54 protein-coding genes and 1 tRNA gene (2 of these 55 running past the window's edge) are annotated in these 56,352 nt (G+C 62.5%); 42 read left to right on the forward strand and 13 right to left on the reverse strand.

Annotated features, from left to right (window positions below):
* From kdpA to V6M87_RS16775, 4 genes are all read right to left on the reverse strand, one after another.
* On the reverse strand, positions 1 to 328 hold the beginning of the coding sequence (kdpA, locus tag V6M87_RS16760; RefSeq protein ID WP_332877789.1) for a potassium-transporting ATPase subunit KdpA. 1,478 nt of this gene lie to the left of the window's left edge; 328 of the gene's 1,806 nt are visible here — the first part of the coding sequence; it begins with the start codon at positions 326 to 328; the stop codon falls past the left edge of the window.
* Positions 328 to 417 (reverse strand): potassium-transporting ATPase subunit F, encoded by a 90-nt coding sequence (locus tag V6M87_RS16765; protein WP_332877790.1) that lies wholly within the window; start codon positions 415 to 417, stop codon positions 328 to 330. Before V6M87_RS16765 ends, kdpA begins: the two co-directional genes overlap by 1 nt.
* A gap of 270 nt (positions 418 to 687) precedes the next feature.
* The gene (locus V6M87_RS16770) at positions 688 to 1,437 is read right to left on the reverse strand and encodes a TorF family putative porin (RefSeq protein ID WP_332877791.1); all 750 of its coding nucleotides are present in this window, start codon (positions 1,435 to 1,437) and stop codon (positions 688 to 690) included.
* Positions 1,438 to 1,471: 34 nt separating this feature from the next.
* Positions 1,472 to 1,762, reverse strand: a complete 291-nt coding sequence (locus V6M87_RS16775; protein ID WP_332877792.1) for a hypothetical protein — start codon at positions 1,760 to 1,762, stop codon at positions 1,472 to 1,474.
* A gap of 213 nt (positions 1,763 to 1,975) precedes the next feature.
* On the opposite strand from V6M87_RS16775, the gene V6M87_RS16780 reads away from it, so the two are divergent.
* From V6M87_RS16780 to V6M87_RS16815, 8 genes are all read left to right on the forward strand, one after another.
* Positions 1,976 to 3,106, forward strand: a complete 1,131-nt coding sequence (locus tag V6M87_RS16780; protein ID WP_332877793.1) for a GNAT family N-acetyltransferase/peptidase C39 family protein — start codon at positions 1,976 to 1,978, stop codon at positions 3,104 to 3,106.
* A 13-nt stretch (positions 3,107 to 3,119) separates the two neighbouring features.
* Positions 3,120 to 4,661: a RimK family protein gene (locus V6M87_RS16785; RefSeq protein ID WP_332877794.1), complete on the forward strand. Its 1,542-nt coding sequence runs from the start codon at positions 3,120 to 3,122 to the stop codon at positions 4,659 to 4,661.
* Positions 4,654 to 5,634, forward strand: coding sequence for a magnesium/cobalt transporter CorA (gene corA / locus V6M87_RS16790; RefSeq protein WP_442920603.1), 981 nt, complete (start codon positions 4,654 to 4,656; stop codon positions 5,632 to 5,634). Before V6M87_RS16785 ends, corA begins: the two co-directional genes overlap by 8 nt.
* A complete protein-coding gene (locus V6M87_RS16795) occupies positions 5,631 to 6,344 on the forward strand; it encodes a hypothetical protein (RefSeq protein WP_332877796.1) in 714 nt (237 codons plus the stop codon). Before corA ends, V6M87_RS16795 begins: the two co-directional genes overlap by 4 nt.
* 32 nt (positions 6,345 to 6,376) lie before the next feature.
* The gene (locus V6M87_RS16800; protein ID WP_332877797.1) at positions 6,377 to 6,529 is read left to right on the forward strand and encodes a hypothetical protein; all 153 of its coding nucleotides are present in this window, start codon (positions 6,377 to 6,379) and stop codon (positions 6,527 to 6,529) included.
* Positions 6,526 to 7,089, forward strand: a complete 564-nt coding sequence (locus tag V6M87_RS16805; protein WP_332877798.1) for a GNAT family N-acetyltransferase — start codon at positions 6,526 to 6,528, stop codon at positions 7,087 to 7,089. Before V6M87_RS16800 ends, V6M87_RS16805 begins: the two co-directional genes overlap by 4 nt.
* 89 nt (positions 7,090 to 7,178) lie before the next feature.
* Positions 7,179 to 7,745: a TetR/AcrR family transcriptional regulator gene (locus V6M87_RS16810; protein WP_332877799.1), complete on the forward strand. Its 567-nt coding sequence runs from the start codon at positions 7,179 to 7,181 to the stop codon at positions 7,743 to 7,745.
* Positions 7,746 to 7,888: 143 nt separating this feature from the next.
* Positions 7,889 to 8,914: an MBL fold metallo-hydrolase gene (locus tag V6M87_RS16815; protein WP_332877800.1), complete on the forward strand. Its 1,026-nt coding sequence runs from the start codon at positions 7,889 to 7,891 to the stop codon at positions 8,912 to 8,914.
* A gap of 1 nt (position 8,915) precedes the next feature.
* Here V6M87_RS16815 and V6M87_RS16820 read toward each other — a convergent pair whose 3' ends face one another.
* Positions 8,916 to 10,088, reverse strand: a complete 1,173-nt coding sequence (locus V6M87_RS16820; protein ID WP_332877801.1) for an ATP-binding protein — start codon at positions 10,086 to 10,088, stop codon at positions 8,916 to 8,918.
* Positions 10,089 to 10,184: 96 nt separating this feature from the next.
* Positions 10,185 to 12,533 (reverse strand): penicillin-binding protein 1A, encoded by a 2,349-nt coding sequence (locus V6M87_RS16825; RefSeq protein ID WP_332877802.1) that lies wholly within the window; start codon positions 12,531 to 12,533, stop codon positions 10,185 to 10,187.
* Positions 12,534 to 12,879: 346 nt separating this feature from the next.
* On the opposite strand from V6M87_RS16825, the gene V6M87_RS16830 reads away from it, so the two are divergent.
* The 10 genes from V6M87_RS16830 to V6M87_RS16875 all read left to right on the forward strand — a co-directional run bounded on the left by V6M87_RS16830 (position 12,880) and on the right by V6M87_RS16875 (position 24,203).
* Positions 12,880 to 13,956 (forward strand): pilus assembly protein PilM, encoded by a 1,077-nt coding sequence (locus V6M87_RS16830; RefSeq protein WP_332877803.1) that lies wholly within the window; start codon positions 12,880 to 12,882, stop codon positions 13,954 to 13,956.
* The gene (locus V6M87_RS16835) at positions 13,956 to 14,615 is read left to right on the forward strand and encodes a PilN domain-containing protein (RefSeq protein ID WP_332877804.1); all 660 of its coding nucleotides are present in this window, start codon (positions 13,956 to 13,958) and stop codon (positions 14,613 to 14,615) included. The genes V6M87_RS16830 and V6M87_RS16835 overlap by 1 nt, the downstream gene beginning before the upstream one ends.
* Positions 14,612 to 15,286, forward strand: a complete 675-nt coding sequence (locus V6M87_RS16840; protein ID WP_332877805.1) for a type 4a pilus biogenesis protein PilO — start codon at positions 14,612 to 14,614, stop codon at positions 15,284 to 15,286. The genes V6M87_RS16835 and V6M87_RS16840 overlap by 4 nt, the downstream gene beginning before the upstream one ends.
* On the forward strand, positions 15,283 to 15,828 hold the full coding sequence (locus tag V6M87_RS16845) for a pilus assembly protein PilP (RefSeq protein ID WP_332877806.1): 546 nt from the start codon (positions 15,283 to 15,285) through the stop codon (positions 15,826 to 15,828). Before V6M87_RS16840 ends, V6M87_RS16845 begins: the two co-directional genes overlap by 4 nt.
* Entirely contained in the window at positions 15,825 to 18,011 is a 2,187-nt protein-coding gene (pilQ, locus tag V6M87_RS16850; RefSeq protein WP_442920604.1) for a type IV pilus secretin PilQ, read from the forward strand. The genes V6M87_RS16845 and pilQ overlap by 4 nt, the downstream gene beginning before the upstream one ends.
* 35 nt (positions 18,012 to 18,046) lie before the next feature.
* Positions 18,047 to 20,026 (forward strand): Ig-like domain-containing protein, encoded by a 1,980-nt coding sequence (locus V6M87_RS16855; RefSeq protein ID WP_332877807.1) that lies wholly within the window; start codon positions 18,047 to 18,049, stop codon positions 20,024 to 20,026.
* A 117-nt stretch (positions 20,027 to 20,143) separates the two neighbouring features.
* On the forward strand, positions 20,144 to 21,769 hold the full coding sequence (gene aroKB, locus V6M87_RS16860) for a bifunctional shikimate kinase/3-dehydroquinate synthase AroKB (protein WP_442920607.1): 1,626 nt from the start codon (positions 20,144 to 20,146) through the stop codon (positions 21,767 to 21,769).
* Positions 21,766 to 22,917, forward strand: coding sequence for a deoxyguanosinetriphosphate triphosphohydrolase (locus V6M87_RS16865; RefSeq protein ID WP_332877809.1), 1,152 nt, complete (start codon positions 21,766 to 21,768; stop codon positions 22,915 to 22,917). Before aroKB ends, V6M87_RS16865 begins: the two co-directional genes overlap by 4 nt.
* A 167-nt stretch (positions 22,918 to 23,084) precedes the next feature.
* Complete coding sequence (locus tag V6M87_RS16870) at positions 23,085 to 23,897, forward strand: PEP-CTERM sorting domain-containing protein (protein WP_332877810.1); 813 nt, start codon at positions 23,085 to 23,087, stop codon at positions 23,895 to 23,897.
* A gap of 48 nt (positions 23,898 to 23,945) precedes the next feature.
* Complete coding sequence (locus V6M87_RS16875) at positions 23,946 to 24,203, forward strand: antitoxin Xre/MbcA/ParS toxin-binding domain-containing protein (RefSeq protein ID WP_332877811.1); 258 nt, start codon at positions 23,946 to 23,948, stop codon at positions 24,201 to 24,203.
* Here the strand turns inward: V6M87_RS16875 and V6M87_RS16880 are convergent.
* The 4 genes from V6M87_RS16880 to mutM form a co-directional block, all read right to left on the reverse strand.
* Entirely contained in the window at positions 24,178 to 26,235 is a 2,058-nt protein-coding gene (locus tag V6M87_RS16880; protein ID WP_332877812.1) for a response regulator, read from the reverse strand. The genes V6M87_RS16875 and V6M87_RS16880 overlap by 26 nt on opposite strands.
* Before the next feature lie 76 nt (positions 26,236 to 26,311).
* The gene (mutY, locus tag V6M87_RS16885; RefSeq protein ID WP_332877813.1) at positions 26,312 to 27,415 is read right to left on the reverse strand and encodes an A/G-specific adenine glycosylase; all 1,104 of its coding nucleotides are present in this window, start codon (positions 27,413 to 27,415) and stop codon (positions 26,312 to 26,314) included.
* Positions 27,416 to 27,424: 9 nt separating this feature from the next.
* Positions 27,425 to 29,350 (reverse strand): dynamin family protein, encoded by a 1,926-nt coding sequence (locus tag V6M87_RS16890; RefSeq protein WP_332877844.1) that lies wholly within the window; start codon positions 29,348 to 29,350, stop codon positions 27,425 to 27,427.
* Positions 29,351 to 29,394: 44 nt separating this feature from the next.
* Positions 29,395 to 30,228: a bifunctional DNA-formamidopyrimidine glycosylase/DNA-(apurinic or apyrimidinic site) lyase gene (mutM, locus tag V6M87_RS16895; RefSeq protein ID WP_332877814.1), complete on the reverse strand. Its 834-nt coding sequence runs from the start codon at positions 30,226 to 30,228 to the stop codon at positions 29,395 to 29,397.
* A gap of 95 nt (positions 30,229 to 30,323) precedes the next feature.
* On the opposite strand from mutM, the gene V6M87_RS16900 reads away from it, so the two are divergent.
* The 13 genes from V6M87_RS16900 to V6M87_RS16960 all read left to right on the forward strand — a co-directional run bounded on the left by V6M87_RS16900 (position 30,324) and on the right by V6M87_RS16960 (position 43,303).
* Complete coding sequence (locus V6M87_RS16900; RefSeq protein WP_332877815.1) at positions 30,324 to 32,078, forward strand: tetratricopeptide repeat protein; 1,755 nt, start codon at positions 30,324 to 30,326, stop codon at positions 32,076 to 32,078.
* A gap of 41 nt (positions 32,079 to 32,119) precedes the next feature.
* Positions 32,120 to 32,695: a lipoprotein insertase outer membrane protein LolB gene (lolB, locus tag V6M87_RS16905; protein WP_332877816.1), complete on the forward strand. Its 576-nt coding sequence runs from the start codon at positions 32,120 to 32,122 to the stop codon at positions 32,693 to 32,695.
* Positions 32,696 to 32,697: 2 nt separating this feature from the next.
* Positions 32,698 to 33,603, forward strand: a complete 906-nt coding sequence (ispE, locus tag V6M87_RS16910; protein WP_332877817.1) for a 4-(cytidine 5'-diphospho)-2-C-methyl-D-erythritol kinase — start codon at positions 32,698 to 32,700, stop codon at positions 33,601 to 33,603.
* Between the two features lie 64 nt (positions 33,604 to 33,667).
* Positions 33,668 to 33,744, forward strand: a tRNA-Gln gene (locus V6M87_RS16915).
* Between the two features lie 162 nt (positions 33,745 to 33,906).
* Positions 33,907 to 34,857: a ribose-phosphate pyrophosphokinase gene (locus V6M87_RS16920; RefSeq protein WP_332877818.1), complete on the forward strand. Its 951-nt coding sequence runs from the start codon at positions 33,907 to 33,909 to the stop codon at positions 34,855 to 34,857.
* A gap of 161 nt (positions 34,858 to 35,018) precedes the next feature.
* Positions 35,019 to 35,624 carry a 50S ribosomal protein L25/general stress protein Ctc gene (locus V6M87_RS16925; RefSeq protein WP_332877819.1) on the forward strand — a complete coding sequence of 202 codons (606 nt, stop codon included), beginning with the start codon at positions 35,019 to 35,021 and terminating at the stop codon, positions 35,622 to 35,624.
* 118 nt (positions 35,625 to 35,742) lie between these two features.
* Positions 35,743 to 36,327, forward strand: a complete 585-nt coding sequence (pth, locus tag V6M87_RS16930) for an aminoacyl-tRNA hydrolase (RefSeq protein WP_332877820.1) — start codon at positions 35,743 to 35,745, stop codon at positions 36,325 to 36,327.
* Positions 36,328 to 36,431: 104 nt separating this feature from the next.
* Positions 36,432 to 37,154 carry a YIP1 family protein gene (locus V6M87_RS16935; RefSeq protein ID WP_332877821.1) on the forward strand — a complete coding sequence of 241 codons (723 nt, stop codon included), beginning with the start codon at positions 36,432 to 36,434 and terminating at the stop codon, positions 37,152 to 37,154.
* On the forward strand, positions 37,151 to 38,389 hold the full coding sequence (locus V6M87_RS16940) for an efflux RND transporter periplasmic adaptor subunit (RefSeq protein ID WP_332877822.1): 1,239 nt from the start codon (positions 37,151 to 37,153) through the stop codon (positions 38,387 to 38,389). The genes V6M87_RS16935 and V6M87_RS16940 overlap by 4 nt, the downstream gene beginning before the upstream one ends.
* Entirely contained in the window at positions 38,386 to 39,120 is a 735-nt protein-coding gene (locus V6M87_RS16945; RefSeq protein WP_332877823.1) for an ABC transporter ATP-binding protein, read from the forward strand. The genes V6M87_RS16940 and V6M87_RS16945 overlap by 4 nt, the downstream gene beginning before the upstream one ends.
* Positions 39,113 to 40,342, forward strand: a complete 1,230-nt coding sequence (locus V6M87_RS16950; protein WP_332877824.1) for an ABC transporter permease — start codon at positions 39,113 to 39,115, stop codon at positions 40,340 to 40,342. The genes V6M87_RS16945 and V6M87_RS16950 overlap by 8 nt, the downstream gene beginning before the upstream one ends.
* A 311-nt stretch (positions 40,343 to 40,653) precedes the next feature.
* Positions 40,654 to 42,075, forward strand: a complete 1,422-nt coding sequence (locus V6M87_RS16955; protein ID WP_332877825.1) for a serine hydrolase — start codon at positions 40,654 to 40,656, stop codon at positions 42,073 to 42,075.
* A gap of 127 nt (positions 42,076 to 42,202) precedes the next feature.
* Positions 42,203 to 43,303, forward strand: a complete 1,101-nt coding sequence (locus V6M87_RS16960; RefSeq protein ID WP_332877826.1) for a patatin-like phospholipase family protein — start codon at positions 42,203 to 42,205, stop codon at positions 43,301 to 43,303.
* Here the strand turns inward: V6M87_RS16960 and V6M87_RS16965 are convergent.
* Positions 43,300 to 44,235, reverse strand: coding sequence for a MerR family transcriptional regulator (locus V6M87_RS16965; RefSeq protein WP_332877827.1), 936 nt, complete (start codon positions 44,233 to 44,235; stop codon positions 43,300 to 43,302). The genes V6M87_RS16960 and V6M87_RS16965 overlap by 4 nt on opposite strands.
* A 191-nt stretch (positions 44,236 to 44,426) precedes the next feature.
* Between V6M87_RS16965 and V6M87_RS16970 the strand changes: the two genes are divergently transcribed.
* Both V6M87_RS16970 and ychF read left to right on the forward strand, forming a co-directional pair.
* Entirely contained in the window at positions 44,427 to 44,879 is a 453-nt protein-coding gene (locus V6M87_RS16970) for a fasciclin domain-containing protein (protein WP_332877828.1), read from the forward strand.
* A gap of 134 nt (positions 44,880 to 45,013) precedes the next feature.
* Complete coding sequence (ychF, locus tag V6M87_RS16975) at positions 45,014 to 46,105, forward strand: redox-regulated ATPase YchF (protein ID WP_332877829.1); 1,092 nt, start codon at positions 45,014 to 45,016, stop codon at positions 46,103 to 46,105.
* A 62-nt stretch (positions 46,106 to 46,167) separates the two neighbouring features.
* On the opposite strand, the gene V6M87_RS16980 is transcribed toward ychF, so the two are convergent.
* Entirely contained in the window at positions 46,168 to 46,506 is a 339-nt protein-coding gene (locus V6M87_RS16980) for a hypothetical protein (RefSeq protein WP_332877830.1), read from the reverse strand.
* A gap of 153 nt (positions 46,507 to 46,659) precedes the next feature.
* On the opposite strand from V6M87_RS16980, the gene V6M87_RS16985 reads away from it, so the two are divergent.
* Both V6M87_RS16985 and V6M87_RS16990 read left to right on the forward strand, forming a co-directional pair.
* Entirely contained in the window at positions 46,660 to 47,505 is an 846-nt protein-coding gene (locus V6M87_RS16985) for an MOSC domain-containing protein (protein WP_332877831.1), read from the forward strand.
* Positions 47,506 to 47,630: 125 nt separating this feature from the next.
* Positions 47,631 to 48,743 (forward strand): GGDEF domain-containing protein, encoded by a 1,113-nt coding sequence (locus tag V6M87_RS16990; RefSeq protein WP_332877832.1) that lies wholly within the window; start codon positions 47,631 to 47,633, stop codon positions 48,741 to 48,743.
* A gap of 89 nt (positions 48,744 to 48,832) precedes the next feature.
* Here the strand turns inward: V6M87_RS16990 and V6M87_RS16995 are convergent, their stop codons facing one another.
* On the reverse strand, positions 48,833 to 50,809 hold the full coding sequence (locus V6M87_RS16995) for a monovalent cation:proton antiporter-2 (CPA2) family protein (RefSeq protein ID WP_332877833.1): 1,977 nt from the start codon (positions 50,807 to 50,809) through the stop codon (positions 48,833 to 48,835).
* 95 nt (positions 50,810 to 50,904) lie between these two features.
* On the opposite strand from V6M87_RS16995, the gene V6M87_RS17000 reads away from it, so the two are divergent.
* The 7 genes from V6M87_RS17000 to hpf all read left to right on the forward strand — a co-directional run.
* Entirely contained in the window at positions 50,905 to 51,927 is a 1,023-nt protein-coding gene (locus V6M87_RS17000) for a KpsF/GutQ family sugar-phosphate isomerase (RefSeq protein WP_332877834.1), read from the forward strand.
* Positions 51,927 to 52,466: a KdsC family phosphatase gene (locus tag V6M87_RS17005; protein ID WP_442920605.1), complete on the forward strand. Its 540-nt coding sequence runs from the start codon at positions 51,927 to 51,929 to the stop codon at positions 52,464 to 52,466. The genes V6M87_RS17000 and V6M87_RS17005 overlap by 1 nt, the downstream gene beginning before the upstream one ends.
* A 15-nt stretch (positions 52,467 to 52,481) precedes the next feature.
* On the forward strand, positions 52,482 to 53,093 hold the full coding sequence (gene lptC, locus V6M87_RS17010) for an LPS export ABC transporter periplasmic protein LptC (RefSeq protein WP_332877835.1): 612 nt from the start codon (positions 52,482 to 52,484) through the stop codon (positions 53,091 to 53,093).
* A gap of 48 nt (positions 53,094 to 53,141) precedes the next feature.
* Complete coding sequence (gene lptA / locus V6M87_RS17015; protein WP_332877836.1) at positions 53,142 to 53,732, forward strand: lipopolysaccharide transport periplasmic protein LptA; 591 nt, start codon at positions 53,142 to 53,144, stop codon at positions 53,730 to 53,732.
* On the forward strand, positions 53,732 to 54,487 hold the full coding sequence (lptB, locus tag V6M87_RS17020; protein WP_332877837.1) for an LPS export ABC transporter ATP-binding protein: 756 nt from the start codon (positions 53,732 to 53,734) through the stop codon (positions 54,485 to 54,487). The genes lptA and lptB overlap by 1 nt, the downstream gene beginning before the upstream one ends.
* Positions 54,488 to 54,490: 3 nt before the next feature.
* Complete coding sequence (locus tag V6M87_RS17025) at positions 54,491 to 55,981, forward strand: RNA polymerase factor sigma-54 (protein WP_332877838.1); 1,491 nt, start codon at positions 54,491 to 54,493, stop codon at positions 55,979 to 55,981.
* Between the two features lie 64 nt (positions 55,982 to 56,045).
* Positions 56,046 to 56,352: the 5' portion of a ribosome hibernation-promoting factor, HPF/YfiA family gene (gene hpf / locus V6M87_RS17030; RefSeq protein WP_332877839.1), read on the forward strand. Its footprint extends 47 nt past the window's final position; the window shows 307 of its 354 coding nt (coding positions 1-307); the start codon lies at positions 56,046 to 56,048; the stop codon falls past the right edge of the window.

Here is a 56,352-nt window from a genome sequence, read left to right on the forward strand (position 1 = left end):
CGGTATTGAACGACGAGTCGGGGCTGACATTGCCCAGACCCTGTGGATTGAGCGGCAACCACAGCTGCACGCGCTGCACGCCGTAGACGAACAGGGCGCCCACGGCGTTGAACACGATCAGCGCCAGTGCATACGATTTCCAGTCCTGGCCGCTGTCGGCTTTGACGCCGGCGAGGCGGTACAGGACGTTTTCCACTTTACCGAGCCAGCCGAGGCCAGGGACAGCAGTGCCGTTACCGACACGGGTCAGCAGGATGCCGAGCGGGTAGCTCAGTGCCAGCAGCACCACCAGGAACACCGCCAGCAAGACAAAAGATTGCGTCGTCATTACAGGTTCTCCGCTTTCAACAGGGCGATGATCAGGTAGACCAGCAGGCCGGTTGCGGCGACAGCGCCGATCACATAAAAGAGGTTCATGGCTTGGCGCCTCCCAGGACAGCGCAGCCGTACGCAAATGCGCAGGTAATCGCTGCAAAGGCGACGATCGCCCCGATAAATACAATGTCCATTCACACCCTCACTCAGGTTTGTTTTAGTAAGGGAGAAGGTTAGCGGGAAGGGTCTAAAAACTTTGTAAAGACTTGGGGGTGGGGCGTAAACGCCGTGTAAAGATTGCTGCTTACGGTGCGCGAACAACGCAAAATGGCAGCCACATGGGCTGCCATTCGGTACTGCGCCAATCGAAGTTTAGAAGGTTTTGCTGATGGTGAGCAGCAGCGCCGTCTTGCCAAGGAATTTGCCGTTGGCCGGCGAGGCATACGCGCTTTTCCCCGCGTTGGTGCCAATCACCGCCAATGCGCCGGTGACGACGCCGAAGTCCTTCGTCGCGCCCAGTTTCCAGTCGGTGTAACTGGCCGCCGAGTTGTGTTCGACTTTCTGGTGGCCGGCGTGCAAATTGGCGGTAAAGCCATTGCCGACATCGATATTCGCGCCGATATCCAGGTAGCCGCTGTTCTTGCTGTCGACAAAACCAAACAGGTTCGTCAGCGCATGCGAATACTTGATGTACGTGGGACCATAGCCCAGCTGACCATACACTTCGGTCGTGTTGGCGCTGACAAAACCCGGCACGCCGGACAAGCCGTTCGACGGATACACATACGTCAGTACACCAACGTCATACGTGACATCCTTGGTCAGTTCGCCGCGCTTGCCGGCGTAGATATCGAGCTCGACGTCGCCGCCGCCGCCCGCGTCCTTGGTCCACTTGATGGTGGAGAGCCAGGTGCCGACGTAAAAGCCGGTAGGGTTGTTGATGTAGTCGGCGCCGCCCTGCACGGCCGGCTGCAGGCGCGTTTGCGAGATGCCGCGATAACGGTAGTCGGACGTGACGGCAGCGTTGAAGCTCACTTCATTATCCGGTTTGGCTTCTTCGGCGTGGGCGAAACCGCTTGCAAACAAGGTGGCGAGGGCGCTCGCCAACATTAATTTTTTCATTGATGCGTCTTTCATTACGTGGGTAAAAATTCTTTTATTGGATTGCCTGGTTTTTCATGCGGCCAAATTCAGCCGCAGGCAGGCTGCGCAGGATCAGGTCCATCACCGGCATGGCCATCGCAGGGCTGATGCACAGCCAGACCCTGGTCTTGCGGGTGTCGGCGCAGACGGCCACCCGCATGAATTCCATGGCCTCGCCACAGAAACGCATCACCAGCTGGCGCAATGCGGTAATGGTGGTCGTGTCGACCGTCAGCAGCATCACGCAATGGGGCTGCGGCGATGCGGCGGAACGGCGTATGGCGATGGACTGGCTGGTTTGCATGTTGACCCCTGAAGGTATCGATGAAAGGCAATCAGGTTAGCGAGAAAGGTATAAAAAATTTCTAAAAAGGTGAACGGGAACCATAAACGCCGTGTATAAAGTGCGCCGATTTTTACGTCTCGTTTACGCATCCACCCGCGTTCTTGACAAAGTTTTTACGCCTGCCTCTGTACGATTGCCGCAGCGATCAAGCCAGCAATATGGGAACCACAGATGCACGCTGCCACGCCGCAGACACTCAATATTCGGGAAGCAACCCCGGACGATATCGCCGCCCTGATGCAGATCGAGGAGCGTAGCTTCAGCTCCGACCGCCTCAGCCGCCGCAGCTTCCGCCATCTGCTCACCGAGGGCAATTCGGTCACGCTGGTCGACCAGCTTGGGACCGCCGTGCGCGGCTACATCACCCTGCTGTTTCGCGATGACGTCTCGCTGGCCCGCATCTATTCGATTGCCACTGCGCCCGATTATCTGGGCCAGGGCGTGGCGGCAGGCTTGCTGGACGCGGCCGAACAATGTGCGCTGGCCCACAACTGCATGGCCATGCGCCTGGAAATCCGCAAGGACAATGCGCCGTCCCAGCGCCTGTTCCTGCGCCACGGTTACGCACTGTTCGGCACGCACGACGGCTATTACGAAGACGGCATGGATGCGCTGCGGTTCGAAAAATCGCTGGCCGCGCACCTGCGCCCGGAATTGGCGCGCACCACCTATTATCGGCAAACGCTCGGTTTTACCTGCGGCGCGTCGTGCCTGATGATGGCCATGAAAGCCTTCGACCGCTCGCTGGTGCTGGACCGCACGCTGGAACTGCAGATCTGGCGCGAAGCGACCACGATCTACATGACGGCGGGGCACGGCGGCTGCGGCCCATACGGGCTGGCGCTGGCCGCGCACCGGCGCGGCTTCGCCACCGAGATTTATGTCAATGGCGACGGCGTGCTGTTTCGCGAATCGGTGCGCAGCGAAGAAAAGCGCGAGGTGATTACGCTGGTCCATGACGACTTCGTGCGCCAGGTGCATGCCAGCGGTATTGCCGTGCACCACCGCGTGGCCGGCACGGCGGAGCTGACGCGCTGCTTTGCCAACGGCGGCATTCCGCTGGTGCTCATTTCTACCTGGCGCCTCACGCGCGAGCGCGCGCCGCACTGGGTCGTCGTCACCGGCAGCGACGAGCGCTACTTTTTTATCCAGGATCCGGACAATGCCAGCGCCCGTCCACCCGAACAGCGCATCAATATGGCCATCATCAAAAAAGACTTCGAGCGCATGGCGCGCTACGGCCGCAACGCCACCAAGGCGGTGGTGGTGGTCTATCCCCGTGTGCCAGCTCCTTCTATCTGAATCCAAAAAAATTATGCGTACCAAACCAACCCCTGCCAAGCCGGCGCCGCGCCTGATCATTGTCGTCGAACAGATGAAGGACTGGCCCGACACGGCCGCGCCGTATCAGATCGTGACGGCGGCCCAGTTTCTGGCCTCGAGCGGCCATGCCGCCGCGCCAGGCACCACGGTCATCAACCTGTGCCGCAGCTACAAATACCTGTCGGTGGGTTACTACTGCTCGCTGCTCGGCGAAGCGCGCGGGCAGGTGGTGCTGCCATCGGTGAAAACCATCAACGACCTGTCGCGCAAGGCCATCTATACCCTCGATACGGAAGAACTCGACTTTGTATTGAACCAGTCTCTCGACCATCCCGACCACCGCTTCATGCCAGTTGAGTTTTCGCTCGATATTTATTTCGGCACCACCGAATACACGCCACTGGCGCCGCTGGCCCGGCAAATTTTCGAGACCTTCCCGGCGCCGCTGATGCGGGTCGAATTTACGCGCGAGGAGGACTGGAAAATCGGCGCGATCCGGGTCCAGAATATCAGCACCCTGTCCGACGCGCAGCTGGCGCAAGGCCGCGACGCGCTGCGTACCATCGAGCAGGCGCCCATGCCTGCGGCCGCGCCGACTAAACCGTACCGCTACCACATCGCCATCCTGCACGATCCGGAAGAAGAGCTCGCGCCCAGCAACCAGCAAGCCTTGAAGGCGTTCATCGACATGGGCCGCAAGATGGCCCTCGACGTCACGCTGATCGAAAAGAAGGATTTTTCGCGCCTGGCCGAATTCGATGCGCTGTTCATTCGCGAGACCACGGCCATCAACCACCATACCTACCTGTTCGCGAAAAAAGCGGAAAGCGAAGGCATGGTCGTCATCGACGACTCGATGTCGATCCTGCGCTGCACCAACAAGGTCTACCTGGCCGATCTGCTGCGCATGCACGACATTCCCACACCGCGCACGCACACGCTGCAGCGCGCCGACCTGCAGGACATCGGCGCCATCGAGCGCGATATTGGGTATCCGATGGTGATGAAAATCCCGGATGGCGCGTTTTCGCGCGGCGTGACCAAGGTGGCCAATGCCGAAGAATTTCAGCAGACCGCGACCGCGCTGCTGAACCAGTCGGCCTTCATCCTGGTGCAGGAATATATGTTCACCGACTTCGACTGGCGCATCGGCGTGTTGAACCGCAAGGCCATCTTCGCCAGCAAATACTTCATGTCGAAGAACCACTGGCAAATTGCCAAGCGCGATGCGGGCGGCCAGGCCGAATTCGGCGCTGCCAGCGCCGTGCGCCTGGACGAAGTGCCGCCGCAATTGCTGGCCCACGCGGTCGCTGCCGCCAACCTGATCGGCGACGGCCTGTATGGCGTCGACATGAAGATGACGGCGCGCGGGCCGGTCGTCATCGAGGTCAACGACAACCCGAATATCGATGCCGGCAACGAAGACAGCGTGCTGGGCGACGCCATGTACCGCATTGTCCTGGGAGACATCGTGCGCCGCCTCGACCTGGCCCATGGGCTGGTGGTGCATGTCGAGGAGTGCGCCAGTGAATGAGGTTGCCGCGCGCGTGAACTGCTCGGTGTACAGGAAAGGCATCAAGCTCGAAGACATTCCGATCGACGATATCAGCGAAGCGCTGGAAGAAGACGACACCTTTGTCTGGCTCGGCCTGGTCGAGCCGGACAAAGAATTGATGCAGCACGTGCAGGCAGAATTCGACCTGCACGACCTGGCTGTGGAAGACGCCCAGAACGCGCATCAGCGTCCGAAAATCGAGGAATATGGCGACACCCTGTTCGTGGTGCTGCATACGGTGTCGCTGGCCGGGCAGACCATCCACTTCGGCGAAACGCACGTGTTTGTCGGACCGCGCTTCGTCATCACGGTGCGCCATGGCAAGTCGAGTGGCTATGCGTCGGTGCGCAAGCATACCGAAAGCATGCCTGCGCGCCTGGCGACGGGACCGGGCTATGTGCTGTACTCGATCATCGATTTCATCGTCGACCATTACCAGCCGTGCATGGATACCTTGCAGTACCGGTTTCGCCAGGTCGAAAAAGATCTGTTCCTGCCCAATCCGCCCTCGGACAACCTGGAAGAGTTCTACAACCTGAAAAACGAGCTGCTCTCGGTCCACGCGGCGGCGGCGCCGCTGACCGACATCTGCACGCAGCTGCTGCGCTTTCACAGCGACATCATCCCGAATGAAAACCGTATTTATTATCGCGACATTCTCGACCACGTCGCGCGCGTGACCGATACCGCCGACCGGATCAGCGAAATGATCAATGCCGCCATGCAGGTGGCGCTGGCGCAGGTGACGATTCGCCAGAACGACGTGGTCAAGCGCCTGGCAGGGTGGGGCGCGATTCTCGCCGTGCCGACGATGGTGTTCAGCCTGTACGGCATGAATTTCAGGTTCATGCCCGAACTGGCGTGGCGCTGGAGTTATCCGGTGGTGATGCTGGGGATTTTTACTGGCAGTGTCCTGCTGCACAGGCGCCTGAAGCGTCTTGGCTGGCTATGAATCCCAGCAACTTCCTTCCCGGCCTCTGCAAGGGCTTGATGGGCGGCTTGCTGGGCCTGGACGGCGCGCTGCGCGTGCCCTGCCTGGCCGAACCGCGCCCGTCCGAGGCCATCGTGCTGCGCCATGCGACCGGCCTGGTGGTGGTCGCAGCGGCGTGGCTGTGGCGCGCCACCATCGTCCCGCTCGAGGTACTGGCAAACCACCTTGATGTGGTCCTGTGCCTGCTCGCGGGCAGCCTGGCCGGCGCTACACAGAGGCAGCGCGAGTGGCGCGCGTCCCTGGTCGTGCTGGCCGCGCTGGGACTGCTGATCCTCGCCTTGCCGGCGCATGTATGGGGTGTGGTGGCCGGCGTCGCCATTGGGATGGTGATGGGATGCGCCGCGGGCGCCGCCTTGCTGCTGGTGCCGGCCATCGTGTTGTTGTACGGCATGGAGATCAAGGTGGCGGGCAGCCTGGCGCTGATGGTGTGTGCGCCGCTGCTGGCGACGGGACTGTTGCGCCAACCCGCGCCGTGGATGCTGCTGCGCCAACAACAAGACCAGTTGCTGGCGCTGGCGTGCGGCGCCGCGGCAGGTGCCTCGCTCGGCGTGCTGGTGCTGGGATGGCTGCCGTCGCATAGCGTCATAACGCTGGTCGAGGCGCTGCTTGTTTATGCCGCGTTTATCAATTTCAGCGCATTCTTTACAAAATTTTTGCATGCGAAAAGCTAAGCTGTCCGTTCGATTTATTCAGTACTTCAAACATGTATTCGACAAGGTATGGCAAGCCCGAACGCCGCCGGCTTGGGCGCTGGCGGCGAGCGTGGCATCGCGCGTTCTGGCTTGCCGAGCTGGCTGCCATCGTGCTGGTCTGGTACTACGCGGTCACCCTGATGCTGGCCGAGGGCTTGTTGTGACGGCCCGGCGACCGAATAGCGCCTGCGCGCTGACCGGCGCACGGGTGGCGTTGCGCCAGCTCGACAGCGGCGACGCGGCCGACCTGCTGGCCTTGTACGCGGACCCGGAAGTGATGCGCTACTGGAGCCACGCACCGTGGACATCAATCGACCAGGCCCGCTCCGCCATCGCCGAAGCGCGCGCGGACTACCGCACCGGGGCCAGCCTGCACTACGCGATCGCGCACCGGGAAACCGGCGCATTGATCGGCTGCTGCGCCTTGTATGCATTCTCCAGGCAGAACCGCAGCGCCAGCGTCGGCTACATGCTGGCCAAGGCGCACCGGGGCCACGGCTATCTGCGCGAAGCGCTGGTTTTGCTGCTCGATCACGGCTTCGATGCCCGCAGTCTGAATCGGGTCGAAGCGGAAGTGAGCCTGCACAACACCGGATCCTGCATGGTGCTGGCGCGCATGGGATTTCAGGTCGAGGGCTGCATGCGCGAGCATTGGATCGTCTCCGGCATCAGGCATGACACGGTGGCATACGGCTTGCTGCGGGCCGACTGGCGCTGCGGCTAAAACATCCGCGAGCAGACCGACGCATATTATTAAGTTGACCGACCAGTCACTCTCTTATATAGTCCTGTCCAGAGAACAGGAGTCCCGCCATGGCACGACCGAGAAGTGATGAGAAGCGCAACGCCATCATGGCCGCGGCAATCAGGATCATCGCCGCGCAGGGATTGGGTGCGTCGACCGCCAGCATCGCGAAAGAGGCCGGCGTGTCGAATGGCGCCTTGTTCACGTATTTCGAAACCAAGTCGGCACTGCTGAACGAACTTTATCTGCACATCAAAGGCGACATGGCGCAGGCGACCATGACCGACCTGCCGTTCGAGGCCGACCTGCGCGGCCAGATGCTGCATGTCTGGAACCGCTGGGTGCAGTGGGCCCAGGCCCATCCGCAGCAGCGCAGGGCCCTGGCCGAGCTGTCCGTCTCGCACGAGCTGACCGCGGCCACGCGCGACGCGGCCAGCCAGTCGTATGCCGGCATCGCCACGCTGCTCGAGCGCAGCCGTGCGCATGGCGTCCTGCGCGATGCGCCGCTGATGTTTGTCGGCTCGCTGGTCGTGGGCCTGCTCGATGCAACGGTTGACTACATGGCGCGCGATGCGGCCAACGCACCCACGCACGCCGCCGCCGGTTTCGCAGCCCTATGGCGCATGCTCGGCTGATTTTTTTAACGAATTAAAAGAGTGACTGGACACACATCATGAGTAATCGACAACGCTGGGTGGTCTCGGTCACGCAATCCTCTGTGGCGCCCAGGCACGGTCGCCTGGTCCTTCTCACTGCAGTCCTCTTTCTGGTACTCATCATGTCCTTATTCACTGCTCAGGCAGCGCCGACAGCCGAACCATCGTCGCCCCAGTTCCGCGACGGTAAATTCCGCAATCCCGTCCCGATGCACAAACAAAGTGCAGCCGAGATAGCCCGCCTGATGTGGACCTTCGTGTTTAACAAGCCGGCCGGCACCATCCCGACCCAGGCCATCCCGGTGCGGGCTTTGAGCCGGAGCGCGCTGCTGGCGGCGCCCGACAAGTCGCTGTTTCGCCTGGGCCATTCGACCATGCTGATCAAGCTGGGCGGCGAGTTTTACCTGACCGATCCGGTGTTCTCGAAGCGCGCCTCGCCAGTGCAATGGGCCGGCCCGGCACGCTTCCACGAGGCGCCGATCACGATCGCCGAATTGCCGGACATCAAGGCTGTGATCCTGTCGCATGACCACTACGATCACCTCGACCATGCCACCGTCCTGGCGCTGGCCGCGAAGACGCAATACTTCCTGGCGCCGCTGGGCGTGGGCCAGCGCCTGCGCGACTGGGGCATCGATGGCGCCAAAGTGCGCGAGTTCGACTGGTGGCAGGAAGCGGTCATCGACGGCACCCGTTTTGCGGCCACGCCAGCGCAGCATTTTTCCGGACGTGGCCTCGGCGACGGCAATTCGACGCTGTGGGCATCCTGGGTGATCATGCACGACGGCCTGCGCCTGTTCTTCAGCGGCGACACCGGCTACTTTGCCGGTTTCAAGGAAATTGGCGCCAAGTACGGGCCGTTCGACGTGGCGCTGATGGAAACGGGTGCCTACGACAAGCAATGGGCCGACATCCACATGCAGCCGGAAGAGACCCTGCAAGCCTTCCTCGACCTGCAGGGCAAGTGGCTGGTTCCCATGCATAACGGCACCTTCGACCTGGGCCTGCACCGCTGGCAGGAACCGTTCGAACGCATTTCAGTATTGGCCAGCAAGCACGAGGTGGCGATGGCGACGCCTGAAATGGGCGAGCGCCTGGATTTGACACAGCCGCAGCCCGGAACACCGTGGTGGCGCGATTTGAAATAACTTAAAGACTGGCCAGATTGCGCATCAGGTAGCTGTTGAACATCGGAACCGTAAATGCGATGTCGCCGTGGGACGGGCTGTAAATCATCCCCTTGGCGATGATCTGCGCGCGCCGCGGTCCCAGCGCCTGGGCGGTTTCACCCAGTGCATCGGCCACGTCACCTGAGCGGTACGGGCCATCGCCGAGCCTGGCCATCGCCACGACGTATTCGCGTTCCTTTGGCGTGAGCCGGTCGAAGCGCACCTTGAAAAAACCGGCATCGAGCCGCCGCAGCGTTTTGGGCTCGGCCTGGCGCGCGTCCTGCAGCGTGATGGTCGTGCCAGTGGCGACGTTCCACGCTTGATGGCCCCATTCCTGCAAAAAATAGGGATAGCCCTGGGTCTTGATGAAAATTTCGGCGAGCGCGTCCTCATCGATCGCGGCACCTTCTCCCTGGACCGGCTGCCGGATCGCCTCCTTTGCATCGGCTTCCGGCAAGGCGCCGACCTCCGGATAGTGAAACAAGCGTTCCGCATACGATTTCGCATCACCCGACAAGGCCGCCACCTGCGGCAGTCCGGCGCCAAAAAACAGGACTGGCAGCCTGGCCTGGTTGATCTTGTGCAGCGCCACGATCAGGGCGGCCAGGTCCTTCTGACGCAGATACTGCACTTCATCGATCAGCAGCGTCCACGCCTTCCCGGCCGCCCTGGCCGCTTCGCCGATGCGCACGAACAGTTCCGGCAGATCGTTGTCCAGGTCGCCGCTATCGGCAATGCCAGCCTCGGGCTCGACGGCAATCGAGGTGTCGCCGTACTCGATCTTGAACGCGGCAGCGAAGGAACGCAGTGCGCGCATCGCTTCGTGCGCCTTGGCTTTGGCGTGTTCGGCCAGCGACAGCTTGCGCAGCGCCAGGTGTACGCGTGGCAGCAATTGTTCCGCAAGAGATTTGCCTTCGGGCGCTTCGATGAAGGTGGTGATGTGGGCATGGTCCTGCGCAATGCCTTCGACGGCATTGAGCAGGACGGTCTTGCCCACGCCGCGCAAGCCCAGGAACAGCTGGGAGCGACTCGATTTGCAGAGCAGCGCGCGTTCGATGGCAACGCGCGCGTCGTCCAGGATGGCCTGGCGACCGGCCAGTTCGGGCGGGTGGCTGCCGGCGCCGGGTGCAAACGGATTTCTGACGGGATCCATAATCTATCCACTCTATCGAAGTCTACGTGGATATATTATGTGCAGGCTATACGTCGCTATACTTTGTTATAGATCGATAGAGATCGTAATGGCCGCCTAAAACAGCTCGTTTTTGACCGCGTCATGCGCCTTCTGTTCGGCCGGCGCCGGTTGCGCCCCCACATCCAGCGACTGCACCCCGGCCCCCGGCGGATTCTCGGCATAATAATATTCGCCGTTGACCATCACCAGCCCGCTCGGGACGGCGCGCTCGGCGATTGGCTCGTTTTTCAGCGCCTTTTGCATGAACCCCATCCAGATCGGCAGCGACAGGCCGCCGCCGGTTTCCTTGTTGCCCAGGTTTTTAGGCTTGTCGTAGCCCATCCAGGCGATGCCTACCAGGTGGGCCTGGTAGCCGGCAAACCAGGCGTCGATCGAATCGTTGGTGGTGCCGGTTTTACCGGCCAGGTCGGTGCGTTTCAGCGCCATGGCTTTGACGGCGGTACCGGACCGGACCACATCCTTGAGCATGCTGTCGATCAGGAAGGCATTTCTCTCGTCGATGACGCGATTGGCGTCCACCCCGGCTTTTTCGGGACGCGCCTGCGACAGCACCTTGCCGTCCGCATCCGTCACCCTGGAAATGAGGTAAGGGTTGACGCGGTAGCCGCCGTTGGCAAAGACGGAATACGCGCCCGCCATCTGCAGCGGCGTGGTGGCCCCGGCGCCCAGTGCCAGCGTCAGGTAAGGGGGATTCCTCTCGGGGTCGAAACCGAAGCGGGCGGCAAACTCCTGGCCGTAGCGCGCACCGATCTTGTTGAGGATGCGGATCGACACCATGTTTTTCGACTTCATCAGGCCGCGCCGCATCGTCATCGGGCCTTCATATTTACTGTCGTAGTTCTTCGGTTCCCACGCCTGGCCGCCGGTCTGGCCGGCGTCAAACGAAATCGGCGCGTCGTTGATCAGGGTGGCCGGCGACAGGCCGCGTTCGAGCGACGCGGAATAAATGAACGGCTTGAAGGACGACCCCGGCTGGCGCCAGGCCTGCGTCACGTGGTTGAATTTGTTGCGGTTGAAATCGAAGCCGCCGACCAGCGCGCGGATCGCGCCATCGCTGGTGTCGGCCGCAACAAAGGCCGACTCCACTTCCGGCATCTGCGTGATGTTCCAGCTCGATCCGCCGTCCTGCGTCACGCGGATCAGCGCGCCGCGCTTGATGCGGCGGGTCGGGATGGCTTTCTCGGACAGCCAGGCCGAGGCAAACGCAATCCCCGGCCCGGTCATGCGGATCTGTTCGCCCGACGCGGTGACGGCGGTCACCGCCGTCGGCGTCGCCTGCAGCACGACGGCGGCCATGATGTCGTCGCTGTCTGGATACTCGGCCAGGCCGGTTTCGATGGCTTCGTCGATTTCGCTCTTGCTGCCATCCATTTCCACATACGCTTCCGGGCCGCGGTAAGGGTGGCGCCGTTCGTAGTCCATCACACCGCGCCGCAGCGACAGGTAGGCCGCGTCCTGGTCGGCCTTGGTAATGGTGGTGAACACGTTCAGACCGCGCGTATAGGTGTCTTCCTTGAATTGCTCATACACCAGCTGGCGCGCCATTTCGGCGACATATTCGGCGTGCACGCCAAACGCGGTGCTGTCTGACTTGATTTTCAGCTGCTCGTTTTTAGCCTGCTCGAACTGGGCGTCATTTATATAGTGCAGCAAATGCATGCGCTGCAAAATGTATTGCTGGCGCGTGCGCGCGCGGGTCGGATTGACCACCGGGTTATAGGCCGACGGCGCTTTTGGCAAACCGGCCAGCATGGCCGCTTCGGCGATGCTGATGTTGCGTAAATCCTTGCCAAAGTAAATCTGGGCGGCCGACTGGAAGCCGAAGGCGCGCTGGCCCAGGTAAATCTGGTTCATGTAGACCTCGAGAATCTGGTCCTTGGTGAGGTTTTTCTCGATTTTCCACGCCAGCAGCACTTCATAGGCCTTGCGCTTGAAAGTCTGCTCGCTCGACAGGAAGAAGTTGCGCGCCACCTGCTGGGTAATGGTGGAGGCGCCTTGCTTGGCACCGCCGGTGGCATTGTGAATGGCGGCGCGCGCAATGCCGACATAATCGACGCCGCCGTGCTCATAAAAATTGCTGTCTTCGATCGACAGCACGGCTTTTTTCATGACATCGGGGATGTCCTTGAAATGCACCAGCGTGCGGCGTTCTTCGCCAAATTCGCCAATCAGGACGTTATCAGCGGTAAAAATGCGCAGTGGCATTTTTGGTCGGTAATCGGTCAGCGTGTCGAGCGGCGGCAAATTCGGATAGGCCATGGCCAGCGCGAATACCAGCACCAGCACCGTAGCCAGCGCGCCGCTGCCGAGCACACCCAGCGCGATCAACAACCAGCGGCGCGGCCCGCGACCGGCTGGCGTGCGCTCGTTCGGGGACGTGTTGTTCGGCGATGTTGATTTCATTCAGGAGATTCTTTCGAGTTATTTCACACATTCAAGCGCCTGATTATAAGGCAGGGGGGAAGCGCAAAACGCCCCGGCACGCTTGAACCAATATCGCGCCGACAAGAGGTGTTGGTAGGGCGACTACAGAGTGTCGTATTCCCGCCCGCACTGCATAGTTGTGAAGCAGAAATATCTTGTGGGTGGGCACCTTTGTCGATAGCATTTGATGCTGTGCCGCATGTTTTCTAGGGCTACAACGCATTATTTAACAAGTTCCATCGCGCGAGCGTTGAATTGAATCGATCCCGCACCGATGGCTCTGGCCGCTGGAAAGTGGATCGGCAGCTGAAGGAGTGCGTACCTCATGTTTAAATTTGGGTCCCTGTTCGGACAGTCGAAGCCGCCCTTGATTGGGCTCGACATCAGCACGTCCGGCGTTCGCCTGGTCGAGCTGGGCGATCTCGGCAAGGGTGAATTGCGCCTCGAGCGCCTGGCGTCCGAGCCTCTGCCGCGCGGTGCGGTTGTCGACGGCAATATCGAAAACATCGATCAGGTGTCGGAGGCGGTGCGCCGCGTCTGGAAAAAAAGTGGCACCCGCGTCAAGCTGGTGGCGCTCGGCATGCCGCCGGTTTCGGTCATCACCAAGAAAATCATCCTGCCCGCCGGCTTGTCGGAAGACCAGCTCGAAGTGCAGGTTGAATCCGAAGCGAGCCAATATATTCCGTTCGCCCTGGACGAAGTGAGCCTCGATTTCGACGTGCTCGGTCCGGCTGCCAATTCGCCGGACGACATGGAAGTCATGCTGGCCGCGGCCCGCAAGGAAAAAGTCGAGGACCGCGTGGCGATTGCCGAAGCGGCCGGCCTGACCGCCACCGTGATGGACGTCGAATCGTACGCCGCGCGCGCCGCACTGGGCCGTATCGTCGACCAGATGGGCAAGGGCGCCAGTGGGCAGATCATTGCCCTGTTCCAGATCGGCGCGCAAGTGACGCACATTTCCGTGCTGCTCAATGGCGACACCGTCTACGAGCGCGAACAGCCGTTCGGCGGCAACCAGCTGACGCAGGACATCGTGCGCACCTACGGCTTGCCGTTTGAAGAAGCCGAGGCGCGCAAGAAGTCGGGCGACCTGCCAGAGAATTTCCGCGCTGACCTGCTCGCGCCCTTTCTCGACAACGCTGCGCTGGAAGTGACCCGGGCGATCCAGTTCTTCTTTACTTCCACCCCTTATACCCGCATCGACCGGCTCTGCCTGTCTGGCGGTTGCGCGACCATTCCCGGCCTGCTGGAAACGATCGCAACCCGCACCCGCCTGGCCTGCGAAGTGATTTCGCCGTTCGCCGGTATGCAAATCGGGTCGGGCGTGCGCGACCAGCAACTTAAAACTGAGGCGCCCGCTTACCTGGTTGCCTGTGGCCTGGCTTTACGGAGATTTGGCTGATGATCCGGATTAACCTGCTCCCGCACAGGGAAGCGAAACGCAAGCAGAAGCAGACGGCATTCATTGCCCTGCTGACGCTCGGCGGCATCATCGGCGTGATCGTGGTGCTGCTCGTTAGCGGCTACAACGCCAGCATGATTTCGATCCAGAATGAACGCAATCAAGTGCTGAAAACCGCGAATGCCGAACTCGACCTGAAGATTGCCTCGATTGCCAGCCTGAAAGCCGAAATCGAAGCGCTCAAGGCACGCCAGCAAGCGGTCGAAGACTTGCAGGGCGAACGCAACCAGCCGGTGTACCTGCTCGACGAACTGGTCAAGCAAACCCCGGCCGGCGTCTACGTGAAATCGTTCAAGCAAGATGGCCAGCGCGTGGTTCTCAACGGCGTGGCCCAGTCGCAGGAACGCGTGGCGGAATTGTTGCGCAACCTGTCGGGCACCTCGCCGTGGCTGGAAAAACCGGACCTGACCGAAGTGCGGGCAGCTGCCCTGACGGGTAGCAAAACCGGCAAGAAAGTCGTCGAATTCACCATGGCCGTTTCCATCAAGCGCCAGCGCGACAAGGATGCCGCCGCGGCCGCCAAGCCGGGCGACGGGGGCACCAACCCCGCTGCCAAGCCAGCAGTCGTCGTCAAAGCTGCAGCAGGGAGCGCGCCATGAACATCGATCTGAAACAAGTCTTCAGCAACCTGGGGGGCCAGTTCCAGGGCTTGCAGGGACGCCATCCGGGCCAGTGGCCCATCGCGCCACGTCTGATGTGCGCGGCCGGCATGATGGCGGCCGTGATCGGCCTGGGCTACTTCTTTTACTGGCAAAGCCAGTTCGAAGAGCAGGACCGCATGGCCGCCGAGGAAATCAGCCTGCGCAGCGCTTACCGCGACAAGATGGCCCAGGCCATCAACCTCGAAGCGTTGCAGGAGCAAAAGGCGCAAGTCGACCAGTACGTCGAACGCTTGCAGAAGCAATTGCCAAGCAAAGCCGAAATGGCCGCGCTGCTGTCGGACATCAACCAGGCGGGCCTCGGCCGCGGCCTGCAGTTCGAGCTCTTCAAGCCGGGCCAGATCGTGGTGCGGGATTACTACGCAGAACTGCCGATCGACATCAAAGTCACCGGCAAGTACCACGATGTCGGCGCGTTTGCCGCCGACATGGCCAACCTGCCGCGAATCGTGACGCTCAATAACATGCAGCTCACGACCACCAAGGATGGCACGCTGACCCTGGACGCGATTGCGAAGACCTTCCGCTACCTCGATCAGGAAGAAGCGATGTCCCAGCGGAAAATTCGCGACGCGAAGAAAAAAGGCGCGAAGCCAGGAGCCGCACCATGATGACCCTGAAGAAAACAATCGTGCCGCTGCTGGCCGGCCTGTTGCTGGCCGGTTGCAGCGACAGCAATGTGCGCGAAGTGCGCACCTGGATGGACCAGGTCAAGCAGGACACCAAGGTCTCCATCAAGCCGCTGCAGGAGCCGAAAGACTTCATTCCCTTCGCCTACGGCGAGAAGGATGCGGTCGATCCATTTAGCCCGAACAAGTTGCTGGCTGAACTGGCCCGTGAAGGCGCGGCCAACAACAATCCATTCAAGCCGGACACCGAGCGGCGCAAGGAGCTGATGGAAGGCTTCCCGCTCGACACGATGGTCATGGTCGGCACTATCCAGAAGGACGGCATCAGCTACGCGCTGCTGCAGATCGACCGGACGCTGTACCAGGTAAAAACAGGCCAGCGCATCGGCCAGAATTTCGGCGTCGTCACCAAAGTGGGCGAGCAGGAAGTAGCGATCAGGGAAGTTGTTCAGGACGCCGGCGGAGAGTGGGTCGAGCGCATGTCGAAGCTGGAATTGCAGGAAAGCAAGGAGAAGGGCAAATGACCATTTTTAACATGCAGGCCACGACGGGTACCGTTCGGATGATTCGCCTTTGCGCAGCCATGCTGCTGGCAATGGGGTCGAACCTGGCGCTGGCACAGGAAAACGCGATCGAATCGATCAGCGCCAATCAACAAGGCGGCAACGTGATCCTCAGTATCGGGATGAAAAATCCGGTGACCAAACCGCCAATCGGTTTTTCGATCACCAATCCCTCGCGCATCGCGCTCGACTTCGGCGCCACCGCGAATGGTACTGGCAAGAGCTCGCAGGATATCAATCTCGGTGACGTGCGCAGCGCCAACGTGGTCCAGGCAGGCGCCCGTACCCGCGTTGTGCTGAACCTGAAACGCGCACTGAACTACGCCACGGTCATCGACGGCAAGACGGTCGTCGTCACCATCGAAGGCAGCGGCGGCGTGGCCCAGGGCGTCAACGCCAGCGGCGTCGTGGTGCCGTCGGCCAATGCGCCAGCGGCCGCGGCCGGTCCGCAACTGCTGCGCGACCTCGACTTCAAACGCGGCGCAAACGGCGAAGGCCGCATCGTCGTCGACCTGCCGAACAGCCAGGTCGGCGTCGACGTGCGCACGGTGGGCAACCAGGTGCTGGTCGACTTCGTCGGCACCGGCTTGCCGCCATCGCTGCGCCGTCGCCTGGACGTGACCGATTTCGGCACCCCGGTCGAGCGCATCACGACTGCTCCGCAAGGCGGCAATGTGCGCATGACCATCGATGCGCGCGGCACCTGGGAACAGTCGGTGTACCAGAGCGATACGCAGCTGGTCATCGACATCAAGCCAGTCACCGTCGATCCGAACCGCCTGCCGGGCGGCCAGGGCGGCCAGGGCTACCGCGGCGAGAAGCTGTCGTTCAACTTCCAGAACGTGGAAGTGCGCGCGGCGCTGCAGGCGATTGCCGACATTTCCGGCCTGAACATCATCACCAGCGATTCGGTGGGCGGCAACCTGACCCTGCGCCTGAAAGACGTGCCATGGGATCAGGCGCTTGACGTCGTGCTGCAGGCCAAGGGCCTCGACATGCGCAAAAACGGCAGCGTGCTGTGGATTGCGCCGAAAGAGGAACTGCTGACCAAGGAAAAACTGGAACTGGAACAAAAGGCCCAGATCTCCGACCTCGAGCCAATGAAGCAGGAAATTTTCCAGCTGAATTACCAGAAAGCCGAGTCGTTCCGCACCGTGTTCGGCCTCGATTCGTCTGGCGGCAGCTCTGGCGACAGCAAGAGCCGCGTCTTGTCCAAGCGCGGCAGTGCGGTGATCGACTCGCGCACCAACCAGTTGTTCGTCACCGATATTCCGTCGAAGCTCGAAGACATCCGCAAGCTGATCCAGAAGACCGACATCGCCAGCAAGCAAGTGCTGATCGAAGCGCGCCTGGTCGAAGCGAACGACGGCTTTTCGCGCAACCTGGGCGCCAAGCTCGGCGTGACCGATTTGCGCACCCTGCGTGGCGGCGACTCCGGTTACCAGGTGGCTGGCAATACCCGGGTGGCCGTTGGCGGCAACCTGACCGGCATCGGCCAGATTACCGGCCAGACCCCGGACACGGGTGACGGCTACACCAACTCGACGCTGGTCAACCTGCCGGCCTCCGGTATCAATGGCTTGGCGCCGTCGAGCATTGCATTCAGCCTGTTTTCGTCAGCCGCCAACCGCTTCCTGAACCTGGAACTGTCGGCGCTGGAAGCGGACGGCAAGGGCAAGATCATCTCCAGCCCGCGCGTGCTGACCGAAGACAAGATGGTCGCCGTGGTGGAGCAGGGTGTCGAACTGCCGTACCAGGTTGCCACCAGCAGCGGTGCGACGTCGATCACCTGGCGCAAAGCCAACCTGCGTCTTGAAGTGACGCCGCAAATCACCCCGGACGGCAATGTGGTCCTGGAAGTGGACGTCAACAAGGACTCGAAAGGCGATGACACCCGCTACGGTTTCGCGATCAACACCCAGCACGTGAAAACGCGTGTCATGGTGGAAAACGGCGGCACCGTTGTCCTGGGTGGCATTTACCAGCAGGTCGAGAGCACCAACGTGAACAAAGTACCGTTCCTGGGCGACGTACCGGTGCTGGGCTATTTGTTCAAGACGACTGCCCGCACCAACAACAAGACCGAACTACTGGTTTTCATCACGCCGAAAATTGTCGCTGACAAAACGAGCCCCACGCGCTAATCTGGCGCCGTTCTGAACAACAGGAAATAAAAATTATGAAAAACCAATCACGAGACTTCAAGACGACCCGCCTGCGACTCAGCGCGCTGGCACTGGCCAGCACGCTGGCGCTGGTCGCCTGCGGCGGCGGCGGCGGCAGCCCGGGCGGCACCGCCGCGGTTGGCAGCGGCACCACCACGCCGGCCACCGGCACCGGCACCGGCACCACGGTGCCTGTGACGACGCCCACCCTCACCGTGGCGTTGACCAATGCCGCCGGTAGCGGCAGCAACTCGCTGACGGGCGCCACGCCCCTGACCGCGCGCGCCACCGTGCTGGACAAGGACGGCAAGGCGGTCGTGGGCGCCATCGTGGCGTTTGCTACCGATGCCACGCTGGGCCTGTTTACGCCAACGGCTGGCACCAGCCTGACCGATGCCAGCGGTGTCGCCAGCATGACCTTGCGCAGCGCCAGCCTGTCGGCCGCCGGCGCCGGCAAGCTGACGGCCACCGCAACCGTGGCTGGCACCACCGTGTCGAGCGACACCAACTACACCGTCGGCTCCACCGCGCTGACCTTCGGCCCTGTCACCTCGACGCTGGCCAGCATCCAGGCCTACGGCTCGACCACCCTGTCGGTGGACGTCATCGCGAATGGCGCCAAGTACACTGACCAGTCGGTCAACGTGAACTTCAGCTCGGCTTGTGTCACCGCCGGCAAGGCCACGCTGGCAGCAACGGTTGCCACCATCCAGGGCACCGCCCAGGTTGTGTACCGCGACAAAGGTTGCGGCAACAACGACACGATCAGTGTCGGGGCGAATGGCGTCACCAAGGCCGCCACCACCACCTTGACGATCGCGCCACCAGCGGCGGCGTCGGTCCAGTTCACCACTGCCAGCCCGGTCGGCAAATCGATCGTGATCGCCGGCCAGGGCGGCATCGGCCGCACCGAGACGGCGACGCTGACGTTCACGGTTTCCGATATCTTCGGCAATCCACTGTCCGGCCAGCCGGTCGTGTTCACGCCGAGCACCAACCTGGTCAAGCTCAACAAGACGACCGATACGACCGACGCGCTCGGCCAGGTCATCACGACCGTCAATTCGCTCTCGACGCCGACCTCGTTCAGCATTTTCGCGACCTTGCCTGGCAAGAACATCTTCACCCAGTCCGATTCGATCGTCGTCACCACCGGGCGGCCTGACCAGGCGCACATGTCGATGTCGGCCACCGTCTACAACACCGATGGCTGGAACTACGACAGCGGTACCACGGTCCCGGCATCGATGGTCAATCTGCTGCTGGCCGACAGCGCCGGCAACCCGGTTCCGGATGGCACGCCGATCGTGTTCCAGACCAACCTCGGCGCCGTCGGCAGCTCGAACCAGGGCGCCTGCACCACGCTCAACGGCGGTTGCTCGGTTGACTTCCGGACCCAGTCGCCACGTGTCGCTTCACCTGGCTTGCCGGCCACGCCGTGCAATACGGGTACCGGCGCCAAGGCGGACAGCACGCGCCCCGGCCTGGCCACGGTTTGCGCCAGCACCACCGACGGCACTAACACCTTGTTCACCCGCATCGGCATCTTCTTCTCCGGCAATACCGCGGCGTCTGGCATCCTGAACGGCAGCATACCGCTGACGTCCGGCATCAGCACGCCGTACGACCTTGGTACCATCACGCAAACCGGTTCCAAGGTTTTCACCATCCAGTTCAATGATGTGAATGGCAATCCGATGCCGATCGGCAGCAGCGTGGCCTTGACCAGTGTAGCTGGCGTGACCGCGTCGGCGCCTAGCCCGGACGTGGTGCCGAATGTGGCGCCCCATTCGAGCGTCGGGGATGACATCAGCGGTGTGATCGTGTCCGGCAATCAGGGCTCGACCCATACGTTCACGGTCGCCGGTATCCAGAAAACCGATGGCTGCCAGACGGTCAATGCCAGCTTCGTTGCGGCAATTACGTCGGCGCCAGGCACAACACGTGCCGTAACGACCACGTTTCCGTTTAAACTAACGGTGACCTGCTTCTAAACCGGCGGGCTCCACGCCGCACGGCCAGGCGCGTCCTGGCCGTTTTTTTTTATTTGAACGAGTTGTACAACCGACGTGCCCGAGACGAAGAACAACAATATTTTTTTGGTCGGCCTGATGGGCTCCGGCAAAACCACCATCGGGCGCCAGCTGGCCAAGCGGCTCGGCAAGCGCTTCGTCGACTCAGACCATGAGATCGAAGCGCGCACCGGCGCGTCGATCCCGCTCATCTTCGACATCGAGGGGGAGGCCAGTTTCCGCCGGCGCGAGGCCGAGGTGATCCGCGATCTGTCGAGCCAGCGCGACATCGTGCTGGCCACCGGCGGCGGCGCGGTGCTCGACGCCGGCACGCGCGCGCGCCTGGCCGAGCGTGGCACCGTCATTTACCTGCGCGCCCACGTCAACAGCATCCTGCAGCGCACCGCCCACGACAAGAACCGCCCGCTGCTGCGCACCCCCGATCCGCGCCGCACGCTCGAACTGCTCACCGCCCAGCGCGAACCCTTGTATCGCGAGGTGGCGCACCTGATTATCGATACCGGTCGACCTAACGTACAATCAATGGTTCAGACCATTTTGGAGCAGCTGGCGGCGCTCGCGCGCAAGTCGGCCCACGCATCGATGCATTCACTTCACGCCACTACACCCCAGCCCACTTCCCCCTTCACGCTGAACGTCGACCTGGGCGAGCGCAGCTACCCCATCGCCATCGGCCCCGGCCTGCTCGACCATGCCGATCTGGTGGTGCGCTACGTAAATGGGCGGCAAGTGGCCATCGTCACCAACGGCACGGTGGCGCCGCTGTACCTCGAGAAAGTCGCCGCGCCGCTGCGTGCGGCCGGGCGCGACGTGCTCGAAATTATCCTGCCCGATGGCGAGCAATACAAAACCTGGGAGTCGCTGATGAAAATCTTCGACGCCATGCTGGCCCATAAATGCGACCGCAAGACCACCGTCGTCGCGCTCGGCGGCGGCGTGATCGGCGACCTGGCCGGCTTTGCCGCCGCCAGCTACATGCGCGGCGTGCCGTTCGTGCAGATCCCGACCACCTTGCTGGCCCAGGTCGATTCGTCGGTGGGCGGCAAGACCGGCCTGAATCACCCGCTCGGTAAAAACATGATCGGCGCGTTTTATCAGCCGCGCGCGGTGCTGGCCGATACGTCCACGCTGGCGACGTTGCCAGCGCGCGAACTGGCGGCCGGCCTGGCCGAAGTGATCAAGCACGGCGCCATCCTCGACCTGGCCTTCTTTGAATGGCTGGAAGCGAACATGGGCGCCCTGGTCGCGCGCGACCCGGCTGCACTGGCGCACGCGATTGCGCGCTCGTGCGAAATCAAGGCCGACGTGGTGCGCCGCGACGAGAGAGAGGGCGGCCTGCGCGCCGTGCTCAATTTCGGCCATACCTTTGGCCACGCGATCGAGGCAGGCCTTGGCTACGGCGCCTGGCTGCACGGCGAAGCGGTCGGCTGCGGCATGGTGATGGCGGCCGATCTGTCGCACCGACTTGGCCAGATCGACAGCCTTCAGGCGGCGCGCGTCAAGGCGCTGGTGGCGGCGGCCGGCCTGCCGGTATCTGCGCCCGACCTGGGCACGGCGCGCTGGCTGGAGCTGATGGAAGTGGACAAGAAGAATGAGGGCGGTGCCATCCGTTTCATTCTGTTGAAGCCGCTCGGCAGCCCGAGCATCGGGCCGGCGTCCGATGTCGATTTGCTGGCAACGCTGGACGCTTGCATCACGCGATGATTGACTTCGACGCGCACCTGGCACCCTACGCGGCCCATTCGTCCGCCAGCCGTGGGCGCCGCCATGCCGAAGAAGCGCCCGGTTCGCGCAGCGAGTACCAGAGGGACCGCGACCGCATCATCCATTCCACCGCCTTTCGCCGCCTCGAATACAAGACTCAGGTGTTCCTGAACCACGAGGGCGATCTGTTCCGCACGCGCCTGACCCACAGCATCGAAGTGGCGCAGATCGGGCGCACGCTGGCGCGCAGCCTGCGCCTGAACGAAGACCTGGTCGAAGCGACCGCGCTGGCGCACGACGTCGGCCATACGCCATTCGGCCACGTCGGCCAGGACGTCCTCAACGAGTTGATGAAGGACTTCGGCGGTTTTGAACACAACCTGCAAAGCCTGCGCGTGGTCGACCACCTGGAAGAGCATTACGGCGCCTTCGACGGCCTGAACCTGACCTTCGAGACGCGCGAAGGGATCCTGAAGCACTGCTCGTTGCACAATGCGCGCGAGCTGGGCGAACTGGGCCAGCGCTTCATCGCGCGCACCCAGCCGAGCCTGGAAGCGCAGCTGACCAACCTGGCCGACGAAATCGCCTACAACAATCACGACATCGACGACGGTCTGCGCTCCGGCTTGCTGACCATGGCGCAGATGGACGAAGTGCCCCTGTTCGCGCGCCACCGTTACGATGTCGAGCGCACCTACCCGGGCCTGCCGGGCCGGCGTGCGCTGTACGAAACCATCCGCCGAATGATTACCGCCATGACTGCGGATGTGGTCGCCACATCGCAGGCGCTGCTGCTGGAGGTGGCCCCGCAACACATCGATGCGGTCCGTCAGGCGCCGCCGCTGATCCGTTTTTCTGGCGAGATGCGTGCCGAAACCACCGCGCTGAAAAAGTTTTTGTACGCCAACCTGTATCGCCATTTCCAGGTCAATCGCATGCGCGTCAAGGCCAGCCGCGTGGTGCGCGAATTGTTCGACGCCTTCATGGCCGAGCCGGTGCTGCTGCCGTTCGACTACCAGGTGAGCGAGGGCGAGTCCGCCGTCCGGGAGCACCACCAGGCGCGCAAGATCGCCGACTACATCGCTGGCATGACGGACCGCTATGCGATCCGCGAACATCGACGGATCTTTTCGCTGGATGAGCTGTAAAAGACAACATTGCCCAAATAAACATTTTATTTTCTGTCGGAAATATTTACACATTTTTCCGAACATGAAACCAGGCAAGTGCAAGTCCTTGTTTTTGATGGATAAAATTTTCAGGCATGGATATTGCTAATTTCTGTGAGTCAAAATAGGATTCCAGAAAGTAACTCATGAAAAACGTCCTCACCGTCGTCGCACTGGCAGCATCCCTGTTGGGCAGCGCCAGCGCCATGGCTGCTGCCGTCAGCGTTGCAGCCGCCGATAATTTCGAGCAGGCGGCATTGGGGAGCGTGGTGGGCAGCACGGGCGGTACTGGTTGGGCGTCGGGATGGCAGAGTGGCCTGGGGGGCGCGGCGCCGACGGTCGTCAACCCGGTGGGTGACATGCAGGGCAACCAGTCCTTGCAATTCTCGGCAAACAGCAACACCGCGGCCTATCGCAATTTGAATACGGTCATCTCCGGCGACGTGCTGGTGCGCTTTGAATTTCAATACAGCGGCGTCTTGGGCGGCAACGATTTTCTCGGCTTGTACTTTGGCACCGCGAATACCGGCAACGACGGCCCGAACCTGGGCCTGAAGGCCAATTGCGGCGCCAGCTGCGCTGGTGGCGAGGATGGTTTCATCCGCCTCGGCACCAACTCGCAATTCCTGGCGGGCAGCGCCATGGTGGCGGGACAGACCTACGTGTTGTTTGGCCACCTGTACAAAACCGGCGCCAGCGTTACCTATAACAATTTCGATGCCTGGCTCAATCCAAGCGACGCCGACATGCTCTCGCTGACCAGGCCCGACGCGCAAGCCAGAGGCGCCTCGTCGGTGGCGTCGTTCAGCACGATCGGTTTCCGCACGGCCAACCTGGATAACAGCGTGACGATCCGCGTCGACGACCTCTCGATCTCGGCCATTCCGGAGCCAGCGACAATCACGCTGTTCGGCGCCGCACTGCTGGGCATTGCTGGCCTGCGCCGCCGCCGCGCATAAAGAGGCCCGCAGCGGCGTATGATGCTGGTTTTTGGATTGAAGACAAGCATGAGCGACGACAAGCAAGTCACCCCCGGCGCCTTCGCCGCCCTGCAGGCCAGTTTCGAGAAGCAGTCGCGCAAGGCGCAGGCGTATTACACGGCGATGCACGCGGTGCGCACCGTGCTGGGCAGCGATGATGCGGCCAGCGCCTGGATGGAGCAGGCCTTGCCGGCGCTGGGCGGCATGACCCCGGCTGCCGCCATCGCCGCTGGCCGCGAGCAGGACGTACTCGCCTGCATCACGACGCTGCCAGCGCGCCGCTGACGGCCTTTTCAAGTTCCTTCGGCAAGATCGGCTTGCGCAGCAATTGCGCGCGCGGGATGGCGGCAATTGCCTCCGAGTCGGCATAGCCGCTGATGAACAGGATCGGCAGCGCGGGAAATTGCTGGCGCGCCTTTCTGGCCACTTCGCCGCCATTCATGCCCGGCATCAGGTAATCGATGATTGCCAGCGCCGGCTGCAGCTCTTCCAGTTTGCGCAGGCCGGTTTCGCCATCGTGCGCTTCGGCCACTTCGTAATGCATCGAGCGCAGCAGCTCGACGATGACGCTGCGCACCTCCGGGTCGTCGTCGATGACCAGCAGGCGCCGGTTGCCAGTGCTGGTCAGCGACGGCGCATGCTCCATCTGGCCCGGGCGCAGCGGCCGCCCTTGCGGGGTATGGCGCGGCAGGCAGATGTCGACCAGGGTGCCGCTGCCGGGGGCGCTCGACAGGTGCAGGCTGCCGCTGGCCTGGTGCACCACCGAACTGGCTTGCGCCAGGCCCAGGCCCTGGTGCCTGCTGCCCGGCTTGGTGGTATAGAACGGCTCGGTCGCATTCGCGGCCACCTCGGCCGACATGCCGCAGCCATTGTCCTGGATGGAAATCTTGACGGTGTCGTTCGCTTCGCGCGTGTCGGCCCGCTCAATGCTGGTCCTGATGCGCAAGGTGCCATGGTCGCCCAGCGCTTCGCTGGCGTTGCGCAGCAGGTGGCCCAGCGCCAGTTGCAGCTGGGCGCGGTCGCCCAGCACCCAGGCGTCGGGCGCGCCCATATCCTGGAACAGGCGAATCGCGGACGGCAGGGCGTCCAGGTTGTCGTTGATGGCCGCGCGCACCACCTCGTCGACCGCGACCGGTTCCGCTTCCAGGCGCTGGGTGCGCGAAAATGCCGCCAGCTGGGCCGTCAGGCGGGCGCTGGCCGTGACGGTGGTGCCGATCTTGTCGACGTGGCGCATCAAGGTATGGCCGGCCGGCATCTGCAACTTCATCAGTTGCGCGCTGCCGCCAATTACCATCAGCAAGTTGTTGAAATCGTGGGCGATGCTGCCGGTGAGTTGGGCAATGACTTCGGTCCGCCTGGCCCGTTCCAGCTCTGCCAGCGACGCCACTTCGCTGCGGTGGGTCAGCGCCAGGCGTGCCGTGATGCGGTCGATTTCTTCCTGCAGCAGCGCGGCCTGGGCGGCCTGCGCGCGCGCCTGCCCCTCACGCGCGCGGTTGAGCAGTTCGCTGGTGCGCGCATATTCGAGCAGCAAATAAAACATCGGCACGCTGGTACCCATCACCAGCAGCGCCATGGTAAAACTGTCGTTGAGCAGCGCGAAGCTGCGCAGATGCAGCAGGGCCCAGCACAGCAGCGCCGGTACGGCTGTCAAGGCCAGCATGTGGCGCATGCGCCGGCCGCCCGCGTGCGGCAGGCGCGCGGCCATGCCCAGCCGGCTTTCCGGTTCCGACAGCAGCATGGCGATCGACAGGCAAAACATCGACAACGCGGTCGGCAGGGCCATCGTGTTGAAGATGTAGTAGCTGTACAGGTCGGAGATATCGTACGCGTAGCCGAGCAGGGCGCTGCCGGCGATCAGCAAGGCCGCGTTGGCCAGCAACTCGATGGGCACGAGTGCGCGGCGCTGGCGCGCGATGCTGGCGCCGCCCAGCAACAGCAGGCACAGGGCGGTCGCCACCGAGGTCTTGCCGCTGAGCGCTGCGGGGATACCAAGCGCGCGCGTCAGCGCCGGATTAAGCACGTCGCCGTGAAACAGGAGGTGGCTGGCGAGCAAGGCCAGCGCGATGGCGCACACGCCGCTTGCCAGGGCCGTCCAGCGTTGCCGGTGCCCGCGCCAACGGTACATCAGCGGCACGGCCAGCGCGGCAATGCCCAGCGCGGTGAGAGGAGACATGGCTTTCCAGCCGGGATGGAAGGCGATCAGCGTGATGCTGCCGGTGACGTAGCCCAGCGCCGCTACGCAGGCCAGCGCACAGGCGATCCAGGCCGGGATGGCAGCGAACTTGAACAGGCTGGGCAGGGGGCCGTGGTCACGCATGATGGACGAATGTAAATTTGGTGTTTCATCCTAGCATGCGCTGTGGGTCAATGGTACGTGCGCAGGCGGGCCCGTCTCAGTTAAACAGGCTCGGCAGCGCCAGTTGTGCCAGCAGTTTCTTGACCGGTGACGGCAGCGCGGCGTCCTCGATGGTGGCCATGTCGTGCCAGAGATAGCCGGCTGGCAGGATGTTCCGTTGTGCCAGTGCCACGCGAAACGGCTGAATGGTCAGCTTGTAATGTGTGAAGCCGTGCACCAGCGGCAGCAGTGCTTCCATTTCCTCGACCGCGCCGAAGATGCCGGCGGCGCGCAGCATGGCCTCATCCTGCGGCGCCGTGTCGAGCGCGGCCAGGTGGCCGTCCACTTCGGGCAGCGAGACCAGGCCGCCCCAGATGCCGCTGGCCACGCGCTGGTGCAGCACGACCTGGCCAGCGTCGACGATGACCAGCATCTGGGTGTGCTTTTCCGGGATGGTTTTTTTCGGCTTGCGGATCGGCAGCTCGGCGGTGCGGCCGGTGGCGTACGCGACGCAGCGATCCTGCAGCGGACAGCGCTCGCAGGCAGGCCGGCTGCGCGTGCAGAGGGTCGCGCCCAGGTCCATCAAGCCTTGCGTGTAAGACTCGATGCCCGCGACCGGCAGCAGGGCGTCGGCACGGCGCCACAGCGCTTCCTCGACGCGCTTCTCGCCCGGGTACTGGTCGATGCCGAACACGCGTGCGAACACCCGCTTGACGTTGCCGTCCATGATAGCCGCGCGAAAGCCGCCGGAAAAAGCTGCAATCGCCGCGGCGGTGGAGCGGCCGATGCCGGGCAAATCGGCCAGCAGTGCCGGGTCGCCGGGAAACACGCCGTCGTATTCAGCGGCCACGCGTTTTGCGCAGGCGTGCAGGTTGCGCGCGCGGGTGTAGTAGCCGAGGCCGGCCCAGTGCGCCATCACGTCTTCGCTGGGTGCGGCGGCCAGCGTTTTGACGTCGGGAAAGCGTTCCAGGAAGCGCGCGTAGTAGCCCAGCACGGCGGCCACCTGGGTTTGCTGCAGCATGATTTCGGACAGCCAGATGCGGTAGGCGTCGGTGGTGTTTTGCCACGGCAGCGCGTGGCGGCCGTGGATTTTCTGCCATGAGATGACAGCGTCGGAAAAGGTGGGATCGGCGAGGTCGGAGGGTGCGGTGAGTCGGTTCATGCGCCCATTTTAGGCGGCTTTGGCCAATGGTGCTGGAGCATCCATTGCCGCCGTGACGGCGCCGGCCAGTTGCTGCAGGCGCGCGCGGACCTTGTCGATATCGCCTTGGCGCGCCTCGAATGCCGAGATGTTTTTTTCCAGCCCGTCGGTGGCGTCGTGGATGCGCTGGATCGAGGACAGGCGGTGCTTCAATTGATCCTTGTGCTGGCGGATCTGCGCTTCCAGCGGCGACATGATGACTTTCAGCCATGCTTCGACGTCGGCGTTGGCGGCGCGGAAGGTGCGGCGCACGCGCGAGGCGATCGAGTCGAAGAAGCGTTCCAGTACCGTGTTACGGCTGGTCATGAGCAAGGTCGCGGTGCCGAACTGCTTGTCGTAGACGGCTTCGATGGCGTTCAGTTCGTCGCGATAGCGGGTCAGCGACAGGCCCATCGGCATGGCCAGCGACAGGCCGTGTTCGGCCGAGAATTTACGGTACATCGATTCCATCATCGCGGAAATTTCGACGATTTGCGCTTCCGAGCGGGTCAGGTTTTTACGTGCCTGGTCGAAGAAGTGGCGCACCGGCGTGCGCATGCCGGTGGTGAAACGGGTCGACTGCATGGCGGCGCGCACGGTGTCGATTTCATGCTGCACCACGTCCATGCCGAGCGTGGTGTAGAGCTCGTTGGAGAGGGTGGAAAACACCGCCCTGGTACCTTGCAATTTGAACAGGCTGGCGTCGAATTCCTTCTTCTCGACGTCGATGCGTTTCATCATGTGCGAAACCACGCCGTGGTTCTTGCCGCGCAAACTTTTCAGTTCCTGCAACTGCTCGACCATGTCGCGGCTGCGCGCGCCCAGCAGCACGCCTTGGGCGCTGACCAGCGCATCGAGGTCGCTTGAGAGCTGGGTGCGGATGATTTCCTGGCGCGCCGGAATCAGTTCCTGGTAGAGCGCCGTTTCGAGCGCGTTCAGGCGCGATTTTTTTAGCAGCGCCATGTCGCCGTTGATCTTCCCTACCAGCGCTTTTTGCGCCGACACGGGGAACACTTGGCCAGGGTCGAGCGCCAGCATCTGCGCCACACTGGTCTGCTGGCGCGCGATTTCAGCGTCGTTGGCGGCGTCCGATTTGAGTTCGTCCCACATCGCGTCGATCTTGTTGAGCACGACAATGCGGCCCGGGCCTGGGCCGATATGGTTGCGCCAGACTTCGATGTCGCTCTTCGTCACACCGGTTTCCGCGGCCAGAATGAACAGCACCGCGTGCGCGTTCGGGATCAGGTTCAGCGTCAGTTCTGGCTCGGTACCGATGGCGTTCAGACCCGGTGTATCGACAATGACCAGGCCTTGTTTCAGCAGCGGATGGGGGAAATTGATGATCGCATGGCGCCACATGGAAATTTCCACAGTGCCATTGGCATCGACTGTGGCAGCGAGATCCTGGTCGTCCTCGTCGTACAGGCCGAAGCTTTTTGCTTCGGCCACGCTGGCGCGCCGGGTCAGGCTCACTTGCTGGAACGTGTCGTGCATCTGGCCCGGCGAATCGAGGTTCAGGGTCAGCGTGGTCCACGCATCCGGGTCGTCGCGAAAATCGCTGGTTGACAGGTTCAGTGCGCGCGTTTCGATCGGCAGCAGGCGGATGCAGGGCGGGAATGCCGGGTCGTACATCAGCTCGGTCGGGCACATGGTGGTGCGGCCGGCGGAGGAGGGAAGGATGCGCTGGCCGTAATCGGCAAAAAACAATGCGTTGATCAGCTCGGATTTGCCGCGCGAGAATTCCGCCACGAAGGCGACAGAGAGACGATCATCCTGCAACCTGGAACGGGCCGTCTCCAGGCGCTGGGCGGTGCCGGCGTCGAGCAGTTCGGCGGCGCTGGCCCAGTCGCGGTAGCTGTCGAGTGCACGGGTGACGCCCTGGCGCCACGCGCCGTAATGTTCAAAGTTCTGCACCATCATTGTCTCGCTGCAAATGTTTTATTACTGGTATTCATCTGACCCTAGCGCTGGCAGTTGACGCAATAAAATGTCGAGCGCTGACCCTGCTTGATCTGTCGAATCGGTGTGCCACAGTTTCTGCACGGCACTTCTGCACGATCATAGACGAAATAAGTCTGTTGGAAATAGCCCGATTGTCCATTTACGGCAATAAAGTCGCGCAGGGTGCTGCCGCCCTGCACGATCGCCTCGGCCAAAATTGTTCGAATGGCATCGGCCAGGCGGTCGTAGCGGGCCCGGCTGATGCGGCCTGCCGCAGTCTTCGGATTGATGCCGGCACGGAACAAACTCTCGCACGCGTAGATGTTTCCTACTCCTACTACCAAGTCGCCTGCCAGCAACACTTGCTTGATCGGGGCACTGCGCTTGCGTGTCGCTTTAAACAACATTGCACCATCAAAACCGTGTTCCAGCGGCTCCACGCCGAGGCCGCGCAACAGCACGTGCTGATCAAGTTCGCCAGCGTCGTATGGATGCCACAGTACCGCGCCAAACCGGCGCGGATCGTGCAGGCGCAGCGCTTGCTTGCCGTCCGGACTGTCGACGATGAGATCGAAATGATCATGTTTTTTTAGTTCAGTGGCCGGTGGAATCACGCGCAGGTGGCCGGACATGCCAAGGTGCACGATCAAGGTGCCATGTTCGAACCCGATCAACAGATATTTGCCGCGCCGGCCGATGTGCAGGACGCGCCGGCCGGCCAGAATGGCGTGCAAATCGGGCGGGAACGGCCAGCGCAGGCCTTCGCGGCGCAGCACCACGCTGTCGACGATACGGCCTTCCAAATGCGGCGCGACACCGCGCCGGGTCACTTCGACTTCTGGGAGTTCGGGCATGAATATTCGGGTTTAAGTAAATGATGGCGCAGCGGACGACGGGATGCGGGGCTTGGGCGTAGAATCGGTGATCTTTCCAGACTCCCGGACCTGCCTTGAAAAACGCTTTCGTTATTGTAACTCTCAGCAGCTTGATGGCGGCGTGCGCCAGTGTGCCGTCCAGCGCCCCCGTTGCGCCCGTCCCCACGCCGGTGGTGGAAGCGGCCAGCCCCGATCCGGACGCCGGTTTGCCCAACGTCGAGCTGACCGGCAACCTGCTGTTTCAGCTCAGCCGCGCCGAGTTCGAATTTCGCGGTGGCGAATACCAGGGGCCGTACCTGACGATGCTGAGCCTGGCGCAGCAGACGCGTGACCCGCGCCTGGCGCGCCGCGCCGCCGAAATGGCGATCACCGCGAAACAGGCCGACGATGCGCTGGCGGCCTTGCGCCTGTGGCGCAGCATCGCCCCCGACTCCGACGAAGCGGCCCAGTACTATCTGGGCCTGGTGGTGCTGACCAATAATTTTGCCGACGCCGAGCCGATCCTGCGATCGCGCCTGGCCGGCATGCCGCCGGAAGCGCGCGGCCTGGCGCTGTTCCAGACGCAGCAGTTGCTGGCGCGCGCCCCCGATAAAGAGGCCGCCAGCGCCATGCTGGTGCGCCTGGTGGCGCCATACGGCAACACGCTCGAAGCGCACGTGGTGCTGTCGCAAGGGGCGTTTGCCCGTGGCGCCAAAGCGGACGCCGCGCGCGAAGCGAAAGCGGCGCTGGCCATCAAGCCCGATTCCGAACTCGCCATCCTGAGCCTGGCCCAGGCCATGGAGGACGACGCCAAAGTCGGCGTGCTGCTGAAAGAATTTTTGGACGGCTATCCGAAGTCGCTGGAAGTGCGCGGCGCATATGCCCGCGTGCTGGTCAACCGCAAGGATTACGCCGGCGCCCGCAACGAGTTCCTGGCGCTGGCCAAGGCCCAGCCGGACAACCCCGCGCACATCTACGCACTGGGTGTGCTGGCCATGCAGATGAACCAGCCGGCCGAGGCCGAAAAGCTGCTGGTGCGCTTCCTCGATGTGCTGAGCAGCAGCAATGCCGAAGACAAGGACCCGTCCAAGGTGCTGGTCATGCTGGCCCAATTGGCCGAAGAGCGCGGCGACCTGAAGGGGGCGCTGGCCTGGCTGGACAAGGTCGGCAGCGATGACCCGAAAATGAACCTGGCCGTGCAGGTGCGCCGGGCCCAGTTGTCGGCCCGGCAGGGCGACTTGCCGGCTGCGCGCCGTATCCTGACGGGCTTGTCGCCGACCGAACCGGCCGAGCAGGCCCAGCTGATTGGCGTCGAAGCGCAACTGCTCACCGACGCTGGCAAAGCCGCCGAAGCCTACAAATTGATGGAACAGGCCGCCGCCAAATATCCGAAAAACCCCGACCTGTTGTATGACTTTGCGCTGATGGCCGAGAAGGCCGGGCGCGTGGATGTGATGGAAAAAACGCTGCGCCGCGTAATGGTGCAGGCGCCCGACAACCAGCACGCCTACAACGCCCTCGGCTACTCGCTGGCCGACCGCAATGTGCGCTTGCCGGAAGCCTTGAAACTCATCCGCAAGGCGCAGGGCATGGCGCCCGACGATCCCTTCATCATGGACAGCATGGGCTGGGTGCATTACCGCATGGGCAACCTCGATGAAGCCGAGGCGCAATTGCGCCGTGCGTATGGCTTGCGCAACGATGCCGACATCGCCGTGCACCTGGGCGAGGTGCTGTGGAAGCAGGGCAAGAAAGACGAAGCGCGCGAGCTGTGGCGTGCGGCCCAGGCCAAGGACCCGCGCAACGATTCGCTGCGCACCACGCTGGCGCGGCTGAACCAGGTACTGTAGCCCTGTAAAATAGCCCGGTCTTCCATTTACGATTGTTGCCGATGATCCGTCGTGTATTCGCTCTCGCCGCCTGCGCGGCTGTTCTGGCCGGCTGCGCTATTACCCCCAGCGGGCCGCTGTCCCAGGCCCCTGTCGCGGCGTATCGCGAGACCATCAACCTGGCCGGCACCATGTCGGTGACTTACCAGAAAGATGGCCAGCCCCAGCCGCTCACGGGTAAATTCGACTGGCAGCAGACGCCGGGCCGGGTCGAGGTCAGCCTGGCCTCGCCGCTGGGCCAGACCATGGCGACGATTGTCGTCACGCCCGAATCTGCCACCCTGACCCAGGCCGAGCGCGCGCCGCGCGTGGCCAAAGACCTGGAAACGCTGACCCACGATGCGCTGGGCTGGCCGCTGCCGGTGTCCGGCCTGCGCGACTGGCTGCAGGGCTACGCCACCGGTGCCGACGGCAAGCGTTTTATCGCGTCGCCGGCCAACAACACGGTCGTCACCAAGGATGGCTGGCGCCTGCGCTTCGTTACCTGGCAGGACGATACCGCGGCCGTGCCGCAGCCCAAGCGCATCGACGCCGACCGCGAGGATCTGGCCATCCGCTTTGCCATCCAGACACAGTGACGATGGCCCCAAGCTCCCTGCACGGCTGCGCCGCGCCAGCCAAACTGAACCTGTTCCTGCACGTGACCGGCCGCCGTGCCGACGGCTACCATTTGCTGCAAACCGTGTTCCAGATGCTCGACCATGGCGACACGCTCGACTTCGACGTGCGGCCTGATGGTCAGATCGTGCGCACCACCGACGTGCTTGGTGTGCCGGCGGAGCAGGACCTGATCGTGCGCGCGTTGCGCCTGCTGCAAGGTGCGTATCAAAAGCGTCACGGCCGGCCGGCGCCCGGGATCGATGTCGCTGTCCATAAAATCCTGCCCATGGGCGGTGGCCTCGGTGGCGGCTCGTCCGACGCCGCCACCGCCTTCATCGCCGCCAACCACCTCTGGCAAGCCGGTTTTACAAGGGAAGAACTGATGGCGCTGGCGCTGCCGCTGGGGGCTGACGTGCCGTTTTTTATCTTCGGCGAGACCGCCTTTGCCGAAGGCGTGGGTGAAGCTTTGCAGGCCGTGGCCGGCCCCGATGTGTGGTTTGTCGTCATCGAGCCAGGCGTCGCCGTACCAACCCCGGCGATATTTTCCGCAACGGGTTTGACAAGAAACACAAATCCCGTCACAATATCGGACTTTTCCAGACACCTCACTGGCAGCATGGGTTTGACGGGGTTTGGAAGGAACGATTTGCAAGCAGTTGCTGTTACGCTGTTTCCACCTGTCGCAAAAGCGATCGACTGGTTATCATCTTACGGCGATGCGCGGATGACGGGGTCAGGTGCATGTGTATTTTGCGCCTTTGCCACGCAAGCCGAAGCGGACCAGGTACTTGCTGACATGGCAGGTGTGTGGCAGGGCTGGAAAGCCCGTTCGCTGAAGCAGCATCCACTCAAATCGCTCTTGCATAATGGTTGCGTTGTAGAATAAAATTCGGCCTGTCGTGATTTTGAAGCTAAAATGCGGATGAAGAACGGCAAGCAGCAAGTTGCGTAGGGGAATCGCCAAGCTGGTTAAGGCACTGGATTTTGATTCCAGCATACCAAGGTTCGAATCCTTGTTCCCCTGCCATTCGTTTAGTCTGGTCTGTCGATGCGATGTTTGCGTCCAGCAGGCGAACCAGGCAGATACCGCACTCGTGGATCTGCCTTTAGTTTTTTTAGGCATTCCTCGCTGTCCGGACACCCGGTCAGCGAATATCAAAGACATCAACGCTTACCTCTTGGGACTCCCATGGCTTACGAAAACCTGATGGTTTTTACCGGCAACGCTAATCCGGCGCTGGCAGAAGGGGTCGCAAAAAACCTCGGTATTCCTCTCGGCAAAGCCGTGGTTTCGCAGTTTTCGGACGGCGAAGTCATGGTCGAAATTAACGAGAACGTGCGGGGCAAAGATGTTTTCGTGCTGCAGTCGACCTGCGCACCGACCAACGACAACCTGATGGAACTGATCCTGATGGTTGACGCCCTGAAGCGCGCCTCCGCCGGCCGCATCACCGCCGCGATTCCTTATTATGGTTATGCACGCCAGGACCGCCGTCCGCGTTCGGCCCGTGTTGCAATCTCCGCCAAGGTGGTTGCCAACATGCTGGAAGAAGCCGGCGTCGAGCGCGTCCTGATCATGGACTTGCACGCTGACCAGATCCAGGGTTTCTTCGATATCCCGGTTGACAATATTTACGCTTCGCCATTGCTGCTGAGCGACCTGCAAAAACGCAACTACGACGACCTGCTGGTCGTCTCGCCGGACGTTGGCGGCGTGGTGCGCGCCCGTGCTCTGGCCAAGCGCCTCGGTTGCGACCTGGCCATCATCGACAAGCGCCGCCCGAAGGCGAACGTGTCGGAAGTGATGAACATCATCGGTGAAGTCGAAGGCCGCAACTGCGTCATTATGGACGACATGGTCGACACCGCCGGCACCCTGACCAAGGCTGCTGAAGTGTTGAAAGAACGCGGCGCCAAGAAAGTGGTCGCGTATTGCACCCACGCCGTGCTGTCCGGCCCTGCCATCGAGCGCATCACCGCCTCGACGCTGGACGAGCTGGTCGTGACCGATACGATCCCGCTGTCGGCCGCTGCTGCCGCCTGCGGCAAGATCCGCCAACTGACCTGCGCGCCGCTGCTGGCCGAAACCTTCAAGCGCATCGTCAAGGGCGACTCGGTGATGTCGCTGTTCATGGATTAAGCAGTAAAATTATTTGCAACACGGCGCGCCAGGCGATTTTTTTGCCGGCGCGCCGTTCCGCTTTATAGAATTCTCGGGTGCGTATTGCACCCGACCACGAAGGTCCCTGGTCGCGGGGGCCTTCATTTACGCAGGCCTGGCCTGCATTTTTGGAGCAACACATGAAAGTTATCGCATACAACCGCACTTTGCAGGGCACCGGAGCGAGCCGCCGCCTGCGCAAGGCTGGCCAAACCCCAGGCATCATCTACGGCGGCACCGCTGCACCAGTGCTGATCACACTGGACGGCAACGCCATGTGGCACGCCCTGAAGAAAGAAGCCTTCCACGGCTCGATCCTGGACCTGGAAATCGACGGCGTTACCCAGCAAGTTTTGCTGCGTGACTTCCAGATGCACGCATTTAAGCAATTGGTTCTGCACGCTGACTTCCAGCGCGTCGATGCCAGCCAGCCTATGCACGCGAAAGTCGCACTGCACTTCGTCAACGGCGACACCTCGCCAGCGGTGAAACTGCACGCTGCTGTGATCTCGCACGTGATGGCTGAATTGGACGTTTCGTGCCTGCCAGCTGACCTGCCAGAGTTCATCGAAGTCGACCTGGCCAACCTCGATGTCGGCCATTCGATCCACCTCGATGACCTGGTCCTGCCAAAAGGCGTGACCGCGCTGAACCACGGCCAGAACCTGACCGTTGCGACCGCTGCCATTCCAGCTGGCCAGGTTTCGGCTGAAGCCGAAGCTGCTGCTGAAGAGCCAAAGAAGTAATGTAAAACCGCAGCAATGCGGTTTGACCGAAAACCCGCTGCGGCTCCGGCCCGGCGGGTTTTTTTACGTCCGGCCTTTATAATGCTGCCTTTCCGCACCCATCCCTGACGCAACGCCTATGTCCATACGCCTCATCGTCGGCCTCGGCAATCCCGGGCCCGAATACGAACAGACCCGCCACAATGCGGGCTTCTGGCTGGTTGACCAGCTCGCCAACAGCTTGCCGGGCTGCCGCCTTCAGCGCGAAGCGCGCTTCAATGCCTTCGTCGCCAAAACCAGCATCGCCGGCAACGACGTCTGGCTGCTCGAGCCGCAGACCTTCATGAACCGTTCCGGCCAGTCGGTCGGCGGCCTGGCGCGCTTTTTTAAAATTTTGCCCGATGAAATCCTGGTCGTGCACGATGAACTCGATCTCGCGCCAGGTGTCGCCAAGCTGAAGAAGGGCGGCTCGTCGGGCGGCCACAATGGCTTGAAGGACATCACCGCGGCGCTGGGTACCCAGGATTACTGGCGCTTGCGCCTTGGTATCGGCCATCCGCGCACCATGGGCATCCAGCAGCCGGTGGCCGACTTCGTGCTGCACCGCCCGCGCAAGGAAGAGCAGAACCTGATCGAGGAAGCCATCGACAAAAGCGTGCGCATCATGCCGCTGGCGTGCGAAGGCAAGCTCGATATCGCGACCATGCAGTTGCATACGGTGTAGCGCAGCACCAAAAAATACTTCCTGGAGGTATCTTTTAAACATCAACATTTACTGCTATTCTCCATGAGCCACCCCCTGGCTGCCGTTATTCATGGAGAATATAATTGGAAGCAATCAAGGACATACCGACTGCCCGCGCCTCGACCATGAGCACGTTCACCACCATGTTGTACGAGCCCGCCGCGACCTTTCGGGGGCTGCAGGAAAAGCCGCAAGGCTGGCTTCCGATGCTGGCGCTGATGGCCACGACCACGGTGCTGATGCTCTGGTATTTTTCGGTGGTGGACTTCACCTGGCTGCTCGACCAGATGCTCGCTTCGATGAAGACGGCCGCCGAGCGCGAACAGGCTGCCAAAGTGATGTCGAAAAACTTTCTGCAGATTTCGTCTCTGGTCAGCACGCTGGTGTTCTACCCGCTGTTTTTCGTCATCATGGGCACCTACCTGATGATCGCTTCCAAAACCCTGTCGCATGGCTTGTCTTTCGGTAAAAGCTTCTCGCTCGCAGCGTGGGCCGGCATTCCCGCGATCTTGCTGCTTCCTCTGGGCGCCCTGCAGATCCTGCTGTCCTCCTCCGGCCAGCTCGGCTTCTCCGACCTGAACCCGGTGTCGCTCAACCAATTGGTGTTCCACTACGAGATGGCGAACCGGTTCGCGTCGCTGGCCGACGCCCTCAGCCTGACGTCGATCTGGAGCATCGTGCTGCTTGTGATCGGTTTTGAAACCTGGGCGCAGGTCAAGCGCTCCACGGCGATCCTGGTCGTGCTGATTCCCCATGTCCTGGTCTACGGCGCATGGTTTGCCTACGCAGCGAGCAAGGCGGCATGAAAAAAAAGTACCTGCTCTGGGTTGGTCTGGCGCTGCTGTTTTCCGTACCGGTGATCCTGAAATTCACGCGCGCCGAGCCGGCGCGCGCCGTCGATGTCGAGCAGATTGCCTACCGCGACATCAAGCTGTCGGTGCTGGCATCCGGCCATTTGTTGTATGAAGAGCAGGTGCTGCTCTCGCCCGAAGTGATCGGCAAGGTGAGTACCATTTTCGTCAAGGAAGGGCAGCAGGTCAGCAAGGGCGAGGTGCTGCTGCACCTGGACGACCAGAGTTACCGGGCCGAAGTGGCGCAGCAGGAAGCGGCCGTGCGCCAGCAGCGCATCAGCATCGAACAGCAGCAATTGAATGTGGCGAACCAGGAAAGCCAATACAAGCGCAAGGTCGAGCTGCACCGCATGAAAATGATTGCTGACTCCGTCATCGACGACGCCCGTTTCGCCGTCGATGGCGCCCGCATCGAGCTGCGCAACAGCCGCTCGCGCCTGGAACAGGCGGAAGCGATTCTGCGCCAATCGAATGAACGGCTGGCCAAGACCACGGTGCGCGCGCCGATCGGCGGCACCATCACCGCGCTCGAGATCAAGGTCGGCGAAACGGCCGTTGCCAGCCAGGTGGGCATTGCCGGCTCGAGCCTGATGACCATTGCCAACACGGCGACCATGATGACCGAGGTGAATGTCGACGAAGCCGATATTGCGAAGATCGCGGTCGGCCAGGAAGTGGCGATTCATACCGCAGCCTATCCGGACATGCAGCTCAAGGGCGCGGTTGCCATTATTCCCCTGTCGCCCAAGCAGGCCACGGGTGCGGCGCAGTCGGGCGCATCGCTGGCGCGCACCTACAATGTGAAAGTGAAACTGGCCGATACCCACGGGCTGAGTTTACGTCCGGGCATGACCTGTCGCGCTGAAATCTTTACGGCCAGTTCCGGTAAATCGCTGGCGCTGCCGCTGCAAGCCGTGCTGTCGAACAATGACGAGACCACCGACGTGGCCAGGAAAAAAGGCTCGCGCGACAAGGTGCAGGTCAAGACCGAGAGCTGGGTCTTCATCAACAACGGCGGCAAGGCGGAAAAGCGCGTGGTGACGGTGGGCGTGTCGGATGACAGCCAGCAGCAAATCCTTACCGGCGTCAAAGCGGGCGAGTCGGTCATCACCGGACCCTATAAAATCCTGCGCCACCTGAAGCCGGGCGACCGCGTCAGCGCCGCCACCCCGGCCGCCACGCCCGCATGAGCGACGGCGCCGCGCTGATCCGCCTGGAAGGCGTTACCAAGCATTACCAGATGGGCGGCGAAACCATCGCCGCGCTCAATGGCATCGACCTGGACATTGCGGCCAACGAGTACGTCGCCTTCATCGGCTCGTCCGGTTCCGGCAAGTCGACCATGATGAATATCCTGGGGTGCCTGGACAGCCCCACGCACGGCAGATATTTCCTCAACGGCGTGGATGTGGCCGGGATGAGCGAAACCGAGCTGGCCACGACCCGGAATGTGGAAATTGGCTTCATTTTCCAGAGTTTTAATTTGCTGACCCGCGCCACCGCGCTGCAAAACGTCATGCAGCCGCTGATCTACCGCGGCATTCGCCCGGCCGAACGGGCGCGCCGGGCAAAGGAGGCGATGGCGCGCGTGGGCTTGCAGGAGCGCATGGACCATTTGCCCAATCAATTGTCGGGCGGTCAGCGCCAGCGCGTGGCGATTGCCCGTGCGCTGTGCAGCGAGCCGTCGATTTTGCTGGCGGACGAACCGACCGGCAATCTCGACTCGTCGACCGCGGCCGACATCATGTCCCTGTTCGACACCCTGCACGCCGAGGGCCAGACCGTCATCATCGTCACCCACGAGCCGGACATTGCGGCGCATTGCCGGCGCGCCGTGCGCCTGGCCGATGGCAAGGTCCTGTCCGACATCGTCAACACCGAGCGGCTGGCGTATCGCGCGCGGGAGAGCACGCATGTTTAGCATCATCGAAAGTTTTCGCTCGGCGCTGCAAAGCATCCGGGCCCATAGCCTGCGCAGTTTTTTGACATCGCTGGGCATCATCATCGGCGTGGCGTCGGTGATTGCCGTGGTGTCGCTGATCCAGGGCCTGTCGGCCTCGATCGGCAACCAGTTCAAGGGCCTGGGCGCGAATAGCCTCACCGTATTTGCCGACACGCCGTTCGAACAGCAACTGCAAGGCAAGCGCAACGTCCTGACCTTGCTCGACTTCGACCGGATCGTCACGCACATCGACGACATCAGCAATGTCTCGCCGGCGTTCGGGCCGTTTGGCGACTTCGGCACCACCGTGCGCCACGCCGGCCAGTCGACGTTTTCGCGCATCACAGCCGTCACCGCCGCTTACCAGGATGCCAGTCAGTCGTTTCCACAGTACGGCCGCTTTATTCGCGCGGACGACGACCGTTCGCGCCGCCGCGTGGCCGTGATCGGCCCCAAGCTGCGCGACGAATTGCAACTGCCGGAAAACCCGGTCGGGCAATTCATTGAAATTGGCGGAGAATGGTTCAAGATCATCGGCATGAACGAAGCGCAGGGCGAAACATTTGGCATCAGCAAGGATAACTTTGCGCTGATCCCGTTTTCGGTGGGCAGCGCCATGGCCGGCAACGCCGCCAAGCTCAGTATCAGCATCAGCTTCACGGTCAATAACATCGACGAGCTCGATGCCGTGCAGGGGCGCCTCACCGGCCTCTTGCGCACGGCCCATAAACTAAAACCCGGCCAGCGCAACGATTTTAAAGTGCAGACCGCGGCGCAGCTGGGCGAGACGTTCGACAACATCATCGCCATGATGACGGCAGTGCTGGGCGGGATTGTCAGTGTCTCGCTGCTGGTGGGCGGCATCGGCATCATGAACATCATGCTGGTGTCGGTCACCGAGCGCACGCGCGAGATCGGCATCTGCAAGGCGCTCGGCGCCCAGCGCCACCACATCCTGCTGCAATTTTTGATCGAAGCGACGACCCTGTCGGTGCTGGGCGGCCTGGTCGGGCTGGGCCTGGGTTACCTGCTCGGCTTCGGCGCGGCCAAGATGATTCCGAATTTTCCCGATGCGGTGGTGCCGTGGTGGGCCATCGTGATGGCGATCGGGTTTTCCAGCGCGGTCGGGATTCTGTTTGGCATCATGCCGGCGGCGAAGGCGGCAAATTTGAATCCGATCGACGCGCTGCGTTACGAGTAGTCATCATGGCGCATGGCCGCCATGACGCCACTGCAATTTCACGCCGGTGCCGCCGCAATGTGTCGCCAGGATCGACGAGCGCGTGCTGGCACTTACTCTTTCCACTCTACCTTACCAGGAAGAGTATGCGCGTTCGACACGGCTCCACGTCGTTGAGAGCGCGGGAAAATCGACGGCGATTCCCGGATAGGCGGGGTCGAACGCCGTTTTTGTGAAAGCTTTGCACGTATGCATATCAATCGGCAGGGATTTTACAACGAAAATACGGCAACATACTCACGCGCCCGGTGGGCGGTTAAATGGAGAACAATATGTTTCGAGTTTTGCTTGCCTGTCTCTTGATGGTCGGTACCGCTGCAAAGGCTGACAATATCGAGCGCGACCTCGATGCCATCGTACAAAGCTACGGTAAGGTCGGCATATTCGCTGGCACGGTGCTGGTGGCGCATGACGGCAAGCCCGTTTACGAAGCGGCCGTGGGCCTGGCCAATCGCGAGACCAATGTGCCAAACCGCGCCAACACGCGCTTTAACATCGGCTCCATCGGCAAAACCTTCACCGCAGTGTCCATCATGCAGCTGGCCGAAGCAGGCAAACTCAAACCAAGCGACCCGATATCGCGCTTCCTGCCCAATATCCCTTACGCGGAGAAGGACACGATCACCGTCGCCCACTTGCTGAACCACTCTGCCGGCACCGGCAACTACATGGCGCACAAGGACTTCGCCGCGAGCAAGGGCAAGCTGCGCACCATTGACGCCTTGCTGCCCCTAATTTACGACCAGCCTCCCAGCTTTGCGGCCGGCAGCCGATTCCAGTACTCGAATTCGGGCATGGTGCTGCTCGGCGCCGTCATCGAAAAGACCAGTGGCCAGTCCTACCGCGACTACCTGCGCGACCACATCTTCAAGCCTGCCGGCATGACTGACAGTTCCCTCACCCTGGAAGACGAGCCACTGCCTAATCGCTCGATCGGCTATACCCGCAACGGCGATGGCAGCATAAGCTCCAACGTGGCTTCAGTACCGCCGCCGTCGTCTGATGGCGGCATGCGCACGACCACTCGGGATATGCTGCGCTTCGATCAGGCGCTCAAGCGAACGGTGCTGTTGTCCGAAGCGAGCAAGGCAGCCATGTGGACCCCTGTGGGACCGGACAAGGAATATGCTTTCGGCTGGCAGCGCACGAGCGCCTTCGGCGATACCGTCATCGGCCATAGTGGCGGCGCGCCCGGCATCAATGCGGTGTTCCGCCGCTACCAGGACAGCGGCTATACGGTCATCGTCCTTTCCAACACGGGCATGGGCGCGAGCGACGTTGCTGAAAAGATCGAGGCTCTCCTGTACGGCAAACCGGTGCAACTGGCCGTGCAGGCCGATTCCGACATGATGTTAGCTCTCGATCTGGTGATGCGCGGCGACCTGCGCGGCGCCGCCAAGCTGTATGACCGCAATCCGGGCCATGCACCGTCAGTCTATCAAGCGGCAAGGACCCGCATCGACGGCGGCTATGAAGCCACCGAGGCGATAGCACTGCTGGACCGCTACCTGCATTTTGACGCTGCAGTCCAGGTGGCGCCTCCCGCTGGTGCCTGGTGGCGCAAAGGCATGGCCTACGAGCAGCTTGGCGACAAGGCCAAGGCACGCGCGAGCTATAGGCAGTCGCTGGCGCTCGATCCCACGTTCGACAAGGCCAGGCAGGCGCTGGCGAAGCTTGATACGCCAAAGACCTGATTGCGCGTGAACTGATTCGTTACGCCCTGTACCGCCTTCCTTGCTCCGGCCAAGGCCGCGATCTGCATCCGATCGACGCGCTGTGTTACGAGCAGGGCATAAGGCGCGACTCTTGCGATAATGGCGCATGAGCGAAACACACGCACTCCAATTTCACGCCGGCCCGGCCGCGCTGGCCCGCATCCGCGCCGAGGGCTTGCGCGCCAGCGACGTGGCCGTGATCCCTGCCGCGGCGGGCGGTCCGAAAGGCCTGATTTTCCAGGCACTCGACCAATGGCTGTTTGGCGACTGGCTGCCGTCCGCGCCGCGCGAACGCATCCTGATCGGTTCATCCATCGGCGCCTGGCGCATGGCAGCAGCGTGCCAGCGCGACCCGGTCGCCGCCTTTGCCCGGCTGGGGCAGGCGTATGCCTGCCAGCGCTATCTGAGCACCAAGCCCACCCAGTCCGAGATCGGCGTGGTCGTGAAGCGCCTGCTGCACGATTTTGTCCAGGGCCACGAAGAAGACATCCTGCGCCACCCGCATCACCGCCTGCACGTGGTGGCTGCACGCGGCCGCGGCGCCCTGGCCGCACCACTGCACCGCCGCGCCGAGCTGGCCGGATTTGTCAACGCGGCGCTGCGCAATGCAACCGGCCGGGCGCGCCTGCGCCACGTGCTCGAACGGGTGGTGCTGGCGGATGCGCGCGCCGGCGCCGCCTGGCTGGCGCCCGGCTTCGATGCCTTCACCACCCACAGGGCGCCGCTCACCTCCGCGAGCCTGCAGGCAGCGTTGCTGGCGTCCGGCACCTTGCCGCTGTTGATGCCGGCGGTGACCGGCATCGCGGGTGCACCGCACGGGCATTACTGGGACGGCGGCCTGATCGACTATCACCTGGCCTTGCCGTACCAGCGCGCCGTGTCCGGTAGCGAAATCGTGCTGTACCCGCACTTCAACGAGCACGTGGTGCCCGGCTGGTTCGACAAGGCAATGCCGTGGCGCCGCGTGGCGCGCGGTCCCCAGCGCGCCTGGCTCGACAATGTGTTGATTGTCTCGCCCACGCCGGCGTTCCTGGCCACGCTGCCGCGCACCAGGCTGCCCGACCGCAGCGACTTCCAGCACTACGGACTCGACCATGACGCCCGCGCGCGCGCCTGGGCGCAGGCGATCGGGGAGGGCGCGCGCCTGCGCGACGCGCTGGCCGCCTTCGTGGCACAGCCCGATCCAGAGCGCATCCTGCCGCTTTAATTGCCTGGCAGCGGCAAGCCTTCGGCCATGGCCAGCCGTTCCAGGGCCAATTCAAGAATGACCCGGGCGCGACCCGCGGCAACTTCCAGATCCCGGTGCAGTTGTGCATCTTTGTTGTTGCGCGAGGCGCACTTCGTGCTGTAGCGCTCGAAACTGCCAATCGTCATCAGGATGTCTGCCAGGTGACGCGGACATTCGCAGCTGATCAGGGTGTTGGCCGCGCTGGTGATGCGTGCCAGGTCCTGCTCGTTGAACCGCGGCGCCGCCGGTGCGACGTCGGCCGGACGCACTTTCAGGCGCTGGCCACCCAGTGCCGCGCGGCACAGCATGACCAGCTCGCCCAGTTCCGGCGGCACGCGCGACACCAGGCAGCCGAGGTCGCGCAGCTCGCGGATGGTGGCGCTGGCGCAGAAACGGTACAGCACGACGACGGCGCTGGGCGCCACGGCCTGGCGCACCGCGGCAATCATCGCGATGGCATTCGTGTCCAGTTCAGCCAGTTCAATGAGCAACAGATCGGCGCGCACCCCGGCCAGTTTCGTGAGCGCGTCCTCGAGCCGGCGACTGCTGCCGGCAATATGCAGCGCATTTGTGCCGGACGAGGCGATACGCTGGATCAGGTGCTCGCCGACCAGTGCGACGGTAGCCGCCATGTCGGCGCCGTCGGTCGGTGCCGCCGGCTCGAGCAGGTCGTTGAGCTGCTCGGCGCCCAGGCCCGCCAGCACGCCGATCGCGTGACCCTGGTCGACCAGTTGTTTCAGCAGGCCGAGGTGACGCACCTGTTCATGCGTGTACAGGCGTTGTCCATGGGCGGAGCGGCTCGTGTCCGACAGGTTATAGCGGCGCTCCCAGACGCGCAGGGTCTCCACCGACAGGCCAGCCAGGCGTGCCGCCACACCGCTGCGATAGGTCACCACGCGCCTGGTTGGCATGGCGCTGTCATTCTGGGAAATTGCAGTTTCGATATTTATTTGGCTATTCATGTTGACCCGATAGTGAACCATCAAAAGTCCATTATACCGGTTCACACAATAGACGTTGTCGCATTACTGAACTACATTGTGTCGTCCCGGACAAGATCGAACCGCCCGGATTCATTCATGTAGTCCATCAGGAGTTAAATATGAAAAAGATCTTTGCCGCTGCCGCCATGGCGCTGTCCTTCGGTGTTGTCCACGCCGCCGATATCGTCGATACCGCCAAGGGCGCCGGTTTCAACACCCTCGTCGCAGCCGTCGAAGCGGCCGGCCTGACCGCCACGCTGAAAGGCCCGGGCCCGTTCACCGTGTTCGCACCAACTGACGCCGCATTTGCCAAGATTCCAAAAGCCAAGCTGGACGCACTGCTGAAAGACAAGGCCGCGTTGACCAAGGTGCTGACGTACCACGTGGTCGCCGGCAAAGTGATGGCTGCCGACGTCAAGCCAGGCGCCGTACCAACCGTGCAGGGCAGCAGCCTGACCGTGGCCGTCAAAGGCAAGAAAGTCATGGTCGACAAGGCCACCGTCACCAAAACCGACATCGTCGCCGACAACGGCATCATCCACGTGATCGATACCGTGCTGATGCCAAAATAAGCCGCTTGCCAGTGGTTGACCGGCGTGCTGTTCGACGCCGGTTTTTTTTCGTCGCACCGAACGGGGTTACAATATGGGGTTTCGGGGCAGCCGTGTGTGCGCGCTCCGCGTCCACATCGAATGAAAGTTTCCCCATGAGTCTGCAATGCGGCATCGTCGGCCTGCCTAACGTCGGCAAGTCCACCTTATTCAACGCTTTGACCAAGGCCGGCATTCCGGCCGAAAACTACCCCTTCTGCACGATCGAGCCGAACGTCGGCGTGGTCGAAGTGCCGGACCCACGCATGGACGCCCTGTCCGTCATCGTGAAACCCGAGCGCATGGTCAACGCCATCGTCGAGTTCGTCGACATCGCCGGCCTGGTGGCGGGCGCGTCGAAGGGCGAGGGCCTGGGCAACCAGTTCCTGTCGCACATCCGCGAAACTGACGCCATCATCAACGTGGTGCGCTGCTTCGAAGACGACAATGTGATCCACGTGGCCGGCAAGGTCAGCCCGCTGGACGACATCGAAGTCATCCAGACTGAGCTGGCGCTGGCCGACATGGCTGCCGTCGAAAAAGCGATCCACCGCGAAAACAAGAAATCCCGCTCCGGCGACAAGGATGCCGCCAAACTGGTCGCCATCTGCGAACGCCTGATGCCGCACCTGGACCAGGGTAAGCCAGTGCGCACCATGGGCCTGGACGCCGACGAAATGGACATGATCAAGACGCTGTGCCTGATCACGGCAAAGCCTGCCATGTTCGTGGCCAACGTTTCCGACACCGGCTTCACGAACAACCCGCTGCTGGACCAGTTGACCGCCTACGCGAAAGAGCAGAACGCGCCGATCGTGGCCATCTGCGCGTCGATCGAATCGGAAATCTCCGACCTCGAAGACGAAGACAAGGTCGCCTTCCTGTCCGATATGGGCATGCAAGAGCCGGGTCTGGACCGGTTGATCCGCGCGGCGTATAAGCTGCTGGGCCTGCAGACCTACTTCACGGCCGGCGTCAAGGAAGTGCGCGCCTGGACCATCCATGTGGGCGACACCGCGCCGCAAGCGGCCGGCGTGATCCACACCGATTTCGAGCGCGGCTTCATTCGCGCGCAGACCATCGCCTACGACGACTTCATCAATTTCAAGGGTGAGTCCGGCGCCAAGGAAGCGGGCAAGATGCGCGCCGAGGGCAAGGAATATGTGGTCAAGGATGGCGACGTGTTGAACTTCCTGTTCAACGTCTGAGTTTCGCTGCCCATAAAAAAACCCCGCATTTTGCGGGGTTTTTTTATGGGCGCGCGCTTGGCTCAGTCGACGGCGACGGATGCGAACGCTTTTTCCGATCCAAATACGACCGTGGTCTCTGCGGCAGCATCAGCCTCCGGATCTTTGGCAGCATCCGACGGCGTCAGCGCGACGGCCGCTGCGCTGTCCTGGCGAATCACTGCCCGGGTGGTCACCGCGCGCGTCGCCAAAGCGTCATTCGCGGCCAGCAGTTGTTGATTGATGCCGCCCATCTCGGACTGCGGCACCGTGAAGACGTCCCACGCAATTCCACTACCGCCAGCCAGCAGCAAGGCGCACAGCGTGACGCGCCCGATCAGGTTGGAATATGGCGGCGGGACATGGAAATAGTGGCGGGGCATCGGAAACTCTCTCGAACAATGTTTTGGTATGGGCCGGATAGTACATTGCCAATTTGTTGCTGATCGGAACTGAAACCTTTGGATACATCGGATACATTTACCTGGGCATCCAATGCGATACTGCGTTGATCGCCACTTTTCACGTTCTCCCCCATGCCGACCATTTCCCAGTTAGTCATCTATCCCATCAAATCCTGCGCCGGCCTGTCCGTCGAGCACGCCACGCTGACCACGGCTGGCCTGGTTTACAAGGGCGTGGGCGACCGCGAGTGGATGGTGGTCGACCCGAGCGGGCAATTCCTAACCCAACGCGAATTCTCGCGCATGGCGCGCATCAAGCCGCAGGTGCGCGACGGTTTGGTCAGCGTGACGTTTCCGGACATGGCGGCCTTGCCGCTGGAACGGCGCCATCTGCCCGAGGACGCGACGTGCCTGGTGGCGGTATGGGACGACCACGTGATTGCCACCGATTGCGGCGACGTGGCCGCGGCCTGGTTCACGCAGGTGATCGGCACGCCGTGCCGGCTGGTGCGCTTCCGCGAAAACGTCGTGCGCAGCACCAGCACCAAGTGGACCGGGGGCGTGGCTGCCGCAACACGCTTTGCCGATGGCTATCCGCTGCTGGCCATTGGTGACGCGTCCCTGGCCGACCTGAACGCGCGCCTGCGCGCGGCCGGGCGCGATGCCGTGCCAATGAACCGCTTCCGCGCCAATCTCGTCATCGACGGCATCGACCCGTTCGAGGAAGACTACACGGCCACATTCAAAGTCGGTGGCGCGCTGATCGCGCCGGTCAAACCGTGCTCGCGCTGCCCGATTCCATCGATCGACCAGGCCAGCGGTATGCCGGGGCCGGACCTGCTCGACATCCTGGGAACCTACCGCGCCAACGCGCGCATGGATGGGGCCATCTGTTTCGGGATGAATTGCATCGTGACGGAGGGGGAGGGCGCTGAGCTCTGTGTAGGGCAGGAACTCGAGGCCGAACTGGCCTTTTAGCTAGATGTTGTTGGAACGGCCACCTATCATCCGATGCGCATCAATTTTCGTTTTCATTCGGGTGAACTTCGCGTAATGTTCGGGGTTAGATGCGAAGAGGAGTCAGGATGCATGCACCGGACGGAATGGACAGTCAATTAGCGGCCGAAAACGACGACCTGCGCGCGCGCATGGCCTGGCTGCTTGAACAGGCGCAGCGCAACCACGCCATCATGTGCCGGCACCAGGCCTTCGACCTGGAAATCGTCGGCGCCGGCAGCTTTCCGGAACTGGTCGGCACCATCCTCGGGCAATTGCCGGTCATTGCCGACCTGGACGTGGTGACGCTGTCGCTGCTCGACCCGAATGCCGATATCTTCACCGTCATGGGGCGCCTCGGCGTCGAGTTCGACGACCTGCCCGGGCTGCACTTTTGCGACGACGTCGCCGAGCTGGGCTTCGATGGCGTCCAGCCGCGCCTGGAAGGCTTCGATGCGGCGGCGCACCAGCCCATGTTCCTGCACGCGCCTGCGAACCTGGCCAGCGTGGCGCTGGTGCCGCTGGTGCGCAACAAGCGCATCATTGGCAGCCTGAACCTGGGCAGCCGCGACGTCGAACGCTTCACGCCGGCGCTGGGCACCGACTTCATCGAGCACATGGCGTCGATCATCGCCATCTGCCTGGAAAACGTGATCAGCAACGAGATGCTGAAATATATCGGTCTGACCGATTCCCTCACGGGCGTCTACAACCGCCGTTACATCGACCGCCGCCTGATCGAAGAGGTCGCGCGCGCGCGCCGGCAGGGCTACCGCATCTCGTGCATGTACATCGATATCGACCACTTTAAAAACGTCAACGACAGCATCGGCCACCTGGCCGGCGACGAAGTCCTGCGCGACGTGGCCGGGCGCATCAAGGCCGAACTGCGCCTGTCCGATGCGCTGGCGCGCTTTGGCGGCGAAGAATTCGTGGTGCTGCTGATCGACGCCGATCTGGACAGTGCCTGCATGGTCGCCCAGCGCATTCGCGCCAGCGTGGCCAATACGCCGTTCAGTTTATCGGGCGGGAAGGCGATCGATGTGTCGGTGTCGATAGGCGTGGCGACGCTGGAAGACTTCGAGCGCGACCATGCGATCGAAGGCGTGGCGCAGCAGTTGGTGGCGCAGGCCGATGCGGCACTGTACCGGGCCAAGGAGGGTGGACGAAATCGGGTCGTGACCAGTGTGGAGCGCACTTTGGCTCACGCTGTGGGCTGACAGGGCGCCATCTTCACGGTGTTTTGACGCTCAGCATGGGCCCCGGCGAAGCCGCGGCCCATAACCCGTGTCAGAAACCGCAAACCAGGCTATTGCAGCAGCCGCCCTTCCGCCCGCGTCACCGCATCCGCAGCCCCCCTGAGCACCACCACATCCCCCGCCTCGAACACCAGCGCCGGCGTCACTTCTACGCGCGCGCGCCCGCGCCTGAGGGTGGTCACCTCGGCCCCCACCTCGGCCAGTTCCAGGTCCTGCAAGCGCTTTCCGATCGATGCCGCCCCGTCCGGCAAGGTGACCGAATGCAGCCGCAGCAAATGATCCGGCTCGTCGCTGGCGTCGCTGGCGCCGTGAAAGTAACCGCGCAGCGACGCGTAGCGTTCGTCGCGCGCGCTTTGCACGCGGTGCACCACGCGCCGCAGCGGCACGCCCATCATTACCAGCGCGTGCGAGGCCAGCATCAGGCTGCCCTCCAGCGCTTCCGGCACCACCTCGGTGGCCCCGGCCTTTTTGAGGACATCGAGGTCGGTGTCGTCATGGCTGCGCACGATCACCGGCAAGCTTGGCGCCAGCTCGTGCACCAGGTGCAGCACTTTTAAAGCGGCGTGCGTATCGGCGAACGACACCACCATCGCACTGGCGCGGTTGATGCCGGCCGCGATCAGGCTTTCGCGCCGCGCGGCGTCGCCGTACGAGACATTCTTGCCCGCTGCCTGCGCTTCCTGCACCCGTTCCGGATCCAGGTCGAGCGCATAGTATGCCAGCTTTTCTTCGGCCAGCAGGGTCGCCAGGCTTTGCCCGCTGCGCCCGAAGCCGGCGATGATCACGTGCTTTTGCGCGGCCATCGTGCGGCTGGCAATTTGCGTCAGCTGCAGCGACGCCATCATCCATTCGTTCGACGCGATCTTCATCACGATGCGGTCGGAATTGGCGATCAGGAGCGGCGCGAGCAGCATCGACAGCACCATTGAGGCGAGCACCAGCTGGATGATGAACGGGTCGATCAGCTTCGCGTTCGACACCAGGTTGAGCAGCACGAAGCCGAATTCGCCGGCCTGCGCCAGCGCCAGTCCGGTGCGCACCGACACGCCGGTCGATGAACCGAAAGCCTTGGCCAGCAGCGCGATCATGGCGAACTTGAACATCACCGGCACGGTCAAAAGGAGTAGCACCAGCGCCCAGTTCTGCAGCACCAGTTCGACATTGAGCAGCATGCCCACGGTAATGAAAAACAGCCCGAGCAGCACGTCGCGGAACGGCTTGATGTCTTCTTCCACCTGGTGTTTGTATTGGGTCTCGGAGATCAGCATGCCGGCGACAAAGGCACCCAGCGCCATCGACAGGCCGGCGTGCTCGGTGATCCAGGCCGCGCCCAGCGTCACCAGCAGCAGGTTCAGCATGAACAATTCCTGCGACTTGCGCTTGACCACGATGGTGAACCATTTGCGCATCAGCTTCTGGCCGAAAAACAGCAGCAGCACCAGCACCAGCGTGGCTTTCAGCGCGGCCCAGCCAAGCGTCGCCGCCAGCTTTTCCGGGCTCTGCGCCAGCGCCGGAATCATGATGATCAAGGGGACCACGGCCAGATCCTGGAACAGCAGGATGCCGATGCTGCGTCGCCCGTGCTGGCTTTCCAGTTCCAGCCGTTCGGTCAGCATTTTGGAGACGATGGCGGTGGACGACATGGCCAGCGCACCGCCCAGCGCGAACGCGGCCTGCCAGCTGATGACAAACGGCGAAAAGCGGTTGATGGCCCAGCCGAACAGCAAGGCGGCGGCGATGGTCAGCACCACCTGCGCCAGCCCCAGGCCGAACACGATGCGGCGCATCGCGCGCAACTGGGCCAGCGAGAATTCCAGACCGATCGAAAACATCAGGAACACCACGCCGAACTCGGCCAGCGCGCTGGTGGTGTGGTTTTCTTCGGCCAGGCCCAGCGCATGCGGGCCAATGAGGACGCCGACGGCCAGGTAGCCGAGCATCGGCGGCAGGTGCAACATCCGGAACGCCACCACCCCGAGTACCGCGCTGCCTAACAGAAGAAGGGTTAGTTCGAGTCCTGAAACCATGTGCCCTGCGCGAAAAATGAAGAGGAATGCACAGTCTCGAGGCCAGAAAATCACTGGCAGGTTTTTTGCTTTCGCAATTCGTTTATACTGGCACGATGAGTGTAACCGATGGAAAAATAATGCTGAAAAGTTTCGACGCCGAGCAGGCGCGCCGCGCCTTGATGCTGGCGCGCGAAACCCTGGTTATTGAAGGCGACGCCATTCGTGCGCTCGACGCCCGCCTCGACCAGGACGACAGCGTGGCGCGCGCCGTTGCGCTGTTGTATGCGTGCAGCGGCCGCGTCGTGGTGTCCGGCATCGGCAAGTCCGGGCACATCGCGCGCAAGATCGCCGCCACGCTCGCTTCCACCGGCACCCCGGCCATGTTCGTCCATCCGGCCGAAGCCGCGCACGGCGACCTGGGCATGATCACGCCGCACGACGTCGTCATCGCCCTGTCGTATTCGGGCGAGTCGGCCGAGCTGATGGAAATCCTGCCGATGGTCAAGCGCATGGGCGCGCCCCTGATTGCCATGACCGGCAAGCCGCAATCGAGCCTGGCGCTGCTGGCCGATGTGCACTTGAACGTGTTCGTGGCCAAGGAAGCCTGCCCGATGAACCTGGCCCCCACCGCCAGCACCACCGTCACGCTGGCGCTGGGCGACGCCATCGCCATGGCGCTGCTCGACGCGCGCGGTTTCAAGGAGTCTGACTTCGCCCGCTCGCACCCGGGCGGCGCGCTGGGCCGGCGCCTGCTGACCCACGTGCGCGACGTGATGCGCAGCGGCGCTGCCTTGCCGATGGTCGCGCCGGATACGCCCTTGCTCGAAGCGCTGGTCGAAATCAGCCAGAAGGGCATGGGCATGACGGCCGTGGTCGACGCCGACCAGCGCCCCCTCGGCGTATTCACCGACGGCGACCTGCGCCGCTTGATCGCCGGCGACCACGATTTTTCCAGCATCGTCATGCGCGATGTCATGCACGCCAACCCGCGCAGCGTGCAGGCCGAGCAGCTGGCGGTCGACGCGGTGGCCATCATGGAAGAATTCCGCATCAACCAGATGCTGGTGGTCGATACCGCCGGCGTGCTGGTCGGTGCCCTGCATATCCACGACCTGACCCGTGCAAAGGTGATCTGATGATGTCGACCCCTCCACTTGCTCACATCGAGCGCGCGAAACGCATCAAAGTCATGATCTTCGACGTCGACGGCGTGCTCACCGACGGCAGCCTGACCTATAGCGCCGACGGCGAAGTGAGCAAGACCTTTTTTGTCCTTGACGGCCTGGGTATCCAGCTGCTGGCCAAAACCGGGGTCGTCACGGCCATCATCAGCGCGCGCAAATCGGTCATCGTGGTGAAACGCGCCGCCGATCTCGGCATCGCCCACGTCTACCAGGGCATCCACGACAAGCGCGTCGCCTTTGCCCAGCTGCTCGAGGCGACCGGCGTCACGGCCGATGAATGCGGCTACATCGGCGACGACGTCATCGACCTGCCGCTGCTCACCAAGGTCGGCTTTGCGGTGGCCGTGCCGAGCGGTCATGCGGACGTGCAGCATCGCGTCCACTACGTCACGCGCGCGGCCGGCGGCCGCGGCGCCGTGCGCGAAGTGTGCGATCTCGTGATGCGCGCCCAGGGCACGTATGATGCGGCGCTTGCGCCTTATTACGCGTGATTGGTTACTGAGCCCATGCCCAACAGCCAAAAAAGTCATTCCAAGCGCACCGCGCACCGCTGGCCCCTGATCGGTCTGATGCTGGGCGCTGTGTTCCTGGCGCTGGGCAGCTTCTGGCTGGTGCAGGTGACGCAGGACCAGGGCGAACAGAACGTCGACGTGAAATCGAGCGAGCCCGATTACATCGTCGAAAACTTCAGCTACGTGCGCATGTCGCCCGCCGGCCTGCCGCACTACGTGCTTTCCGGCGCCAGGCTGTCGCACCGGCCCGATACCGATGTCTCTGACATCGACAAGCCGGTGATGCGCAGCATGACTCCCGGCCGTCCGAGCATGACCGTCACGTCCAAAACGGCGCAGGTGCTGCATGAGCAGAACCAGGTCGACATGAAGGGCGACGTGGAAGTGCTGCGCCCCGCCTCTGGCAAGACGCAGGCGCTGCAGATTCACAGTCAGGCGCTGAGCGCCTTGCCGGACGATGAAATCGTCAAGACCGATCAACCGGTCGAGATCCTGCTCGGCACGTCCAGGCTGACGGGCGTCGGCATGCTGGCCAATAATGCAACGCAGAAGCTGCACGTGGTCAGCCAGGGCCAGATCGTGTCGCAGCCGCGGACGCCAAAATAATTCAACGATAAAAACCGACACATGCCCTTTGAACCAGGATTGATTCCCATGAAAAAAATCTTCGCCGCCGCCGTGCTGTCGCTGCTTGCCTTCCATGCCAGCGCCGAAAAGGCCGACTCGCTGAAACAGGCCGTGATCGACTTCGATTCGGCCGACGTCGACGAAGTGACGCAGACCCGCATCCTGACCGGCAACGTGATCCTCACGCGCGGCACGCTGATCATGAAATCGGAAAAGGCCGTGCTGCAGGCGTCGGCCGACGGTTACATGAGCGTCACGCTCACCACCGTGCCGGGCAAGATGGCCACATTCCGCCAGAAGAAGGACGGCGGCCCGGACCTGTGGGTGGAGGGGCAGGCCCAGCGCATCGAATACGACGAGCGCACCGAGATGGCCAAGCTGTTTAACAACGCGACCGTGAAAAACCTGGAAGGCACGCGCCTGTCGAACCAGGTCGATGGCGAATTCATTTCCTACGACAGCCGCAAGGAAGTCGCGCTGGTGCGCAATGACGTCAGTGGCGAGAGCCGTGTCGGCAAAGGCCGCGGCACGCTGATCCTGGCACCCCGTAAAACGGCGGCCGCCGCAGCTGCGGCCCCAGCCCCAGCCCCAGCCCCAGCCCCAGCGGGTAAGAAATAATGGCGGAAATTGACAGCGGCAGCACCCTGATCGTGCGGGGGCTGCAGAAGAGTTATGGCAAACGTTTGGTGGTACGCGACGTGTCGCTGCAGGTCAAATGCGGCGAAGTGGTTGGTTTGCTGGGCCCGAACGGCGCCGGCAAAACCACGTCGTTCTACATGATCGTCGGCCTGGTGCCGTCGGACGCCGGCGCCATCGAAATCAACGGCGTCGACATCTCCAGCCTGCCGATTCACCGGCGCGCCGTCATGGGCTTGTCCTATCTGCCGCAGGAAGCGTCGGTGTTTCGCAAGCTGACCGTCGAAGACAATATCCGCGCCGTGCTCGAACTGCAGACCGTGGACGGCAAGGCGCTGTCGAAGGCCCAGATCAACGATCGCCTCGACACCTTGCTGGCCGACCTGCAGATCGAAAAACTGCGCGAGAACCAGGCCATGTCGCTGTCCGGCGGTGAACGGCGGCGCGTTGAAATTGCGCGCGCGCTGGCCACCAATCCGCGCTTCGTGCTGCTCGACGAACCGTTCGCCGGGGTCGACCCGATTGCCGTGATCGAGATCCAGCGCATTGTGCGCTTCCTGAAAGAGCGTGGCATCGGCGTCTTGATCACCGACCACAACGTGCGCGAAACGCTCGGCATCTGCGACCGCGCCTACATCATCAACCAGGGTGCGGTGCTGGCCTCCGGCCGTCCCGACGATATTATCGCGGACGAGTCGGTGCGGCGCGTGTACCTCGGCGAACACTTCCGGATGTAAGGGATGAAACAATCACTCCAGCTTCGGACCTCGCAGCACCTGGCGCTCACGCCGCAGTTGCAGCAGTCGATCCGGCTGTTGCAGCTTTCGACGCTCGAGCTGCACCAGGAGCTGGAGCAGGCCCTGTCCGACAACCCGCTGTTGGAGCGCCTCGACGACCCGCTCGACCGCTCCGTGCGGCTGCTGGGCGACGGCGCCATCAACGCACCAGGCGCGCAGAGCGAAGCCCCTCCCGCGCCAGGCAGCCAGGATGCGCCGGCGCCTGCTGAAGGCGCGGCCGAAGGTGGCGGAGAAGAGGGCGGCGGCAGCGGCGAAGAAGCGCAGGTCAGCCACGACGGCGACACTGACTGGAGCGACAGCAGCCGCGCCAAGGGCAGCGACGACGAAGAATCGCGCCCCCAGATCGAAGCGTCCGGCACCACGCTGCGCGAGCACCTGATGGAGCAGGCGCGCCTGGCGGTGCTGTCGCAGCGCGACCGCGCGCTGGTCGAAATCCTGGTCGATGGACTGGACGACAATGGCTACCTGGAGGAGTCGCTGGACGACATCCACGCGCGCCTGCCGGAAGAACTTGAGATCGATCTCGATGAACTGAAAACGGCGCTGTCGCTGGTGCAGAGTTTCGATCCCGTCGGCGTGGGTGCACGCGATGCGTCCGAATGCCTGGCGCTGCAGATCCGGCGCATGGCGGGCATCCCGATGGTTACGCGGCGCATGGCGCTGGCCATCGTCGAAAATCACCTGACCTGGTTCGCCCAGCGCGAAACCACCAAGCTGAAAAAAGCACTCGATTGCGACGATGAAGATTTGCGCGAGGCCCAAGTGGTCATCCGCGCCTGCAATCCGCACCCCGGCAACGTGTTTGCGTCGAACGTGTCGGACTTCGTCGTGCCCGACGTGGTGGTCAAGCGGGTCAAGGGCGCGTGGGTGTGCATGCTCAACCAGGACGTGATGCCGCGCCTGCGCGTGAACAGCGCCTATGCCGCCTTGCTCAAGCAGGGCAAGAGCGAAGCCCAGATGGGCGCGCAACTGCAGGAAGCGAAGTGGCTGATCAAGAACATGCGCCAGCGTTTCGACACGATCCTGCGCGTTTCCGAGGCCATCGTGGAGCGCCAAAAGAATTTCTTTTCGCACGGTGCTGTTGCCATGCGGCCACTTGTTCTTCGGGAGATTGCTGATACACTAGGTCTGCACGAGAGCACGATCTCACGTGTCACCACCCAGAAATTCATGCTGACCCCACACGGCATGTTTGAGCTGAAGTACTTTTTTGGCAGCCACGTCGCCACCGATGCGGGAGGAGAAGCATCCTCGACGGCGATCCGGGCATTGATTGTGCAACTCACAGGAGCAGAAGACCCTAAAAATCCACTTTCTGATAGCAAGATCGCGGACATGCTGGGGGAACAGGGGATGGTCATCGCGCGCCGCACGGTCGCGAAATACCGTGAAGCATTAAAGATCCCTCCTGTTACCTTGCGCAAGTCCATGTAAGGCGTTCGACCGGCGCGCATCGCGTACGGCACCGAGCGTGGCATTTCTTCAAAGGAGTTTATGTATGAATCTCACCATCAGTGGACATCATCTTGAAGTAACCCCCGCCATTCGCGAATATGTCCAGGCCAAACTGGAACGCATTCGCCGCCACTTCGATCAAGTGATCGACATCGCCGTGATCCTCACCGTCGACAATCTGACGGAAAAAGACAAACGACAAAAAGCAGAAATCAATCTTCGAATGTCCGGCAAATTGCTGCACGTCGAAAGCCTTTCGCACGACCTGTACGCCGCCGTCGATGCGCTCATCGACCGGCTCGACCGCCAGGTCATGAAATACAAGGAAAAAGTACACGAGCATGACCATC

This window comes from Massilia sp. S19_KUP03_FR1 (assembly GCF_036688685.1).
In the GTDB taxonomy this organism is placed as follows: domain Bacteria; phylum Pseudomonadota; class Gammaproteobacteria; order Burkholderiales; family Burkholderiaceae_D; genus JALYUM01.

What these genes read in the sequence shown, in the direction of transcription:
- V6M87_RS16835 (WP_332877804.1), top strand. Translation starts at nt 13,956, where the DNA reads ATGATCCGGATTAACCTGCTCCCGCACAGGGAAGCGAAACGCAAGCAG.
- V6M87_RS16870 (WP_332877810.1), top strand. Translation starts at nt 23,085, where the DNA reads ATGAAAAACGTCCTCACCGTCGTCGCACTGGCAGCATCCCTGTTGGGC.
- V6M87_RS16980 (WP_332877830.1), bottom strand. Translation starts at nt 46,506, where the DNA reads ATGCCCCGCCACTATTTCCATGTCCCGCCGCCATATTCCAACCTGATC.
- pth (WP_332877820.1), top strand. Translation starts at nt 35,743, where the DNA reads ATGTCCATACGCCTCATCGTCGGCCTCGGCAATCCCGGGCCCGAATAC.
- V6M87_RS16945 (WP_332877823.1), top strand. Translation starts at nt 38,386, where the DNA reads ATGAGCGACGGCGCCGCGCTGATCCGCCTGGAAGGCGTTACCAAGCAT.
- V6M87_RS16795 (WP_332877796.1), top strand. Translation starts at nt 5,631, where the DNA reads ATGAATCCCAGCAACTTCCTTCCCGGCCTCTGCAAGGGCTTGATGGGC.
- V6M87_RS16830 (WP_332877803.1), top strand. Translation starts at nt 12,880, where the DNA reads ATGTTTAAATTTGGGTCCCTGTTCGGACAGTCGAAGCCGCCCTTGATT.
- V6M87_RS16940 (WP_332877822.1), top strand. Translation starts at nt 37,151, where the DNA reads ATGAAAAAAAAGTACCTGCTCTGGGTTGGTCTGGCGCTGCTGTTTTCC.
- V6M87_RS16785 (WP_332877794.1), top strand. Translation starts at nt 3,120, where the DNA reads ATGCGTACCAAACCAACCCCTGCCAAGCCGGCGCCGCGCCTGATCATT.
- mutY (WP_332877813.1), bottom strand. Translation starts at nt 27,415, where the DNA reads ATGAACCGACTCACCGCACCCTCCGACCTCGCCGATCCCACCTTTTCC.
- lptB (WP_332877837.1), top strand. Translation starts at nt 53,732, where the DNA reads ATGGCGGAAATTGACAGCGGCAGCACCCTGATCGTGCGGGGGCTGCAG.
- V6M87_RS16815 (WP_332877800.1), top strand. Translation starts at nt 7,889, where the DNA reads ATGTCCTTATTCACTGCTCAGGCAGCGCCGACAGCCGAACCATCGTCG.
- V6M87_RS16845 (WP_332877806.1), top strand. Translation starts at nt 15,283, where the DNA reads ATGATGACCCTGAAGAAAACAATCGTGCCGCTGCTGGCCGGCCTGTTG.
- V6M87_RS16925 (WP_332877819.1), top strand. Translation starts at nt 35,019, where the DNA reads ATGAAAGTTATCGCATACAACCGCACTTTGCAGGGCACCGGAGCGAGC.
- lolB (WP_332877816.1), top strand. Translation starts at nt 32,120, where the DNA reads ATGATCCGTCGTGTATTCGCTCTCGCCGCCTGCGCGGCTGTTCTGGCC.
- V6M87_RS16780 (WP_332877793.1), top strand. Translation starts at nt 1,976, where the DNA reads ATGCACGCTGCCACGCCGCAGACACTCAATATTCGGGAAGCAACCCCG.
- V6M87_RS16985 (WP_332877831.1), top strand. Translation starts at nt 46,660, where the DNA reads ATGCCGACCATTTCCCAGTTAGTCATCTATCCCATCAAATCCTGCGCC.
- V6M87_RS16820 (WP_332877801.1), bottom strand. Translation starts at nt 10,088, where the DNA reads ATGGATCCCGTCAGAAATCCGTTTGCACCCGGCGCCGGCAGCCACCCG.
- mutM (WP_332877814.1), bottom strand. Translation starts at nt 30,228, where the DNA reads ATGCCCGAACTCCCAGAAGTCGAAGTGACCCGGCGCGGTGTCGCGCCG.
- V6M87_RS16920 (WP_332877818.1), top strand. Translation starts at nt 33,907, where the DNA reads ATGGCTTACGAAAACCTGATGGTTTTTACCGGCAACGCTAATCCGGCG.
- V6M87_RS16950 (WP_332877824.1), top strand. Translation starts at nt 39,113, where the DNA reads ATGTTTAGCATCATCGAAAGTTTTCGCTCGGCGCTGCAAAGCATCCGG.
- ychF (WP_332877829.1), top strand. Translation starts at nt 45,014, where the DNA reads ATGAGTCTGCAATGCGGCATCGTCGGCCTGCCTAACGTCGGCAAGTCC.
- pilQ (WP_442920604.1), top strand. Translation starts at nt 15,825, where the DNA reads ATGACCATTTTTAACATGCAGGCCACGACGGGTACCGTTCGGATGATT.
- V6M87_RS17005 (WP_442920605.1), top strand. Translation starts at nt 51,927, where the DNA reads ATGATGTCGACCCCTCCACTTGCTCACATCGAGCGCGCGAAACGCATC.
- V6M87_RS16825 (WP_332877802.1), bottom strand. Translation starts at nt 12,533, where the DNA reads ATGAAATCAACATCGCCGAACAACACGTCCCCGAACGAGCGCACGCCA.
- ispE (WP_332877817.1), top strand. Translation starts at nt 32,698, where the DNA reads ATGGCCCCAAGCTCCCTGCACGGCTGCGCCGCGCCAGCCAAACTGAAC.
- V6M87_RS16995 (WP_332877833.1), bottom strand. Translation starts at nt 50,809, where the DNA reads ATGGTTTCAGGACTCGAACTAACCCTTCTTCTGTTAGGCAGCGCGGTA.
- V6M87_RS16890 (WP_332877844.1), bottom strand. Translation starts at nt 29,350, where the DNA reads ATGGTGCAGAACTTTGAACATTACGGCGCGTGGCGCCAGGGCGTCACC.
- V6M87_RS17025 (WP_332877838.1), top strand. Translation starts at nt 54,491, where the DNA reads ATGAAACAATCACTCCAGCTTCGGACCTCGCAGCACCTGGCGCTCACG.
- V6M87_RS16775 (WP_332877792.1), bottom strand. Translation starts at nt 1,762, where the DNA reads ATGCAAACCAGCCAGTCCATCGCCATACGCCGTTCCGCCGCATCGCCG.
- V6M87_RS16875 (WP_332877811.1), top strand. Translation starts at nt 23,946, where the DNA reads ATGAGCGACGACAAGCAAGTCACCCCCGGCGCCTTCGCCGCCCTGCAG.
- V6M87_RS16960 (WP_332877826.1), top strand. Translation starts at nt 42,203, where the DNA reads ATGAGCGAAACACACGCACTCCAATTTCACGCCGGCCCGGCCGCGCTG.
- V6M87_RS16955 (WP_332877825.1), top strand. Translation starts at nt 40,654, where the DNA reads ATGTTTCGAGTTTTGCTTGCCTGTCTCTTGATGGTCGGTACCGCTGCA.
- lptC (WP_332877835.1), top strand. Translation starts at nt 52,482, where the DNA reads ATGCCCAACAGCCAAAAAAGTCATTCCAAGCGCACCGCGCACCGCTGG.
- V6M87_RS16810 (WP_332877799.1), top strand. Translation starts at nt 7,179, where the DNA reads ATGGCACGACCGAGAAGTGATGAGAAGCGCAACGCCATCATGGCCGCG.
- V6M87_RS16970 (WP_332877828.1), top strand. Translation starts at nt 44,427, where the DNA reads ATGAAAAAGATCTTTGCCGCTGCCGCCATGGCGCTGTCCTTCGGTGTT.
- V6M87_RS16800 (WP_332877797.1), top strand. Translation starts at nt 6,377, where the DNA reads ATGTATTCGACAAGGTATGGCAAGCCCGAACGCCGCCGGCTTGGGCGC.
- V6M87_RS16880 (WP_332877812.1), bottom strand. Translation starts at nt 26,235, where the DNA reads ATGCGTGACCACGGCCCCCTGCCCAGCCTGTTCAAGTTCGCTGCCATC.
- V6M87_RS16990 (WP_332877832.1), top strand. Translation starts at nt 47,631, where the DNA reads ATGGACAGTCAATTAGCGGCCGAAAACGACGACCTGCGCGCGCGCATG.
- V6M87_RS17000 (WP_332877834.1), top strand. Translation starts at nt 50,905, where the DNA reads ATGAGTGTAACCGATGGAAAAATAATGCTGAAAAGTTTCGACGCCGAG.
- V6M87_RS16770 (WP_332877791.1), bottom strand. Translation starts at nt 1,437, where the DNA reads ATGAAAAAATTAATGTTGGCGAGCGCCCTCGCCACCTTGTTTGCAAGC.
- V6M87_RS16840 (WP_332877805.1), top strand. Translation starts at nt 14,612, where the DNA reads ATGAACATCGATCTGAAACAAGTCTTCAGCAACCTGGGGGGCCAGTTC.
- V6M87_RS16855 (WP_332877807.1), top strand. Translation starts at nt 18,047, where the DNA reads ATGAAAAACCAATCACGAGACTTCAAGACGACCCGCCTGCGACTCAGC.
- aroKB (WP_442920607.1), top strand. Translation starts at nt 20,144, where the DNA reads ATGGGCTCCGGCAAAACCACCATCGGGCGCCAGCTGGCCAAGCGGCTC.
- V6M87_RS16765 (WP_332877790.1), bottom strand. Translation starts at nt 417, where the DNA reads ATGAACCTCTTTTATGTGATCGGCGCTGTCGCCGCAACCGGCCTGCTG.
- lptA (WP_332877836.1), top strand. Translation starts at nt 53,142, where the DNA reads ATGAAAAAAATCTTCGCCGCCGCCGTGCTGTCGCTGCTTGCCTTCCAT.
- V6M87_RS16965 (WP_332877827.1), bottom strand. Translation starts at nt 44,235, where the DNA reads ATGCCAACCAGGCGCGTGGTGACCTATCGCAGCGGTGTGGCGGCACGC.
- V6M87_RS16865 (WP_332877809.1), top strand. Translation starts at nt 21,766, where the DNA reads ATGATTGACTTCGACGCGCACCTGGCACCCTACGCGGCCCATTCGTCC.